We start from the raw sequence: 57,671 nt of genomic DNA on the forward strand, positions 1-57,671 counted from the left end.
GTATATAAACTGAATTATCATTCCAGTGCTTCCCTTCAAATTTACCTGGTAGTAATTCAAAGTAATTAGTCCCAATAAGGAACTTGTTTGAGTAAACAATCTGCATCATAACACCTACTCAACATGAATATTTAAGCTCTACACCGGTTTCTGATAACGTTCTTGTATTCGCGACGTCCGTCCCCCTTAGATAGCTCTTATCTTAGGGAGATGGATGTGTCCGGCAGCTCTAGCTTCCCCGAAATGCCTCTGCCGGACCGAGGGCCGTATGGCCCGAAGCGCGAATATGGTGTTAGCTGATGTTGCCTCTTCATTGATATAACTTCTTAATTGTCATTCATTGGATTGGTATATAATCCCTTTATTTCAATTACTTCTGCTTCTGCTACCTTCCTTGAACCCTCCATAAAATAACCTTTCATTCCAATTTTTATTGTTTTTACATCTCTTTCTTTTCTAGATACAGCGAATAATATCCACATTCGTGCAGTACCCGAATACGGAACTGATATTGAATTATCTAAAATGATATTCCTTTGCTCATCTTCAAATTCTGGATGAATAACACGTAATGAAACTGGTTTATTAGCAAGGTCTTCTTCAAATGCAAAATCAGACCTATAACCTTGATGAGGGATATACTTCCTTCCTCCTTCGTCTATATTAAAAAATCTATATCTGACAGTAAAATCATGTGTATGTTTCCTTTGTGTTTCATATGGAACCCACAAAAATGATCACTCCAATCATTATTTGCACTTAGGCAATTTCAGCTAACGTTGTCGTATTCGCGACGTCCATTCCCCTTAGATAGCTCTTATCTTAGGGGAATGGATGTATCTGCCCGATTATTCTTCTTCGAAAATTCCTCAGGCAGATCAAAGGCCTATGGCCAGCAGCGCGAATATTGTGTTATCTGAAGGAGATCCTGATATACGCACAAGTCGCCCTTTATTCATTAATATAATTTCTTGCACCGTGTATTATTGTTTTAATTATTATCCGGTCATTATGTATTTGATAAATCAGTCTATACCTATGAATAAAAATTTCCCGCATCTCAGGATCGTCCATTTCTGGAACTACACGTCCTCGGTGCGGGAAATCATTTAGTGTTTGTGCTTTGTCCATCACATCATCATAAAATGCCAAGGCATAGTACATTGAATCCTGAGAAATATACTCTACAATGTTTTGAAGGTCTTTATATGCAGTAACTGTCCAAATTATTGTTTGTTCAGCCATTTATCCATCCTCGCTTTAACCTCATCATGGGATAGTACATTGCCTTCATCAATATCCTTCTGTCCTTTTTCTATTTTTGATCTAACGTACAATGTGTATTGGATGTCTTCAATTGAACAGTTCTCCGGAAGTTTATCAATCATTTGCTTCACATCATCTTTTAACATGTTGGCATCACCTCAGCTACATTATATCATAGGGTTTTGTTTTGATGAATTTCAAATTCGCTCCACTCTTTCAGATAACGTCTTATTTACGTAATTCGTATTATGTGATTTTTTGAAGGTATTAGCGTACTTCGCTAAACATGCATCTAAGTCGGGTATTTCTGAACACCCGTCAAAAACTACTATATCTCGCGATCCAAATCCATCAATCGATCCAATGGACTCTGAATCCTTCTAACGTCTTTAATAGCAACATGAGTGTAGATCTCGGTAGTCCGCATGCTTTGATGACCTAATAACTCTTGGATATATCGAATGTCAATTCCCCCTTCTAGTAAATGAGTTGCAAAAGAATGCCGCAAGCTATGCAAACTAACTTTTTTCATAATCTTAGCATTCATAACCGCATTCTCGAAGACTTTCTGAAGGGTTCTTTCCGTAAGGTGACTGCCTTGGTATTGTCCAGGGAACAACCAACCTGTGCCTGGCTTTTCAAGTTGAATATATTGCAGTACAATCTCGTAAGCCCCATCAGATAGAACTGTTAAACGGTCCTTTCGTCCCTTTCCTTGACGGACGTGAACTGTTTTACGCTCACTATCAAGATCAGCCAATCGCAAACGAACGACTTCACTTACGCGTAACCCAGAAGAATAGGTCAAGAAAAGCATTGCACGATGTTTCCTATTTTCCACAGCCGATAGCAGCCTCATAACTTCATTTTGCCCTAGTACGTTTGGAAGCTTTTTCTCTTTTTTAGGTCTGATATATGTAATGTTTTACGCTCTTCCTGCACACCTCCTCTAAGTAAAACTTTACGGCGCTTATCGCTTGATTCACATGAGCATGAGATTTACGGTTGTTTAATAAATCATAGCTATACTTTGGAATCAAGTCGTGTATAGTGACCTCTCTATGGAACTCATAGAATTGATAAAACCTCTTTACCTGCCCACAATAAGCTCGTATGGTTTTGGAACTGTATCCTCTTCGCTTAAGCTCTAACACGAGCTGACTTTCAACGGCTGCTCCCCAAAATGAATCCTCAAAAGAAACATTGGATATCGAATTACCTTGACTCTGTCTCTTAGCAGTCCAATTACGCAACAATTGATTCTCATCTAATAAATCCTTCTCCATTTGCAGCTTCATTTCACCAAATAATAACAAGAACTCTTCTAGACAATTAGAATGAAACCTTACCATTAGCTCCGTCGAACCATGCTTCCCCAACCAAACATCCATCTCAACATCTCCCTCTCATCTTATCAATAATTCTATAATTTGGAAATGAAAAAGAGGCACCACCCATCTTAAATGATAGGAGTAGCCTCTCGATTCTTTCGGAGCTTGAGAATATAATATTTGTCCAACGATTATATCATTAACCAACTAATTTCCATAGGCTCCCCTCCGTGGCAGCCCCCCCCCCTTCCCAAGCCCCGATTCATCCGTTAAAGTGGAGGAGAACAATTTGCCGAACACGAGGAGGACCACCAGCACATATGAATCACACATCTGAATTATCGAAAATACACGACCAAGCCCAACCGTTCAGCCGTCGGCATCTAATCTTCGCGGCAGCTACTCTGCTCTATTGGGCTACTTTATATATCTATGTCCCAATTCTAAGCCCTTACCTTCAAGATCGCGGCCTATCGATGAGCTGGATCGGATTTATTCTTGGAAGTTATGGCCTCACTCAGGTGATTACGCGGTTACCGCTGGGGATGTATTCCGATGTGATGTCGCAACGCAAGCCTTTTTTGGTGATTGGAATGCTAGCAGGACTGATTAGCTGTGTGTTCTTTATGCTGCCCGGCACATGGGGTGGACCGCTGGCAGGACGTTTAATGGCGGGAATATGCGCAGCGGCCTGGGTGCCTTTCACAGTGTTATATGCTTCGTATTATCCAAGCGACAAAACACATCAAGCTATGGGAACTTTAAGCTTCCTCACCGTTTTCGGACAGCTGGCCGGAATGAGTGCAAGCGGTTGGTTAGCCTCGATCGGGGGATGGAACTATGCTTTCACGAGCGGTATCGTGATTGCTGCGGTCGGAACCATTGTTGTCCTGTTCGTTCAAGAACAGAAACCAGTCTCTCAAAGTGATCACACTTTGATGATAAACAATCCACGCCACACAACAACCCTATCGCCAAAAACCAAAATAACGAGTGTCTTCCGCTCCCGCCTGCTGTGGAAAGTATCCTTTCTCTCCTTGCTTGCGCACGGAATTCTGTTCATTACGATGTTCGGCTTTACACCGCTCCAAGCAGTCGAGCTAGGGGCAAGCGAAGCTCAATTGACCGGAATCGTCATATCGTTCATGATTCCTCATGCTCTCGTTTCTTTGTGGTCAGGACGTAAGCTTGCGCCTCGTTTCGGGACTCGTAAAGTCATTATCGTCGGCTTTCTATGCGCTGCTCTATTTACCGCCGCTATACCCTTCAGTCCTAATCTGGGCTGGTTAGCCTTCACTCAGATGCTCAATGGATTTGCTCAAGCGCTCTATTTCCCGCTTCTGCTTAGTCTAGCTATTCGCGATTTTGCCCCGGCTCAGCGGGCTACCGCTATGGGATTATATCAATCCGTTTATGCTTTAGGGATGTTCTTAGGCCCTTATTTAGCTGGTGGTTTGAATACTTTCGGAGGTTTGAAGGCAGGCTTCTTGTTCGGTTCAGCACTCGGATTAGTAGCAGCGATTGTATCCTGGAGCAAACAACTCGACACCTAACTGACCCTCACAAGCCCCCGACTTCTCAATACAAGTTTGTGAATAGCCACAATCCGCTTCCTAATGCCAGAGCACCGACAACTAGACCGTAATCCCGCATTCTCCACTTCAACCTAATCGCTTGAGTCGGGCTCTGATGGAGACCGACTCCCCGGCTTTCAAGAGCCAGCGTTAACTCATCCGCCAATCGGAACAAGGCTAATAGGAAGGGTAATGACACATCCTTTAGTCTCCGAATGGCCAACCATGGCTTCCTGGATATTGACTTCCCGCGTGCTAGAAAAATTCTCGTGAATCGTTCCCACAATGTCAGCAGAACCGGAACGAATCGCATCATCAGCGTAATCATAAGAATAAACCTTTGCGCCCATTGGGGTGTTTTCCCTCTAACTGAAATCATCTGCGTAAGCGATCTTCTAAGCGAAAGCGGAGTCATCACCAGCGGAATTGCTAATCCGAGCAGTAATACTAGCATGGTCCGTACAAAAGAAAATAAAGTCCCCGCAAACGATTGTAAGTAAAGCCATCCACTCCCGTCCCCGGCACCTAACGCGAACAATCCTGATGTGACAATCGAGAACACCGCATAGTTGATAATCAAGCCGCGCCAACGCCGCAGCGATACATTTCCCGCTATTAATAAACCAGCAACAACTGCGCCCCCAAGCGCTATCGCAAACCAATTGGAAAGAAGGAATAAACCGGTAGAGATGAGCACATAGGAGAGCCAGATTGAACGCGGATCAAATCCTGTTAATCGATGCTGCCTCGGCGTCTTTTTCGGAAAAGTTGACGTATCCTCCCCCTTCATGAACCGTTCCATTGGCCACTCTCTATGGTGTGGACTCTCCTCTAACTGATCCCCCGCTGAGACGACAGGCTCCCAAGCCTTCACCATCTCGGCGGCTGCATCAGCAGGCTTCCATATCTGCTCAGACGGAGCCCCATTCTGCCATAAACGATGAGCGGTCCTCAGCCAATCGGGAATCGCTAATCCTGCTTCTTCCAAATACTCGGGATGTGCCAAAAGCTCTTCACGACAACATAATCGTAACGAGCCGTCAACGCTTAATAGCAGCACGTAATCCGCCAAAGGAATCGCCCAATCGGAATCATGGGAGACCAGCAGAATACCCGCTCCGTCCTTCTTCACCTTCTCAAGTTGCAATGCTACTCTCTCATGTCCCGCTCCATCCAAACCTGCGGTAGGCTCATCTAGCAATAACCACATTGCAGGTGTAACAAACACGGCAGCGAGTGCAGCTCTTCGCCGTTCCCCTCCACTCATGAGATATGGATCTCGCTTTAACCAAGATCGATCCCAACCGACGGCAGACAAAGCGGAATCCAGACGCTCTGACCGCTCATTCTCAGCATGCAGAAAGGGTCGCAGGGAGTATTCCAGCTCTTCCTGCACACTTCGCGCGAAGAGCCCTTCCTCTGGTAATTGGCATGCATAGCTATATTGACGTAGTGCCTCCGAATTCAAACGTTGTTTTCCAAGATGACCTTCCTGCCACAAACTATCTGATCCATAGGTAATCCGTAACCCCTCAGGAGATCGCAAGCCCGCTATTTTCTCAAGCAAGGATGTTTTCCCAGCACCATTAGGACCCATAAGCAGAGTAATCGTGCCCGGTAATAAGCATAGCCCCGAGGTTTGCAAATCCCCCTCCCGCTCATCACCCCTGTGCCACTTTATCCCCTCTAAGTGAAGAAGCGATAACCCCGATCGTCTCTCGGAATCTTTATCCAGACTCTCTGAAGAAGCAGTAGATTCAAATTTCCGCAAATCACGTGTGCTATTCGTATCATTTCCCAACGCCATTCGCCATTGCTCAATCGTCACTGGCAACGGATCCTGCAGCTGACCAAGCCGCCTTAGCTCGAGTCCCATCGATGCCATATAAGGCATACGCAACCCGCATCGTTCACATGGAGATGGCTCTCCCTCAGCACCATAGAGGAAGTCCCTAGCGTTCCCATCGTAAATAACGCTTCCTTCTGCCAATGCTGCAACACGGGAATCCGGCTCAAGCTCGTCCAGTCTCTGCGTAACCCACACAACCGCTGTACCATTCTTATGTAACGTTCGCGCCCTTTGCATGACCAAGCTTCGATTCGCTTCATCCAGCATGGAGGTCACTTCATCCAGAACAATGAACGATGTCTCTACCGCCGTTGAAGCTGCAATGGCAGCAAGCTGTTGCTGTCCTCCAGACAATCTATCCCACGGTTCATCGGCATACTCCGATAATCCCGCTCTGCTCAAAGCCTGATCGGCCAATAACGGGATGATATCCGCAACAATACCCTTCCATTCCAAGGCGAAAATAACTTCCTCACGAGGCGTCTCTCCGAACAACTGGGCCCTCGGCTGCTGAAGAACGATAGGAGAACTCCCGTCCCCGGCGAAGCCTCGCTGCAATACGCCTACCATACCCTCTGGCTGGAGTCCCGCAAGTAATCTCGCTAGCGTCGATTTACCGCTCCCGTTCACCCCAACGACATATAACCATTCCCCTGGAGCGATCACCATACTTACATTTTCGAGACGAGGAGAAAGCTCGCCAAACTCACTATTTCCGTATACCGATACCTCCTTAACTCTCATGCTTTCGGCAGGTCTTTTCTCCATCGTCCCAAAATCCCTCTTCTCAATCGAACAATCTCATGCTACAATCACAATTGTTAACCACACATATAAACCAAAGTTAACATTCAGGAGGACATTTGACAATGACTACGAACTCACCATCATCAGCAACAACAACAAGTGCAAGAACGAATAACGAGTGGCTGCGAGGGGTCGTCTTCACTGCCCTATTCGGGGCTATGTTTATCGCCGCAACCCTCATTAAGATCCCGCTCGGCTTTACCCCCGTCCCGATTACACTCGGAACCTTTGCGATCATGCTCGCAGGCGGCATTTTAGGTGCTGTATATGGCTTCTGGAGTATCTTCATCGTCGTTGCCCTAACTGCGACTGGTCTTCCCCTCATTGGAGGGGCAGGCGGATTGGCGAAAATCTTTGGCCCAACTGGCGGTTATATCTGGATGTATCCCATTGCCGCCCTGCTTATCGGACTTGTAAGCGACGCCCTATTTTCCAAAAACCGCAAGCTATCCAAGCTCCAGCAGCTTTTGCTTATGCTTGCAATCTTCGTCTTCGGCTCACTGCTTCTTTATGTAACGGGTGTCCCATGGCTTGCACACGTATCCGATAATGTGAAGTACGATACCTTATCAGGCGCCTTAGCTGCAGGTATGTACCCTTTTCTACTTGGGGATGCAATCAAAGCTGTTGCTGCTACCTTAGTCATTGTCTCGCTTAAACCCGTTCTCCCAACTATTCGCCCCCGCAAATTAAAAAAATAATCAAAGTCTAGTCTATTGAAGGACTCCTTATAAGGGAGTCCTTTTTGCATGTTTCAGGACTAAGGTACAAGCAAATTTGTGCCGATCCGCATAATTTAGAGAATTGTAAACTGTATTTCCTGCCCCCGATCAGCAATCTTATGCGACTAAAAACGGCGATGCTTCAATTGCCTTGAAGGAGTGTGTCTCAACTCAATGGCTAGCGGAAGGCTAGATCTGTTTATCGCCAAACTTCCTCCCCAGACCGTCGTACTTACTCTGAATTGCTCCGATTCCGCATCGGAATTATTATCTATCCCAAGTCATACACCGCTTATTCTACAACGCGGTACGATCAAGCAGACCATTCAGCTTCAGCTTCTAGAGGGGAGAGAATGCTTTGCGGATTTTATAGAAATGAATTATACCTTGGCACGGCAACTTCAATTAATCGCACTTCGCAGATATTTACTAACTTATAATCCCATAGATCGCAGCCTTACGATAATACCATCGCCTCTAAGCGAGACAACAGCTGTACTTGCCTCTAGCACCCTAAGCTCCAGCACCCTATCTGTCGGCTATGAGCTCTTATCTCGGCTTGGCATTCCTGAACGGCAAGGTTCTCTCTTGAATGTACGACAGGGTAAAAACACAGCAAAATTTCGCCTCCATATTCCTGCGAATTTATCGGATGAGCGGCTTCGTCTACCTACTATCTGGCTTCAGAAATGGAAGCTAACCAGCAACCACTCATACTTGCTGCAATATGATCAGCGGAATTCAACCTTAACTCTAGCCGCAAATCAGAATGCGAATCGTTAACCGATATGAACTAGGACCACGCTTGTTTGCGTGGCCCTGTGTTTTATTTGGATTTTTTCTTGGCGGCCGATCGTCCTTGCTTCTTCGGATCATCGGATTTAGGAGCTCGTGTTTGAGAGTTGGGTATGCCTTCAGTCATGGTTACGTCCTCCTTTGTTATGCAAGGGGATTTCCCTATCGACTGTAGCTTGTCAACTAAACCTGCTCCTTATGCAATCCAAATCAACGATTAATCGCACTCTTCAGGATCTTCTGCCGGAGATGCTGCTTCTACTTCTATCTTCTCGGCTACCGTATCCCGAATGACCGACACGATAGATTGCAGTAGATAGTTTACATCTACTTGGCTTTGCTGGAATTGCTGCACGATCGGAATCCCATCGATTTCATCTTGGATCGCATCGATCTCGGCTTCAATTTTCTCGACCATCTTCGGATTATTGAAAGTATTCTGGAACGCGATCAATTCCTTTTGTTTCTTCTTAATAGTCGTAATCAAGCCCTGCACTCTATCGTGCGATTGAATGAGCTTCTCCGATTGCTGATACATCGCCACTTCTTCTGATGTTGTAATCAACTGAGCCAGTTCCTTGGCCCGTGCTAGTATATCCTCGCGAACGATCAATTCCCGGTTATCGTATACCGGACCTGGCGGCGAGCAGCTTTCTCCGTGCTCATGGTCGTGATCGTGATCGTGTGCAGACATTTACGTATTCCTCCGATCGATTCTTGTACTCTATATGATTTATACAATTTAGATAGCTAGAGCAGGCTCATTAACAACTTCTGCCTTCACATACCAAGTCTGTGCTGCCGTTACCCGTACTTGCACGAACTTTCCAATCCATTCCTTGTTCCCTTCAAAATGAATGAGCTTGTTCGAGCGAGTCCGTCCTGACAGCACATTGGCGTTATTCTTGCTTTCGCCTTCTACCAGCACCTCGAAGCTTTGCCCGATAAGTTCTTGATGGTAAGCCAGCGACAGCTCCCCGATTAATGCATTCAAACGGGCGAGCCGTTTCTGCTTTACCTCGAGCGGAACATTGTCAGTCATCTCGAATGCCGGAGTGCCTTCTCTTGGAGAGTAAATATAGGTGTAAGCTGAAGTGATCTTCGCCTCGCGCATGAGAGTTAGCGTCTCCTCGAATTGCTCCTCCGTCTCTCCCGGGAAACCTACGATAATGTCCGTCGTTAGAACAGAATGAGGAATAGCGCGTTTAATACGTTCGACGAGCTCCAAGTACAGCTCTCGTGAATATTTCCGGCTCATTCGTTTCAGAATTTCCGTACTGCCCGATTGCACCGGCAGATGGATATGCTCCATCATATTGCCGCCCTTAGCCAGCACTTCGATTAAATGATCATCGAAATCACGCGGATGGGATGTCGTGAAACGAATGCGCGGAATATCGATCTTCTGGATATCCGCCATCAGATCTCCGAAGCGATAATTCCGGTCTATGAAATCTTTACCATAAGCATTCACGTTCTGACCAAGCAGCGTAATTTCCTTGAAGCCTTGCCGCGCCAGATCTCGAACCTCTGCAATAACGTCCTCAGGCATCCGGCTCCGCTCTTTGCCTCGCGTATACGGTACGATACAGTACGTACAGAATTTATCGCAGCCATACATAATGTTCACCCAAGCACGAAGCCCTTCGGTACGTTTCTTAGGCAGATTCTCGATGATGTCGCCTTCCTTAGACCACACCTCGACAACCATCTCTTTGCCGAAATGCGCATCCTGCAACAGATGAGGCAGACGGTGAATATTATGCGTTCCAAATATAAGATCTACATGCGCATGCTTCTGCATGATTCGGTTAACAACCGATGCTTCCTGCGACATACAGCCGCAGACACCAAGAATAAGCTCGGGACGCTGCTGCTTGAGAACCTTCATATGTCCAAGCTCACCGAACACCTTGTCTTCTGCATTCTCGCGTACCGCACAGGTGTTGAACAGAATAACGTCCGCTTCCTGTCGGTCTTCTGTCGAGACATAACCCATTCCTTCGAATAAGCCGCGCATCACCTCGGTGTCATGCTCGTTCATCTGACAGCCGTAGGTATAGATTAAGTACCTCTTGCCTTGTCCGAGGGTCCGGAGCTCATCCGGCACGGCATTTTCATAATGGACCTGAATTTCTTCTTTGCCACGTTGTTTCTCCTGCCGATAATCCGGCTCGGAAAGAATATGAATATCCCGCCCGTTCAGACGGATCGTTTTGCCGTTGTTATCCTCGGAAATGACTTTGGCACCGGAGAAATCGAAGTATTTACTATAATCCTTGCTCTCTTTGGCCATTTCATTTCCCTCCCGCAAATATCATTCTAACTAAAATATTATATCATGAACTTGCGGGCATCGCCATTACACTCCTTACTCCACAATCTCACCATAATCGCCTGTGGAGACATTAGCGGCGTTGCCTTCATCTGTGTCGATGTGCATGTCTAAGGCATATTGATCGGATACACGGGCTAACACTTGCTCGAATATGACACCCCGCTCACCTCCAACACGAACCTTCAACAGCTGCTTATCCGCAATGCCCCAGCGCTCGGCGTCAGAAGTATGGAAGTGAATGTGCCGCGCTGCAACAATGACACCCTTATCCACTGTCACTTCGCCGGCAGGACCTATGATGCGGATTCCCGGTGTGTCTTCTATTTTGCCGGATTCCCGCAGCGGCGGCTTAAGTCCAAGTGCAAAAGCATCCGTACGAGACACCTCGAGCTGAGTGGCTTTACGAGCTGGTCCTAGAATACGAACCTTAGCGAAAGAACCTTTCGGACCGTATACTTCAACTGTCTCATTAGCAGCGAACTGTCCCGGCTGAGAGAGAGGCTTCATCTCCGTTAAGGCCGCTCCTGAACCAAACAAAATCTCGACGTGCTCAGATGCTAAGTGTATATGCCGAGCCGATACTCCTACGGGTACTTTCTTGATTTCCGACATTCAATACCCACCTTTCTATGTATCCCCATGCCTACAGTATAACGCAAGAGGCGTACGGGACAAACCCGCACGCCTCTTGTGGATGATGCTTATTTGAATTCCGTCAATAGTTTGTCAAAGTCTTCACGGGATAGCTGCAAATCTTGCTTAGCAAGCCCTTCTTCCTTGAAGCCGACAATCATCTGATCGTATGCTTTACGTTCTTTGTTCTGGTAGATTAGACCCGTAACCATACCGTTCGTTTCCATGATCTTAGTCATCGCAGCGATCCGATTCGAAGGATCATAATCCGGGAATTGCTCCAAGTTTACGATGTTTTCCTTGAACCAGTCGTAGGTGTTCACTTTATTGAAGGTTACGCAAGGACTAAATACGTTAATGAGCGAGAAGCCCTTGTGCTTAAGTCCTTCTTCGATTAGCATCGTCAATTGCTTCAGATCGCTGGAAAAGGATTGGGCTACGAAGGTTGCCCCTGCTGACAAAGCGATTTCAAGCGGTGACAACGTCGATTCGATCGAGCCTTCAGGAGTCGACTTCGTCTTGAAGCCTTCCGCGCTGCGTGGAGACGTCTGACCTTTGGTCAACCCATAAATCTGGTTATCCATAACGATGTAAGTGACATCGAGGTTACGACGGATGGCATGAACTGTATGACCCATACCGATTGCGAAGCCATCGCCGTCGCCGCCCGATGCGATAACGGTCAGCTCGCGGTTCGCAAGCTTTACGCCTTGCGCGATAGGAAGCGAACGACCGTGAATACCGTGCAATCCATAGGCGTTAATGTAACCGGAAATCCGACCCGAACAGCCGATTCCCGAGATCACTGCTAATTGCTCCGGCTCCAGACCGACATTAGCGGCTGCACGTTGGATAGCCGCCTGTACGGAGAAATCGCCGCAGCCCGGACACCAGTTCGGCTTTACATTGTTACGGAACTCTTTGAATGTGGCCATCTTAGTTCAGCTCCTTACAGGCTTTGTGAATTTCCGAAGGAAGGAATGGTGTTCCATCGTATTTGAGCAGGTTATGGATTTTGTCGTGATAACCGTTATTCTGCTTGATTAGATTGGCCAGCTGACCTGTTGCGTTGTTCTCAAGCACGACTACTTTCTTTGCCGCATCTAGATGCGGCTTCAGCAATTCGCTTGGGAATGGGTGCATTTGGCGAACCATGATGTGATTCGTTCTAATTCCCTCTGCAGTCAAGCGAGTCCTCGCTTCATCTATCGTTCCACCCGTGGATCCCATTGCGATGATTAGCAGATCCGGGGATTCATTCGGTGCGTTAGCCTTGATCGCGTTCGTCACGCGAAGCTCATTGATTTTACCAAGGCGTTTGTCCATCATTTTCTCACGGTTCAGAGCGTTCTCGGACGGCCTGCCCTCTTGATCATGCTCAACGCCCGTTACGTGGTGAATCCCATTCTTCATGCCTGGGATAACGCGTGGGGATACACCGTCTTCTGTTAACTCATAACGGTTGAACAATCGATTGGCTTCAGTCTCCGGCAATTCCCCGGTTAAGAGCTTGCCCCGATTGATGACGATTTTGTCGTAATCGAGCGGCTCAGAGGTCTGCTTACCTAAAGACAATTGCAAGTCAGTCGCGATAATAACCGGGATCTGATACTCCTCCGAAATGTTAAAGCCTTCAATCATATCGTAGAAACATTCCTCAATCGTACTCGGCGCCACTACGAGCTTCGGAATTTCACCGTGCGTTCCGTAGATGAGTGCATTAATATCGGATTGCTCCTGCTTAGTCGGCAAGCCCGTCGAAGGACCCCCACGCTGCGTATCCACGATGACAAGGGGCGTCTCCGTCATGCCGGAGAGACCGATTGCTTCCATCATAAGCGAAAGTCCCGGTCCGGCAGATGCCGTCATGGTACGAACACCCGCATAGTTAGCACCGATCGCCATGGTCACAGCAGCTATCTCATCTTCCGTCTGAACGACCGTTCCGCCGAACTTAGGAAGCTTCTTGATCAGATATTCCATAATTTCCGATGCAGGCGTAATCGGATAAGCAGCCATCAGGCGGCAGCCTGCCGCAAGGCTTCCAAGCGCCATCGCTTCGTTACCGATCATGAAGAGCTTCTGCATACCGTCTGCATCCTCTAGCTTGAACTCGTCAAGCGGACCGCCAGCTTGCTCAAGAACGAACTCTGCTCCACGGCGAACCGCTTCGATGTTCTTCTCGACAATGGCCGGGCCTTTGCGGCCGAACTCTTCTTCTACTGCTTTGTTGAATACTTCCATCGGCAGGCCAAGAAGTCCCCAGGAAGCACCGGAAGCAACCATATTTTTCATGAGGGAAGTGCCTAGCTCTTCAGCAATTGCCGTGATCGGAACCGCGAACAAGCGCGCTTGTACACCTTCTGGGATCGTCGGGGAAAATTTCGCATCGGCGACGACAACTCCACCTGGACGAAGCTCTCCTGCGTTCAAATCGATACTCTCCTGGTCAAAAGCAACAAGAATGTCCAGGTCATCCGAAATCGCTCGAATCGGGTTCGTGCTGATGCGGATTTTGTTATTCGTGTGCCCGCCTTTGATCCGCGAGGAAAAGTGACGGTACCCATACAGGTAGTATCCCAGACGGTTAAGTGCAGTAGAAAAAATACGATCCGTACTTTCTACGCCTTCCCCTTGCTGGCCGCCAATTTTCCATGACAGTTGACTGATCACAGTGCCCATCTCCTCTTAATCTACTTCGTAAATTTCGACATAATAATCCTATATTATCCCGTTACATTAATAAATTCTATGTTTAAGCTTCGTAAAATGCAAGCTATATTCGCGCATAGAATAGATAGTTCTTTCAGATGAAACCGTTGCCATTTCGAGATGAATGTAAACTAAATAGTTCATTAAGATAGATTTTTTGTAAAAAATCGGATCGCGGTATCACCCATAAATCCTCTAACCAAATTTTCGGGGTAGTGTTTCAACAGCGCGTTAGCCAAATCCGGATACTTTCCCGGATGCTCCAGGCCCTGCACATGTCTTGTTATTCCGTCAAAATCCGAGCCGAACGCGATATTCTGAGCTCCGCCCAGTGCGCATACATGCTCAACGTGTCGAAGCACATCATTTATGGACACAGTATCCTTCGAATGCACGAACCATGGGACAAAAGTGATTCCTATGATCCCTTCCACTTTGATGATCGCTTGAATTTGTTTATCTGTTAAATTGCGAGGATTGTCTTTCATAGACCGGGCGTTTGAATGGGAAGCGAAAAAAGGGCGCCCAGCCTGATCCGCCAAATCCCAAAAGCCTCGGTCCGATAGATGGGACACATCTAATAGGATGCCCAAAGATTCACATTCTTTAACAAGCTTTATACCAGCTTTCGTAAATCCCGCTCCGCGCAGCTCCATCGCCCCGTCACATGCCCAATTCGCATGATTCCATGTCGGGCCTAGAAGACGTAAACCCAAACGATGGAGAAGGTGTAACACCCATGTGCAGCCCTGAAGTCCATCAGTCCCTTCCAAGGATAAGATAGCTCCAATCTTCTTCTGTTCAATAGCAGCCTCAATATCACTCGGTCTGCGAATGAGCATCATGTCGTTTACCGTGAGCACCTCGCTCCAGAACAACTCTGCAGCTTGGAATAATGACTCTGGGTTGCTAGGTACGTTGTCTGGCAAAAAAATCGGAAATACCTGAAGCGCCAAACCGCCAGTACGCAATCTGTCTGGTGTTGCATCGAAAAGTCCTTCCGGGTGCGAAACCCCCCACTTGGAACCAGGAAATTCAAGCATTTTACAGAGAACATCCACATGTAAATCGACTACCCTCATCGTAATCCCCCCGCCCGGAAAAGAGTCTTCCCGCCACACTCTCCAACACACAAAAAAACCTGCTGCAACGATGTAATCGATCTGCAACGTTATTCACGTTACTGCGACTATCATCCTGAAACAGGTCAACAACTTGCGAATTCGCTTTTCTTACCGAGGCTCAACAATGAGCTTAATAGCCGTCCGGTCCTCTCCATCGATCACAATATCCGTAAATGCCGGGATGCAGATCAGGTCTACCCCGCTTGGTGCTACAAATCCGCGGGCAATTGCGACCGCTTTAACTGCCTGATTGAGCGCCCCAGCACCAATTGCTTGCAATTCAGCCGCACCCCGTTCTCGGAGTACACCTGCCAATGCGCCTGCTACGGAATTAGGATTGGACTTTGCGGAAACCTTTAATACTTCCATGACCAGTACCTCCTCTTATGACAACCCGCGTATTTCATCGGTCACATCGGGGATGACAACCCTAAGCTGCCCAATACACAACAGCTACGTTGGTTGCATCGAGATGCCAACCAAGCGCTACACAGGATGTAGCCACGTCGATTGCATGGTATGACAATCAAACGCTGCGCAGGTCGCAGTTACGTTGATTGCATCGGTATTAACGGAAATCAAAGGATGGGCTCACTAAGCCATACTTATTCGGTAACCCGGCTGATAATTCCTTCTTTTCCTGAGGCCTTTGGTCATGAAATTAACAATATATTCTGAATACATTACACAGCGATCCAAGAATCCTCATCAACAGAGATGTTCTGAACCTTTATTGCTCGTCCACTTGTTTCGTCTATGTCCACAAAAACACCGTTAAGCGTCCATTTTCCCTCTGCCACCGTGAACCTCGCAGGCAATCCGGTCAGAAACCGTCGGACTACTATGTCCTTGTCCATCCCCAGAACTCCATCTCGCGGTCCTGTCATCCCCGCATCCGTTAAGTACGCAGTTCCTTCAGGCAGAATCCGGCTATCATTCGTTTGAACATGCGTATGAGTGCCTACAACCATAGATGCATAACCATCCAAATGCCAGCCCATTGCGATTTTCTCGCTCGTTGCTTCCGCATGGAAATCCACGAGTATGCATTTTGTTTGTTTGCGAAGCTCCTCTATTTCATCATCTGCAGTTCGAAAAGGACATTCGGCTGGCGGTAAGAACGTCCGGCCAATAAGATTAACAACACCGAGTTCCTTGCCATTCCCTTTAACAATCATGCTGCCCCGGCCCGGTGTTCCCGGCGGCAGATTTGATGGGCGAATAATACGCGGCTCATCGTCGATAAACTCAAAAATTTCACGATTATCCCAAGTATGGTTGCCCATCGTAATTCCGTGAACGCCCCACTCAAACAGTTCCCGAACGATCACTGACGTAATTCCCCGACCGCCCGCAGCGTTCTCCCCATTTGCAATAATGATGTGGGGGTTGTACTTGTCCTTAAGCCAGGGCAACAACCGTTTAACGGTATCCCGGCCTATATTCCCGACGATATCTCCAATAAAAACAACTTTCATTCCATTCTCACCTTCCATATCTCATACAACAACTTCGCCATCCTAAGGACGAAGTTGGAGAAGACTTATCCTTCTTATCCGTAGAAAAGGGAAAAGTGACTGCGTTTGCCGCAGCCACTTTTCAGCCTTCCCTGCATTTCGTAATTTATTTCGCATATTCGACGGCACGGGTTTCACGAATGACTGTGACCTTGATATGACCTGGATAGTCCAGCTCACCCTCGATCTTCTTCGTGATGTCACGTGCCAGACGGAATGCCTCAGTATCATCGATCTTCTCTGGCTGAACCATGACGCGAACCTCGCGTCCGGCTTGAATCGCGTACGATTTCTCGACGCCCTCGAACGATTCGGAGATGGCCTCCAGCTTCTCGAGCCGGCGGATGTAAGTCTCCAACGTTTCGCGGCGTGCGCCCGGGCGTGCAGCGCTGAGCGCATCGGCAGCACCGACGAGCATTGCGATAACCGAGGTTGCTTCGACATCGCCATGATGAGACGCGATACTGTTAATAACGACAGGATGTTCCTTGTATTTCTTGCCCAGTTCCACGCCGATCTCGACATGCGAGCCTTCCACTTCGTGGTCGAGCGCTTTGCCGATATCGTGTAACAAGCCTGCGCGCTTAGCAAGCGTGATGTCTTCTCCCAGCTCTCCTGCCATTAAGCCAGTCAAGTAGGCGACTTCCATCGAGTGCTTCAGTACGTTCTGGCCGTAGCTCGTCCGGAATTTCAGACGACCTAGAATCTTGATCAAATCCGGGTGCAGACCATGCACGCCAACCTCGAAGGTTGCTTGCTCGCCATACTCGCGAATTCTTTCGTCGACTTCCTTGCGTGACTTCTCTACCATTTCCTCGATGCGAGCCGGATGAATCCGGCCGTCCGCGACAAGCTTCTCAAGAGCAGTCCTAGCAATTTCTCGACGAATAGGATCAAAGCCCGATAGAATAACCGCTTCCGGCGTATCATCGATGATGAGGTCAATTCCCGTCAACGTTTCAAGCGCACGGATGTTACGGCCTTCGCGACCGATAATGCGGCCCTTCATCTCTTCATTAGGCAACGTTACGACGGATACCGTCGTCTCCGCCACGTGATCCGCGGCACAACGTTGTATGGCGAGAGAGATAATGTCGCGCGCTTTCTTGTCGCCCTCTTCTTTCGCTTGCTGCTCGATTTCCTTGATCATTTGTGCAGTTTCGTGACGCACTTCCTGTTCCACATTCGACAAAATCATCTGTTTCGCATCTTCTGTCGAGAGGTTCGAAATACGCTCCAATTCTTGCATTTGCTGCTTGTGCAGCACTTCGATCTGATCTTGAGTTTCCTCAACTCGTTTCTCTTTGTTGGCGACTTGCTCCTCTTTACGTTCCAACGCCTCTAGTTTGCGGTCTAGTGATTCTTCTTTCTGCAATAGACGCCTCTCTTGGCGTTGAATTTCGTTGCGGCGCTCGCGAATATCGCGTTCCGCTTCATTACGGAGCTTGTGCACCTCGTCTTTGGCTTCCAGCACTGTTTCTTTACGAACGGCCTCCGATTCTTTCTTGGCGGATTCAACAATCTGAATGGCAGCCGCTTCAGCGCTGGAAATTTTGGCTTCTGCAATGGATTTACGTGCGGCATAACCGATTACAAAGCTAAGGACGCCAACAACGAGAATGATCAAGATCCAGATCCATGATTGAAGCATGGTCTCTCACCTCCTCGTTGCATCACCAAGACTACTGCTTGGGACACTTATTCAATTGATTTTCCGGTTTCCAAACCGTTTAATGACATGTGAACAAAGCATAAAGGGTCGAAAAAACGCGTTCTGAATCACCTTTTGGAAGGAAAAAGCGTTCAGAGTTGGAAGATAGAATACAAAATCATTTTATCTTTTGCTAAATTAGATTGTCAAGCAAGGTTGGAAGGGAACTTTTGGCCTAATATTATCAATCTTTCATTCTTCCATTGAATATCCGGAATCAAAAGGATCGTTATCATCATAATCAGACTCTAATTCCTCATCAACGGAAGATGCTGCTACCTGCTGCACCGCGGATCTCACCACTCCCGACGGGAAGCCGCGCCGCAAGAGCATCGCCATCAGCTTCTGCTTCCGCTCCCTGTCATTTCCTTTAATATTAGGCCAGCGTTTGCGAGCTAAATGAAGGGCAGACTCTTCCTCAACCTGTCCATCTAACTCCCCGATTGCTTCCTCTACGTCTTCCCGGCCAACTCCCCGTTGCAGGAGCTCTTGTCGGATCAGCATGCGCCCCTTGCGCTGTCCAGTCGCACGCTGCTCTGTGAACCGCTTGGCATAAGCAGAGTCATCCAACATCCGCCTTGCCTGCAGACGCTCTAGACAACCTGCCACGACCTCTGGGGCGTATCCTTTGCGCTTCAATGCTCTCGACAGTTCGGATGTTGTTCTTGCTTTACGCTCCAGCATGCCTAAAGCCGTCTTATATGCATCTTCTTTCTGCTCGTCTGCCTTTAAGGTTTCATATTCTTCTGCTGTCAGCTCGCGACCTTTCAGCAAGCGCCAACCGACAAGTGTATCTTCATGGACAGTGAGCAAGGTTTCGCCCTCGCTCGCGGACGATTGCGCACCTGTAATAAGGGCATCTACTTCGTCCTTCCAATCCAGTTGCGCGAGGGCAGATTCCTCCTCCGTTGGCGTGCCCGGCAATTCTTGCTCGTCATCAACCAAGCTCGATTTATCCACGATGAGCTTCAGAATAATACGGTACATATGAGGTTGCTTAGGATGTGATTCTATTCCCATTACGGTCGCACTGATTACAGGTAAGTTAAGAGCTCCTTCCCCTGAATTCACATCATGAGGAACTGACTTCTGCTTACGGCTCTCGCTCCATCCATTTCCCCTGCCGCCTCGTCTAGAAGTGTACATCCTAATCCCGCCGCCTTTCGTAAAAAAACAAATAGCGGCAATATGCCGCCTTAGATGTTATAAATACTGGAGTGTTTTCCTTGACCGGTCAACACCATATTGATCTATTAGTCCTCTTCACCAAACTCGCTATCGTCGTCATCCTGTGAGGCGAATGCGCCAGATTTGGCTGCTGCTATAGTAGAGCTAAGAAGAGCTTCACGGATTTGAGCCTCGATCTTGTCAGAGACTGCCGGGTTGTCCTTCAAGTACTGCTTCGCATTCTCACGGCCTTGGCCTAGACGCTCGCTATTGTAAGAAAACCATGCGCCACTCTTCTGTACGATATCCTGTTCAGCACCGATATCGATGATACTGCCATACTTAGAAATTCCTTCACCGTACATGATATCGACATCCGCTTGCTTAAACGGCGGAGCAACCTTGTTCTTAACGACTTTAATCTTGGTACGGTTACCAACCACGTCATTACCTTGTTTGATTGCTTCCACACGTCGCACGTCCAAACGCACGCTTGCATAGAATTTCAGAGCACGTCCGCCTGGTGTCGTCTCCGGGTTACCGAACATAACGCCAATCTTCTCACGAAGCTGGTTTATGAAGATTGCAAGGCATTTCGACTTGCTGAGCGCACCGGAAAGCTTACGCATCGCTTGGGACATCAGGCGAGCCTGCAAGCCGACGAAAGAATCTCCCATGTCTCCTTCAATCTCCGCTTTAGGTACCAGCGCCGCTACGGAGTCAATGACGATGATATCGACAGCACCGCTGCGTACAAGCGCTTCTGCGATTTCCAATGCTTGCTCACCTGTATCTGGCTGAGAAAGTAATAACTCATCGATTTTAACGCCAAGATTCCTAGCGTACACGGGGTCAAGCGCATGCTCTGCATCGATAAATGCAGCAGTTCCGCCTGTACGCTGTACTTCCGCGATCGCGTGAAGGGAAACCGTTGTTTTACCGGATGATTCCGGTCCGTATACTTCTATAATCCGCCCGCGCGGATATCCGCCTATGCCGAGCGCAATATCCAATGCTAGAACTCCACTGGAAACAGTTTCAACCTGTAACTGCGCGTTCTCTCCGAGCTTCATAACTGAACCCTTACCGAATTGCTTCTCAATCTGGCGTAAAGCCATGTCTAATGCGGCGCGACGATCCGACACACACCCACATCCTTATCTTTTTGATAGTTTTATCATACCTTGTTTCAGAGAGTTTGCCAAGCATTTTAAGAACATTTGTTCGATTAATTTGCGAAAAAAGAACCGCAGCAAAGTAATCTTCGCTACGGTTCTTCCGCAACTTTCTAAAACAATGTACCACAACCTTGCACCTATGACAAGCATCGACAATACTTCGACTTTATTTTTATAAGTGGTAAATTCCATCCGCAGAATCACTGTTCCGCTCCATACTCAGACTTCAACGATATAGCGGAGCGGATTCTCTGTCAAGAAAACAGACGCTCATTAAGCCTATTTAGATAAGATTAACTAGAACACTCAATCGGCGCAACAACTGTAGGTACAGATTCTGAACCAAGAGGTACTGTTAGAGCCCCTTGTGGCGCTGTAGGAACAGATTCGAGGCTGTCGATTAACAGTTCATAACTTCGGAAATCTGCGGGAGACCACAAAATGTATGCGAAAAATCATACAAAATGAGCGTCTCACACATCGAATCAGTCGATTCTATACGAGATTTCATACAAAAAATGCGATTTGAGCCCGGATTCTGTAAATGTATACGAAAAATCATATACATTCTCTGCATGCGTAAATTCACGTTAAAACTGTCCACAATTAATCGACAGCCTCGATTCTGAACCTATAGTACAGCGAGCACTCAAGCTCAGCCCCGCCCGGTCAATGACAGCCACAGCAAATAGAGCGCCCGCTTCGACGAGCGAAGCCGGATGCCCTCACGGTCTCCGGACAGCTGCAGCGTCTCCACGCGCGTTTCCCGGCCCCGCTCCGCCAGCCCGACATAAACCAAGCCTACCGGCTTGCCTTCAGCCGCAGCCGGACCCGCGTTGCCGGTAATCGATAACGCAAAGTCCGAATCCGCCAACCTTCGCATTCCTTCCGCCATGGCCACAGCTGACTCCGCGCTGATCGCTCCCGTCGCGTCTGGACCCTCCAGCAGCTCTGCAGGAACGCTAGCCAACTGTATCTTCATCGGGTTACTGTAGGTGACAGCACCGCCTAAGAACACAACCGAGCTCCCCGGTACCGTCGTGAGCAGCTGAGAAACCATACCTCCGGTGCAGCTCTCTGCCAACGTCACCGTCCGTTGCTGCTCCGTTAGAAGGCGAACGATCGTCGCCTCAATCGGAACATCTTCTTCCGCGTATAAATGGGCTGCTGTGCGTTTTCGAATTTCCATTATCGCGGGCTCTAGCTTCCGCGAAGCTTCCTCCGAATCCGCTGCCTTCGTAGATACTCTTACGGCGACTTCGCCCTCCTTGGCATACGGAGCGATGGTTGGATCCTGCTGCTCTCGAATAAGATCGATCAGAAGATCTTCTAATCCAGACTCCCCGATCCCTGCGAACTTGAGCATTACGGAGTGAAGAGAAAACGTCTCACCCATCAACTCCTTCAGCCATGCTGAAGCGTCGTTATCGAACATCGGCTTCATTTCGCGCGGCGGACCCGGGAGGAGTAAATAATGGGTACCGTCCACACTTAGGGCATTACCGATAGCTAGACCGGTATCATTACGAAGTGGTATGGCACCCTCAACCATCAGCGCCTGCTTGCGGTTACTTTCAACAAACGCACCGCCTCGAGCAGTGAATAAACTCCATATTTTATTCATCGTAGGCTCATGCAGAATAGTCCCGCGTCCTAGATATTCAGCCAGTGCATCCCGCGTGAGGTCATCCAGTGTCGGACCAAGCCCGCCCGTGAACACAAGAAGATCCGCCCTGCCGCGGGCAATTCCGATGGCCCCGATCAAGCGTTCTTTGTTATCGCCCACCACAGTCTGGTAATAAACATCAATGCCCAGCTCTGCCAAACCTCTCGACAGATACTGGGCGTTCGTGTTTACAATCTGACCGAGGAGCAGCTCCGTGCCTACCGCAATAATTTCTGCCCTCATATTAGTGTCGCCCCTTGCTCAGCGTCGATAAAACCTAAATTAATCGGAGACGGGAATCAAGTTTTTATTTTTCACGAAATAGTCAACGCCCGAGTACACCGTAATGAGTACGGAAGCCCATACCGTATATAGGTCAATTCGCAAATCAATAAAGTTAAACGGAAAATTGTTCAGAAGCAGCACGATAATCATAGTGATTTGTACGGCCGTTTTCCATTTCCCCCATTGGCTCGCCGCTATGATCTGACCTTCCATGAGCGCAACCTGTCTCAGACCTGTAACCGCCCACTCACGGCTAATGATAATAATCGCTACCCAAGCTCCAAGCTTACCCATCTCTACTAAAGATATGAGAACGGCCGCCATCAGAAGCTTGTCCGCCAACGGGTCTAGCAGTTTGCCTAGATTAGTTACGATTTTACGTTTACGTGCAATATAGCCATCCAATCCATCTGTACTAGCCGCAATAATAAACAAGATCAAGGCGAACACTTGATTATAGGAAATAGAATAATTTCCAATCGTCAGAGGTTCGAGTTCAAGCCTGACCAGCAGAAAAAAAGTTACAATAGGTACAAGGAAAATTCTGACAAGCGTAATCCGATTGGCGAGGTTCAAGCGATCCCCTCCCCTGACAAATCATATTCGTAGGCATGGGTAATCCGAACTTTACTCATTTGACCTATCCCCACATGGCAACCGGTGATAAATACTTCCCCATCGATTTCTGGCGCATCATATTGACTCCGCCCAATATAGACATCACTGCGGCCATCGTAGCGTTCCACAAGTACATCAATCGTTTGGCCTACATACTTCGATGCATTATCCTTGGCGACTTCACGTTGAATTTCCATGAGCGTATTTTGGCGGAATTGCTTTACTTCGTCCGTCAGTTGATTGGGCAATCTATGAGCAGGCGTATCCTCCTCCTGAGAGTAAGTAAACACACCTAGACGGTCAAACTTCATCTCGCGGACAAAATCGCACAGTCTCTCGAAGTCTTCATCCGTTTCACCCGGAAAGCCTACGATCATGGATGTACGAAGCGCCACTTCAGGAATACTTGACCGAATTTTGCCTACCAATTCGCGAACATCGCGTTGACGGCCAGGTCGGCGCATTCTTTTCAAGATGGAATCCTCGCTATGCTGCAATGGCATATCGATGTAATTGCAGATTTTCGGATTGCCGGCAATCGCCGCAATCAGCTCATCGGTGAAAAAGCCAGGGTAAGCATAGTGCAGGCGCACCCAAGCAATACCAGGAACCTCACTGACGCGGTCGAGCAGCTCAGGCAGCTTAAAGCCCTCATACAAGTCGGTGCCGTAATTCGTGGAATCTTGTGCAATAAGACTTATTTCCCTTACTCCCTGATCGGCTAGCTGCTTTACTTCTGCAAGAATAGACTCCATGGAGCGACTGCGGAATTTCCCGCGCATAATCGGAATACTGCAGAAGGTGCATGCATTATCACAGCCTTCAGCAATCTTCACATAAGCCGTATGCCGAGGCGTAGAAAGGAGACGTGGCAGCGTTTCCTCATAATTAAATACGGGGTTACCTACATAGACCGGCTTGCGTCCGCGAAGGGCCTCGTCAATGATGTCATTAATCCGATGAAAGTCGCCTGTGCCGACGATCCCATCGATCTCAGGCATTTCGTCCATCAGTTCCTTCTTATACCGCTGGGTTAAGCAACCCGAGACGATTAAAGCCTTGAGCCGAGCCGTTTCTTTATACTCTGCCAAATTCAGAATCGTATTAACAGACTCTTCCTTTGCCGCGTCAATGAATCCACATGTGTTCACTATAATGACTGTCGCATCTTCCGGCTTCTCCACCAACTTAAACCCTCGTTGATGAATAAGCCCTGACATGATCTCGGAGTCGACTAAATTTTTCTCACAGCCGAGCGTGACTACGCTGACCTTCTCAATCATGGATGACTTCCCCCAAACGTTCGTCCGTTCTTATCCCCAACAGTATAAACGAACCCCAAACACGTGTCAAAACCGCGCGAGGCTTAACGATAGTTGATAAATTGAAGCTCAAGCGGCAATCCAGCCCCTCTTAAAAGCGTCATGATCGCCTGGAGATCGTCCTTGCTTTTGCCCGTTATGCGAAGCTGATCGCCTTGGATTTGGCTTTTCACCTTTATCTTCGAATCCCGGATTAGAATGTTCAATTTCTTCGAATGCTCCTGGTCGATCCCTTGCTTCATCTTAATATTCTGACGCACCGTTCCCCCAGAAGCGGGCTCTACCTTGCCATAATCCATATTAAGAATAGGAACTCCGCGTTTAATGAGCTTGGTTTGCAGGATATCGACTACGTTTTTCAACTTATAATCGCTATCGGACGTGACGACAAGCTGCTCACCTTCTAATGCGATATCACTTTTACTTCCCTTGAAATCGAAACGCGTCTCAATTTCCTTGAGTGCTTGCTGAACTGCATTATTTACTTCCTGCATGTCTACTTTGGATACAACGTCAAAAGAATACTCCGATGCCACTATGCTTCGCTTCCTTTCAGTGCCTGCCGAATTTTCCCTTATTATAACATGAGAGCCTCTCCTAAATAAAACAAAAAGCCCTCCGTAGAGAGCTGCATTGCGATCAACTTGAAAAGAATACTCAAAGAACTGATTATTGTGCGGCTGCAGTCTCCATAAGCGGAGTAAGCAAGTATTTGGTAGATCCAGGTTTATTGCCGTCATCAATCATGGCTTCATCAACGTAAATGGTTACAAAGTCTGAACGACCCACATTCACATAAATAGGGGTAGACATATCAAAGGTCAAGGTTTGGGCTTCGTTTACGTTCTTATAATACAATTTCTCACCGGATCGGCTATTCGCACGCACTTCAATCCAGCATTTATCGGTCACTTCAAGCCTTAACTGATGACCTTGGCCTGGAGTTATCTCATAATAATTGATGCTGTTGCGAGTCTCCTTTAACGTAAGACTTGCGGTATTGCTAGGAGTAGGTGTCTCGATAACGGGAGGTGTTACGCTTTCACTTGGCGGCGCGATAACCGAAGGGCTCTCGGATGCAGTTTCCGTTGAAATCGGCGTGCTGGGATCAAGCTCTTTGGAGTCAGAGCCATTATTAGATAAATAGATATAAATGACGACAACGATAAGGATAGGAAAAGCCCACATGAGCAAAGAAACTGCAACTTTGCCTAAACGATCGTTGTGCTGCAAACTGCGTCTTGCCGGCTTCATTCGCGGTTCCGTCCTAACCGTCTCAGCGGTTGCCGGCTGCGGCAGCTCCTTGTGATACAGACGCAAAACCTCTTCGGCGTCCAAACCAACGGTTTCCGCATAGGTTTTCACGAAAGCCCGCACATAGAAAGAGCCCGGTAATACCTTATAATCGCCTGTCTCGATCGCTTCTAAGTATCTTTTGCGTATCTTCGTATATTCTTGAACATCTTCTAGCGTATAACCACACTGCTCACGCGCTTTGCGCAGCAACGCGCCTAAATCGGACATGCCTTTCACCTCCGGATATTCTTGGTGTTGGCGTATGTAGATTAAAAATCGTCGTTCAAACCTGCAGTTGTAAAGTTTTCATAAGAAATTTCTTCATCAGGATTGTTGCGTAATTCTATAATAGAGTCAAAAATATCATAATCAAACTGGGATTCCCGCACAAAAATATCGGGATGCTCTATTACCTTCGTTGAATTCATCGCCATTATTTCTTGTATAAGTGTATGATGCTTTTCATTTGAACGAATAGTGCTTACAATACCGTCAATGATAAAAACGTTATTCGGATTCATCTCTTCTTCGGAAAGCTGGCTTCTAACGGTTTGGCGAAGTAAGGTGGAGGATACAAAAGCCCAGCGTTTGTTCGAGCATACACTTCCCGCAATAATCGATTCTGTCTTCCCGACACGCGGCATTCCCCGCAGGCCAATCGTTTGGTTGCCCTCTCTCTTGAATAATTCTCCGAGAAAGTCAACAAGAAGTCCCAGCTCGTCGCGTGTGAAGCGGAAGGTTTTCTTATCGTCGGAATCCCTCTCAATATAACGGCCATGACGCACTGCCAATATGTCAGTCAATCGAGGTGGTCGTAAAGTATTAATCGTAATATTCTCAACCTTACGCAGCATTTTACCAAGCAGCTCGATTTTTTCTTCATCATCAGTTTGCAGCAGCATTCCACGAGTTCTATCTTCTACGCCATTGATCGTCAGAATGTTCACTTCCAGCATCCCAAGCAAAGAAGCGATATCGCCTAGAAGTCCGGGGCGATTTTTGTGAATTTTGTATTCCATATACCATTGTTTGGGTTCCATCGGTGCACCTCATTCAAATAACGAAAATAATACCTTTATCCGCTTTCTCTTTTATTCTACAACTCTCATCAATATCCTGCAAAATAAATCAAATTAATACTTCTAAAGTCCTATGAATGAATGGGATGAGCTAAAGATGGACAGAAAGCCTCCATTCGGAGGCTTTCCCTTGTTCTCACCTTTATCAGGTGTTGTTACCCGCTAATTTGACCATCAAGCGAGCCATAGTTTTACGTTCCGAATCGTCGCCGACATCCCACAATTCCTTGAGAACCCGCTCTTCATCGTTTTTCGGATCAACCTTCTGATCCAGAAATTCACCTATCTCATAGGCAAGCTTCGAAATTGCTTCATCATCAATACCTAGCTTTTTGGCCGCTTCTACGCGATCGCCCAAAAACTTTTTCCAGGTGTCGAAATTACTGAGTACAGTTGACATCGAGCAGCCTCCTAGTGGGTTGGGATAAAAGCTCAACGCTAATATGTCCCTAAAAGTCCGCTTTTATTCGAATCCCTATTATTCGAATAGCTACATATGCCAACCTCCGTTTATTCCCACTACTTGTCCTGTAATGTAGCTGGCATCGTCAGAAACAAGGAAACGAACGAGTTGAGCAACCTCATCCGCATGTCCAAGACGACCTATAGGAATTTCCCTGCAGAGCTCTTCTCGTTCTGCGGCTTTAAAAGCGGACAGCATATCCGTATCGATCGCACCGGGAGCAACTGCATTTACCGTAATTCCGAAGGATGCCAGTTCCTTAGCCATGGATTTGGTGAAGGCGTTTAAACCTCCCTTGGAAGCTGCATATGCCGCTTCTCCGGCTGCACCTACAAGCCCCCATACGCTGGTGAGGTGAACGAAACGCCCCCACCGTTGCCAACGCATGGAGGAACCGAAGCCTTTCGTTAAATAATAAGCACTTTTAAGATGGATATGCATCAATTCATCCCATATGTGCTCTTCCATATCCTCAAGCAGCCCATAATGGGCTAATCCGGCACAATGGACTACAATATTGGGGATACATGCCGTTTGATCCAAGTACTGCTTTAATTCCTGAATGGCAGCTGCGGAACGAAGATCAGCCTGCACCGTAATCGCATGGCTTCCGAAAGCTCTACATTCGCTTGCAACATTCTCTGCAGCCTCTGAAGCTTCGTGATATTGAATGACGACATCTAACCCATCCGCAGCCAAGGTACGAACGATGGCGGCTCCTATGCCTCTTGAGGAGCCTGTCACCAGCGCAATGCGCTTCAAGCCTTCCCGCTCCGCACGATGGAAATAGCCTGGCGGTCTGGAGTAGCATGCTCTTTAATGCGCTGATTAACTTCATCCAAGGTTAAGCTCTCATAAATCTCTACAAGGGTAAACAAGTCTCCACCCCTTTGTCTGTAGCGGGTAAACTCACTTGCAATCGATTCCGGGCTATTCATCATACGCAGGAAAGCCCCGATTTTTTTGCGGCGTGTCCTCTCGAAAACTTCGGAGGCAATGCCATTCTCGGCGGCTCCATACATGGCTTTACTTACTCTTTTAACCAGTTCCTCCGGATCACTTGTCTCTCCGCCAATCATCGAGAACGAGAATCCAGGTCCTGTATTATATTCGTGACCGAAGCCATCTGAAATCAGATTGTCATCATAAAGCTCCTGATATAGAGTCGAGCTTGCCCCAAGCAGTGCCTCCAGCATCAGCTTACTCGCTAACTCCCGGCGAACCGCGTCTTTGGCATCTGCAGGATCTTCTTTGAAGCCGAACAAGCATTTCGGCAATGACACTGGCAGCGTCAGCTCTCGCCGCTTCTCCTTCACCTGCTTGGGTTCTTCTTCGAACAGCCGTTTGATTTCCCCGCCCGAAGGGAATGTCTTCTTCGCTTGATCCTGCTTAACCTGCTCCATAATCTGCTGCGGGTCAACACCCCCAACGATGAATAAAGTCATGTTCGAAGGATGATAGAAGGTATAGTAACAGTCGTATAGCATTTCCTTCGTAATGGATCGAACGGAATCTGCCGTTCCGGCAATATCGATATGAACAGGATGCTGCTGATACATGGCTTCAATTAACCCGAAGTATACGCGCCAATCGGGATTGTCCCGGTACATGTCAATTTCTTGCACGATGATACCCTTTTCCTTCTCCACGTTCTCATCCGTGAAATACGGGTTCTGCACGAAATGAAGGAGTGTATCCAGATTAGCTTCGATTTCGTGAGTGGCCGTGAATAAATAGACAGTCCTATCGAAGCTTGTATAAGCATTAGCTGAAGCGCCTTGTGAAGCGAATTTGGAGAAAATATCTCCTTCCGGCTCCTCAAACATCTTATGCTCTAGAAAATGCGCGATCCCGTCCGGAACCTTAACGGTATCTTTGCCTGGAGGGGTAAAGTGATTGTCAATGGAACCATAACGAGTCGTAAAAGTCGCATACGTTTTAGTAAACCCTGGCTTCGGGAGGATGAATACCTCCAGACCATTATCCAAAGTCTCATGCCAAAGCGTTTCCTGGAGCTTCGGATAAGATTTAGTTGACATGCTTAGCCCTCCTCCTTCCGGTCGCGCAAGAAATAAATGGTGTCAAGCGCTGCATGCTGAGCGACTGCAGTGACCATCCCCGGCGTCACATCCTGAATTTCAGCGATGAAGCTTTCCCCGGTACGCTCAACACCGGATAACACATTACTAAAGTCAAAAGAAATTCGCTCGAACGCCGAATCCTGCAGCTCTCGAAGCTGATTCACGATCATCGCTTGTGTGCGGTGCAAGTCCTCTGCCGCGAAATCGCCGGCTTTCATAGCTTCGATTTGCTCGCGCATGATCTTAACGGCACGTTCATAATTAACTACCTCAATACCCGATTGAAGCGTGAGAATTCCCTTATGTCCATCGAGGCGTGAGGAGGCGTAATAAGCTAGGCTCGCCTTTTCCCTCACATTCACGAACAGCTTAGAGTGAGGATAACCGCCTAATAATCCGTTGTATACGAGTAATGCTGCGTATTGATCGCTGCCGTAAGTCGAGCCAACCCGCAGTCCCATGTTGAGCTTTCCTTGTCCGACATCCAGCCGTTCTTGAATGGTTTGTACTTCGGGTCTAGCTGGCCTTAGCGTTGGTGCAGAATAGTTACCTGGCTCTCCTTCAGGTAGTTCAAAGGATTTGGCAACGATCCCTTGCACTTCTTCTAAAGTCGTATCCCCGGTAACATAGAGATCGAAGGACGCTTCTTCGAGCCACTTGCGATAAGCCTTATAAAGGGTATCGGCATTGAGATTGATAAGCTCCTCTTTACGACCGAGCGCAGGCAAGCGGTATGGCTCATCCTTACACATCTCTTCGATGCAGCGTTCGGCTGCGTAACGGATTTTATCATTGATGATGGCATCAATCCGTTTGCTGACGGTTGTTTTCTCGGCTTCTACATACTTGCTGCGGAAGCTGCCGTCATCTAATGCAGGTGAGGTCAATACCTCGCCTAAGAATGTCAGCGCTTCTCCAAGCAGTGAATTCGCAGCGGATACGAAGCGATCATTAATGATATCCAGACGAAATTGAACAATCTGATGATCGCCTCGTTTATACAAATCAAAGCCGAAGCCAGCACCGTATAAGTCATCCAGCCGTTCGCGAAAGGAGATCGTTTCCGGATAGGTTTTGGTACCTCGGCGCAGCACAAAAGGGGTAAGCGCAATTGGCGTTACCCCAGACTCTGATAATGGAACTCCTGCAAATAAAGATAAGGCGAACGTTTTGAACCTTTGGGTCGGCAATACGTGCAGGCGCAGCCGCCCCCATACGCCCCTCTGGAATTGCTCCGGCATGATCCTCAAGCCCCTTTGACTAAATTCGCGCTACATGGAGCGCCCAACGCGAACGTAACGATAAATCGCACCACAGGTGTTGCACGATTTATCGCATGAGTTCAGCCCCATTCTAACCGATAGGACTTGCAGGAAGCAAATATTGGAAATGTTATTTTATCTGCAAAAAATATGCTTGCCGATCGTTTTGTATTGCGGTCGAGTCCAAATCCATTTGGATGTGGCCGTGACGGGATTAAAGTAGTACAGGCAACCGTCGCTTGGATCCCATCCGCTCATGGCGTCTTTAACTGCTTTGATTGCTTTTTCATTTGGGGAAAGCCAGATTTGACCGTCGGCAACGGCAGTGAAGGCCCCAGGTTGAAAAATAACGCCTGTCGGAGAATTCGGGAACTCCGCAGATCTCACGCGATTAATGATAACCGCTGCAACCGCGACTTGCCCTTCATAGGGCTCCCCGCGAGCTTCTCCGAAGACGGCGTTTGCCATCATTTTCAGATCCTTCTCGCTGTATCCCATGTTGTTGGAAGCAGGGAGCTTGTTGTTTCCTTCGGGTGCAGCTCCTGCAACCTCACCTCCGCCTGCAGCAGGGGGTAAATCCTCCGCTGTCGGCTTCCAGTCCTTTGTTGCTTTCCATAGCTTCAGCTTCGTCTTGGTACCTACAACACCATCAGATTTCATGCCGAACTTCCATTGGAACCAGGTGACCGAATTTTTTGTTTTCGTTCCGAATTGGCCATCTACTTTGCCGTTATAATAACCAAGTGCTTTCAGCCGACCTTGCAACTCATAAACGTCTTTACCAGAAGAGCCTGGCTTTAGGGTTGCGTTGCTAAAAGTTTCACGGCTTTGTCCTGTTTGCTGCAACGTATATAACCCGAGCAGACCAAATACCACACATACTGTCAAAATCACTAGACGATAACTCACTTGAGGTCACGCCTTTCCATTCCCTATTGTGTCTTCGACCGTTAGTATGAGAAAGGTGATAGCCTCTTATACCCATTTTTGCGAACAAAAAAGCCCGCAACCCCATTTTTTTTGGAATTACGGGTCTTCTGTCAGGAAGGAATTCTCTGATGGTACTGCTCTATCGTCATAAGAACCTCGCGGGGCTTGCTTCCTTCATAGGGACCAACAACACCTTTGGCTTCCATGGAGTCGATTAACCTTGCCGCACGCGTATAACCTATCCTCATACGCCTTTGAAGCAGCGATACGGAAGCTTGCTTAGCTTCCAAAACAATTTGCACCGCTTGATCGAATAATTCATCCAGCTTCTCATCTTCTACATCGTTAGCAGTCTCATCTATCTCAGGTACGAGATCCTCAATATACTCTGCCTCTGCTTGTCCACGGGCATAGCTGACAACCGCTTCCACCTCTCCATCCGATAAGAAAGCGCCTTGTACCCGGATAGGCTTGGATGCTCCCATTGGCAGGAATAACATATCCCCGCGGCCCAATAGCTTCTCGGCGCCCACCATATCCAGAATGGTTCTGGAGTCGACTTGAGAAGATACTCCGAAAGCGATCCGGCTTGGAATATTCGCTTTAATAACACCAGTTATGACATCTACGGAAGGTCTTTGAGTTGCGATAATAAGATGGATACCTGAAGCCCGTGCCATCTGAGCCAAACGACAAATCGCATCCTCAACATCACCGGCGGCTACCATCATCAGATCGGCGAGCTCATCCACAATGACAACGATATACGGCAGGACAGCGTCAGGGTTGTCTCCGCTTAACATCAGGGCATTATAGCCTTCAATATTTCTCGTTGCGGATTTGGAGAACTTCTCGTACCTTTTTTCCATTTCCACAACAATTTTCTTAAGTGCAAGAGAGGCTCTCTTCGGATCCGTTACAACCGGCGCAAGCAAATGTGGAATTCCGTTATAGACATTAAGCTCAACCATTTTTGGATCGATCATCAGAAACTTGACCTCATCAGGCTTAGCTTTATAAAGCAAACTTGTGATGATTCCGTTAATACATACAGATTTACCGGAACCAGTCGCACCCGCAACAAGCAAATGCGGCATCCTCGCCAAGTTTCCGACGATTGGCTGTCCGGAAATATCCCTTCCGAAAGCGATGGTTAACTTGGCCGTAGATTCCTGAAAAGGTTGTGTTTCAAGTACTTCTCTCAGTGTAACTACGCTAACCTCATTGTTCGGAACTTCAATTCCTATTGCTGCTTTACCAGGAATAGGCGCTTCCATTCGAATATCCTTAGCTGCCAAGGCCAAAGCGATGTCATCCGTCAGGCTTACAATGCGGCTTACCTTTACACCGACGTCCGGCTGAAGCTCATATCTTGTAACAGCAGGCCCTCTAGCCACATCCAGCACCTTTGCTCTGACGCCGAAGCTCTCCAATGTCGCCTCTAGTTTGCGTGCCGTACTCATATAATCCGCAGGGTTACCCGACTTACTGCCCCCTGCCGGCTTGTCAAGTAAATGAACCCCAGGCAACCGATAAGGTTTCGGTATCTTTCGAATTGGCTTAGGCGGAGCAGTTGCCGCTTCCGTGGCTGCTTCATCGTTGGTTATCGTAGAAACAAGCGTTTGGTCACCTTCATCGTTTTCCAATTGCGGGTCCGATTCCGAATAAGGCTCAACGAATACAGGGATTACACCATCATCTGTCTCGGCAGCCTCATTCCATGTTTCCTCTTGATAGGCTTGCGAAGAGAAATCCGTAAATCTAGGCGCTAACGGTGTTTCCTCATCTACATCGGTTAGGATTGAAGACTCGGCATGAATGCTGTTCAATGCTTGAGCTGCCGAATCTGCCGGTGCAGGCTTACCTGAATATGTAATAGGTTCTTCGACATCCCAAGGCTCCTCCTGAGCAGCATTCAGATCACGCTCGGGCTTGCCATGAAACAGTTGAAAGAACAATGGCGTTTTCCTTTGCCTAGGAACAAGGGACGGTTCGTCTTCCAGATCATCATCCATGGGAGCCGTAGGAATAGCAGTCGTCTGCGTGGCAGCTCTGCCGCTTCTGCCTGCACCATTAACTGGAACCACTCGCGCGGACAGTAATTTACGTCCCGAGGATAACCGTGCTGCCAATAAAGGCATGATTCTCTTTAGGAATAATCGTACGGAACGAGCCATTTCCACATAAGAACGATTAGTAATCAATAACATAGCAATCGCAAATTCAATAATCAGAACGAATTTAGCTCCATAGTATCCGAACATCCAATAAAGCACCGAGTATTGAAGGGCGCCAACCATTCCGCCTCCGATATCCTTCTCGGTAATCGGGACGTCTTGTGCAGGAGGTACCTGCCAAAGCTGCTCTCGCAGCTGATCTGTCGTCTGACTCACTATGCTTGAGGGAGATACCGCATCGATAAGCCTCAGGCTGTTATCGATCGCCGCCATGGAGCTCCACAAAGCAAATCCAAAACAAACAAGAACAAAACCCGAACGTCGCGATGTCCAGCCCCGAGGCCAGCTGCGTTTAACCATTACATATAAGCCGATCCATATGCCGGCAAGAGCAAGCAAGTAATAATGAATTCCGAATAGAAACCCGAAAAGCTTGGAAAGTGAACGTCCGACGGCAGCTTCTCCAGAGATGGCGATAACAGAAATTGTAATTAACAGGATACCATAAACCTCGTATTTTAAGTTCGTTCCGAACGAGGCTCTTTTCTTTCTACGCTTGGCCAAAATTGCCACCTCCCGGTTCAACATTATAACACAGTTGAAGGGAGGTTGGCAGAACAACCCGTGCTACATTCGAAAGTCGGGATTTTCAGCTACAAAAGCTGGTTCTGTAGTAGGATGAAAACAAATAATTTGTCCTGGTGTATACTCCTCTCGCAAATAATAATCCAAAGGAGCTGACACTAGCCTAACAATGCGGCCAATCCCAGGTGCCAACGGAGCTATCTGTAAGGTTACGTCTCGAATCGTGATAACGATGAAGGGTCCAGGTTCATTCTGGATACCATCGAGTACCAACTCGAGGGGCATAGTCGTATATAACGTCATTCGCCTTCTCCTCCTTCTGAATGGCTTGTTTTAAGCTCCTTTATCCGTCGGTTCAATTCCTTTAACGCCTCGCCAAGTGCGCCTACGGAGTCAATTAAGCCATGCCTGACCGCATCTGCTCCGATGACCGTTGTCCCTATATCTCTTGTGAGCTCTCCTGTTTTAAACATAAGATGCTTAAATGTTTCCTCTGTAATTCGGGAGTGACGCGTGACGAACCGCGTGACTCTCTCCTGCATTTTCTCCAAATACTCAAACGTCTGTGGAACTCCGATAACAAGACCATTCATCCGTATGGGATGGATCGTCATCGTTGCTGTTTCAGCAATAAAGGTGTAATCAGCAGATACGGCAATGGGTACACCGATAGAGTGACCGCCGCCTAGGACAACGGTTACGGTTGGTTTGGTCAGAGATGCAATCATCTCTGCTATCGCAAGTCCAGCTTCTACGTCACCGCCTACTGTATTAAGTATGATAAGCAGCCCTTCTATCTTGCTATTCTGTTCCGCTGCGATAAGCTGAGGAATGACATGCTCGTATTTGGTCGTTTTATTCTGCGGCGGTAACATGAGATGCCCTTCAATCTGACCAATTATCGTCAGACAGAAGATATTGCTCTCTCCAGAGGGCACAGCCGTCTGCCCTAATTGAACGATTGCCTCCGTTACGGCAGATGCTTTGCGTTCTTCCGCTGGAGAGGGAGCAGGCTGCTCCGTCATTTCTCTTGATTTCGTTTTCTCACTCATCGTGATGCCTCCTACTATGCGACATGTGCATGGCTTGACATAGTATGGACTTTCCACCCTGGATTATCCCCCCCATTCCAGCTACAAACAAAAACCGTTTCCCAGCTGCCGCGGCAGTGGAAAACGGTTTTATATGAGTGTGGGTTTATATTTCTACACTTCCATGATGATCGGCAAGATCATCGGTCTTCTTCTTGTTTGCTCGTACAAGAATCGTCCAAGCGCGTCTTTTACATTAGTCTTCAGTGAAGCCCACTCGTTAACTTTTTCGCTCATCAACTTATGCAACGTGCTGCTTACAATACGATTTGCTTCTTCTAGCAAGCCTTCTGATTCCCGTACGTATACGAATCCGCGAGAGATGATGTCAGGTCCCGACATAATGGTTCCGTCTTGTTTGCTAAGCGTAACAACAACGACCAGAATACCGTCCTGGGACAAGAGTTTACGATCACGTAGAACGATATTACCTACGTCGCCCACTCCGAGTCCGTCAATCAATATATTACCCGCAGGAATTTTGCCTGCTTTGCGAGCTGCTCCATTCTGAATCTCCACCGTATCCCCATTGTCAAGAAGGAAGATGTTTTCTTTCGGAATGCCAACAGCTTCGCCAAGCAGTCCGTGATGACGAAGCATCCGGTATTCACCGTGAATCGGAATAAAATATTGCGGACGAATCAGGTTAAGCATTAGCTTCAGCTCTTCTTGGCTGCCATGACCGGATACGTGCACACCCGAGATAGAACCTGGTCCATAAATAACGCTTGCACCCAAACGCATTAATTCATCGACTGTACGTCCAACATAACGCTCGTTACCAGGAATTGGCGTTGCAGCGATAATAACAGTATCCCCTGGCAGAATATCTACCTTACGGTGTGTGGAGCGAGCCATCCGCGTTAATGCAGACATCGGCTCTCCTTGGCTGCCCGTAGACAAGATAACAACACGGTCCGCAGGAAGCTTGTTCACTTCTTCTGGTTCAATCAGCATTCCATCCGGAATATTCAAGTATCCGAGCTCGGAAGCAATGGACACTACATTAACCATGCTTCTTCCGATAACCGTCATCTTACGACGAGTTTCTGTAGCTGCATTGATAACTTGTTGGATCCGATGAACATTCGATGCGAAGGTTGCAACGACAACACGTTGCTTGGCGCTGCGGAATATTTCTTCGAACTCTTTGCCGATATTACTCTCCGATGGAGTAAAGCCGGCACGTTCAGCATTAGTGCTGTCCGACAGCAAAGCCAAAACGCCGCGGCTTCCGATTCCCGCCATTCTCTGCAGGTCTGCATACTGGTCGTTGACAGGTGTATGATCAAACTTAAAATCACCGGTGTGAACAACGATACCTTCCGGGGTTTCCAGGCACACGCCAACGGAATCCGGAATACTGTGGTTCGTACGGAAAAAGGTAGCTTTAATCGTACCAAGCTGCAATTCGGATGATTCATTAATAAGAATTCGCTTGGTATCCCCCAACAATCCTGCTTCCTTCAGCTTGTTCTCAACAAGTCCTAACGTAAGCTTTGTTCCCCAAATCGGAACATTGAGTTGCTTGAGTACATACGGAAGCCCGCCGATGTGATCTTCGTGACCATGCGTTAATAGAATTCCGCGCACCTTGTCCTTATTTTCGATCAAATAGGTAATATCCGGAATTACGACGTCGATACCGAGCATCTCTTCTTCCGGGAATTTCAATCCAGCGTCTACGACCACGATGTCGTTACCATACTGAATGCAATACATGTTTTTGCCGATTTCGCCAACGCCGCCGAGCGCGAAAATCAGTAATTTATCTTGGCTGTTCTTCTTTGACACTTCTTAGTACCTCCTGTATCCATACGATCCCGATCGATATGAAATTTTCAATTTGCTAATATATTAGCCGCACCCAATCACTCTCAACCATTATACATGAAGCAAAACAAGAAACACAAGATCGATGAGTTTATGTTTTCCTTGCATAAGAAAACGGATTCATCTTTGTTAGGAAGGGAAATCCCTTCGTGCAAAAAACCGATATCCAGAGGAAATCGGTTATCGCAGGTAATTGAAATGCGAGCGACCGACAGACCATTCGTACGTTAAGCCTTTACCAGGTTTTGCAGGAATTTCGCTTCCGTATCGTTAACCGTTACGAGAGGCAGACGAACGCTGCCAACAGGCAGGCCGCGTAACGTCAGCGCATATTTAACAGCAACCGGATTTGGAACCGGGTTCGGGCAATTAAACAGGCCTTTGAAGTACGGGAAGCATTGAGCGTTTATCTCAGTTGCTTCTTTAACGCGACCATCCAGGTAAGCGGATATCAGTTCTTTCATCTTCTCCCCGATCAAATGGCTCGCAACACTAATAATTCCGTATCCTCCCACAGAAAGGGACGGAAGCGTGATGGCGTCGTCCCCGCTATATAAGATAAAACCCTCAGGTGCACCACTAACAATCTCTGTCATTTGCTCGAGGGATGCGCACTCTTTGGTAGCTACGATATTTGGAATTTGCGCTAAGCGAAGCGTCGTTTCAACTGATAGGCTAACGACTGTTCTTGAGGGTACGTTATATAAAATAACCGGAAGCGTGGTTGCTTCTGCGATCGTACGGAAATGCTGATAAATGCCTTCTTGGCTAGGTCTGTTGTAGTAGGGCGTTACGAGCAGAATACCATCCGCTCCAGCTTGTTCGGCCAGTTTAGTCAGCTTAACGGAGTGTGCTGTTTCATTGCTTCCTGTTCCGGCAATTATTTTACAACGTCCTGCGGCATGCTTGACGGAAAATTGAAACAAGGCAACCTTCTCTTCGTCGGTTAATGTCGGAGACTCTCCTGTTGTGCCTGAAATGACTAGACTATCGGATTTCTGCTCGTCGATTAAATAATCGATTAGCTTTCCTGTCATTTCCCAATCGATATTCAGTTGTTCATCAAATGGAGTTACCATTGCCGTAATTAAACGCCCGAAATCCATTGCTATTTCCTCCTCTATATTCTTTCCCCTGGTGTTAGATGCAGCCCAAAAGAAGTATGCAAAGCTTGCAGTGCTTTAGCTAAGTCTTCTTCGGATAACAGGACCCAGATCGTAGTATTAGAGTCCGCCGATTGCATAATAGGAATGCCGGAGCTCGTGAGAGCTTCTACAATGACAGCCATAACTCCAGGCTCTCCGTTCATTCCTCCACCGATAACGGAAACTTTAGCGCATCCTCTTCGTACGATAGGGTCAAACCCAAGCTGCTGAAGCAATTGTACTGCTAGATCTGTATCCGATTCGGGAACCGTATAATGAACGCCTGTCGGCATCACATTAATAAAATCAACGCTGATTCCATTCGTAGCCATTGCCCGGAATACGCGCAGCTGCAGATCCGCGGGACCTGCGCGATTGATAACCGCTAATTGCGTTACCCCTCTTACATGGGCGAGCCCTGTTACCGTTCGATCCGTCCAAATCCCTCGCGTGCGAAGAAGCTGCGCATGAGTAACCAAGGTTCCTTCCCCTTCGGAGAAGGTGGAGCGAACACGAACCGGAACGCCGGCCTTCATCGCAATCTCGACAGCTCTTGGGTGGATGACTTTAGCCCCATTCTGAGCCATATTACTTATTTCTTCATAGCTAACGGTTGCCAAGGGTCTTGCATTGCTTACCCAACGAGGATCAGCTGTCAGGATTCCATCTACATCGGTGTATATATCAACGATAGATGCATTTAAAGCGGCACCCAAAGCCGTTGCGGAGGTGTCGCTTCCTCCACGTCCAAGAGTGGTCATTTCTCCATCCTCTGTCATCCCTTGAAATCCGGTTACGACAACGACGCGGCCCTCTGCTAAATGCTGATTCAGTTTATTGGTCTTGACTTCCATGATACGAGCCGCACCGAAACGGTCATCCGTTATTATGCCGGCCTGTCCTCCTGTCAAGACAACGGAAGAAATACCTTCGGCGTTCAGCAGACTGCAGAGAGTCGCGGCTGAGATCAGTTCACCGCAGGAGAGTAATAAATCCTTCTCTCTTACAGGTAATGCATTACCGTTCTGACGAACTAGAGCTAATAACGAGTCTGTTGCGTAAGGCTCACCGCTTCGTCCCATTGCCGAGACAACAACGACAAGACTGTAGCCTGCTTCATGCTCTCGCTTAATATGACGGAGGACGTGGCGCCGACTTTGTTCATCGGACAGCGACGTCCCGCCGAATTTTTGCACGATCAGGTCCATCAGGTTTTCCCCCCGCTCTAGAAACTTGTTAGTGAAGGAAAGAAAAGGAAGGATGTCTGATGCGACGATTATGAATTATTGTTTAGGAATGGCAATATATTCTGCGATTTGAACCGCGTTCCAAGCTGCGCCTTTGAGCAGATTATCAGATACGATCCACATGTTAAGAGCGCGAGGGTTCGAGAGGTCCTTACGGATACGTCCGACGAAAACCTCATTCTTCCCAGCTGCTTCGGTTGCAAGAGGATATTGCTGTCCGGAACTATCGTCAACTAGAACAAGACCTGGAGAATCAGACAGTAAGGCTTTAATTTCGTCTATATCGAAATCCTTCTTCAATTCAACGTAAACAGATTCGGAATGACCGTAAACAACAGGAACGCGAACACAAGTTGCAGTAACCTCGAGAGATTCGTCGTCCATGATTTTCTTCGTTTCGCGGATCATTTTCATTTCTTCAAGTGTAAAACCGTTATCTTGAAATTTATCGATTTGCGGAATAACGTTAAAAGCAATCTGATGCTTCACTGGTAACGAAGATACCGGAAGAATAGCTGGCTTGGGATCGTTGCCGGCAATGACTTCGCTGGACTGGCGAAGCATTTCATTGATCGCCGACGCGCCAGCACCGGATACCGCTTGATAAGTTGAAACAATAATTCGTGAAATCCCATAACGATCATATAAAGGCTTCAATGCCGCAACCATCTGAATGGTCGAGCAGTTAGGATTAGCAATAATGCCCTTATGCTCATTAATTTTATCTATGTTCACCTCAGGTACGACAAGAGGTGTCTCCGGATCCATACGGTAAGCATTCGTATTATCAATGCAGACTGTGCCTTGAGCAACGGCGTGAGGAATAAGTGCTTTGCTGACATCTCCTCCTGCGCTGAACAAAGCGATATCTACGCCGCGAAAGCTCTCAGGCGTTGCTTCCTCAACCGTGACCGGCTGGCCCTTAAATTCAAGAGTCGTTCCAGCGGAACGTGCAGAAGAAAGCAGCTTTAGGCTTGCGATCGGGAAGTTGCGTTCTTCGAGCAATCTGCGGATTTGTTCCCCAACGGCACCTGTCGCTCCCACGACGGCAACATTAAACAACGTTTGATTCGACATTTAGTGTATTTCTCCCCTCGGATGTTGCAAGTATATCTCAAGCGTATAAGAAACGCTCTATGAGTAAAGGTTGTAATTGTTTTCCTTGTAATGCAGCTTCGCAGGTATCCATAATAAGATCCATTCTGGCAACAAGAGAATTCGGCTTGCTCGTTGGATTATCCTGTCCGAAAGGTACGAAATAGATATTCTTCATTATGAGCAGCTTCGCGATATTAGCTGCGTTTAATCCCAGACCGTCGTTCGTAGAAATCGCAAGCACGAGAGGCCGTTGATTTCGCATCTGCGACTTAGCAGCCATTAAGACAGGGCCATCAGTCATCGCATTGGCAAGCTTGCTCGTGGTATTGCCCGTACAGGGCGCAATCGTTAAGACGTCTAACCTCTTGGACGGACCAAGCGGTTCGGCATCTACAATAGATGCAATAATTTCATTGCCGGTTATCTCGCGGATCGTTTCCTGCCAATGGTTCGAGGTTCCGAAACGGGTATCCGTGGTCATAATTGTAGAAGAAACAATCGGCACAACATTCGCGCCAGCATCTATGAAACGCTGAATCTGCGGCATGATCTCCGGTAACGTGCAATGAGAACCAGACAGTGCGTAGCCAACTGTAATTCCCTGCCAATTCATAGTTTATTCCCCCGTAGTCGGTTGTCTTCCAGAATAATCTGGGTCAGACTGTTCGCGATGATTCGACCGGCTGTCTTCGGAGCTACGATCCCTGGTAATCCAGGGGCGAGCAGCGCCTTGATTCCTCTCTTCTCAGCGAAGCGGAAATCAGTGCCGCCAGGTTTAGAGGCCAAGTCGATAATACATGCGCGCAGGGGAAGTTGTGCGATCACTTGTGCTGTGACTATCATAGTCGGAATTGTGTTAAAAATCAAGTCGATATTCCCCGCATGACGCGCTAATTCAGGCATATAGAAGGGTTCAAAGCCCATCTCGAATGCACGTGCGAAAGCCTCATCCTTGCGTACGCCAACCTTCACATGTGCTCCAATCGCAAGTAAGGTTCGAGCCATTGTAAGACCTGTTCTGCCAAGTCCAAGGACCATACAATTTGAATCGTGGACCGTAATATCCGTATTCTGAATAGCCATCATCAATGCGCCTTCGGCTGTCGGGATCGAATTATAGATGGCTACATCATCACGCTCAAATAATTCAACAAGTTCTACGTGAAATTTCTCGCACAGCATGCGTAAGAATGGCTTCGCCATACCCGTAATCAGCTTGCATTTCTTGGGTATAGCTGCAAGATGTGCCTCCGTCAGCTTGAGCTCTTGATCCGTAAATAAGGTAGAAATCAACCCCTCGTCATCCGTACCAACGGCAGGCAGCACCAAAGCATCCGCATTTCTTACCGCATCTGGTGACCACTCCGCTTTCGCAACTCCGCTAAAAGGAGTATCCAGTCTATCGAAGCCAATAAGCGTAACCGTCGCGTCCAACTCCGTCAAACGGCGAATCACTTCAAGCTGCCGAGCGTCTCCGCCAACAAGAACAACTTGCACTCCCGTAAGTATTGCAGCCCACTCCTTTCGGCTTTCATCCATAGCATATCTTATGCATGCGCCCAGTCCGGGGTGCCGATAGGATAACACACGACTATAAACGTCTATCATAAAAACAAAAAACAGCCTAATCGGCACCTAAACCCGATCAAGCTGTTTCGACTTCTGTTATTTACCTGTATGGCCGAAGCCGCCTTCACCGCGCGAGGTATCCGACAGCTCATTTACCTCTTGAAGAGATACCTGCGGCAATTTCTGGAATACTATCTGAGCTACACGCTCTCCACGCTCAATCGTGAATGGCTCTCGCCCTAAATTAATAAGCAGCACCTTCACTTCTCCCCGGTAATCCGCATCAATCGTACCCGGAGTATTCAAGCACGTTATTCCATGTTTAAAAGCAAGTCCGCTGCGGGGTCTGATTTGAGCTTCCAGCTCCCTCGGCATCGCCATTGCGAAGCCCGTTGGGATCAGCGCCCGCTCACCAGGCGCAAGTACTACAGGCTCAGCTACCGCGGCATGCAGATCAAATCCTGCTGCCCATTCTGACATTTGGCGGGGCAACGCTACATCTTCATTCCCCGGCAGCCGTTTCAACTGAATTGGATACAATGAATTCCCTCCCGATTCCCGACGACACTTTCTCATTCGCGCCAACCATGGCAACGGCGCATGGCTGTGCCATCATCGTTACCATAATCTCACTGACATCGGATAGCTTTACCTGATCAATTCGCTCCAACATCTCATCTAATGTATAGTGGCGGCCGAGCATAAGCTCGTTTTTCCCCAAACGGTTCATCCGGCTGCTGGTACTTTCCAGGCTTAAGATCAGATTACCTTTCAACTGCTCCTTACCTCTCAATAGTTCAGCCTCACTCATGCCTGTTGCTGCAATGTCATTAAGCAATTCCATTGTTAAGTCATACACATCTTGTGTTTGTTTAGGCGCAGTTCCCGCATACACCGTGAATAACCCATTATCTGAATAAGAGGTGTGATACGAATATACCGAATAAGCTAACCCGCGCTTCTCCCGGATTTCTTGAAAAAGCCGGGAGCTCATTCCACCACCAATGGTATTGTTCAGTAGGATCATCGCATATAAGTTTGGCGCCTTAATGGAGCTTCCTGGGAATGTGAGACAAAGATGGTTCTGCTCTGTTTTTTTGCGATGGAATAAGGCCCGGGAATGGAACACAGGCGCTCCAAGAACAGGATCTTGTCCTTTTACGTCAAATTTCCCGAAATGCAGCTCCAGCAGCTCCAGCACTTCCTCGCCTACGTTCCCTGCCACGCTGATGACTGTATTTTCAATACTATATCGCTCACCCATATACTTACGCAGGTCTTGGGACTTCATCGCATTTAACCGCTCAGCCGTTCCTAGAATGGAATAGGCTAGCGGGTGATCTTGATATGCTGCCCGAGAAGCTAGATCATGAACAGTATCATCGGGTGTATCTTCATACATGGATATTTCTTCTAGAATGACGTTCTTTTCCTTGGCAAGCTCGGTATCTGCAAGCTGAGACTCAAAGAACATATCTGACAAAATATCAACGGCGATCGGCAAATGCTGATCCAATACTTTCGCGTAATAACAAGTATATTCTTTGGACGTGAAGGCATTAACGTTGCCCCCGATTCCATCGAAACGATCGGCTATATCCTTTGCGCTGTGGCGATTTGTTCCTTTGAATAACATGTGTTCAACAAAATGAGAGACGCCGTTATTTTGCAAATTCTCATAACGGGAACCGGTTTTGACCCAGATACCAAAGGATACCGACCGACATGTCGGGATCGATTCAATCATCACGCGCAATCCGTTCTTAAGTTGATATTTGTTCATCCGATTTCCCCCTTTATGTTAATGATCAATTCGGTCTGCTAGACGTCGCGAGATAAGGGACGCACTTGCTAAGATTGATATCACTATATCAAATTACGACATCCGTCACAACCGATCTTACGCCCGATCGGAAGACAGCGTTTCAGATACAGTCCCTAGCGAATAGCCCTTTCCTTTGATGACATTGATCATCCCCCTTAGAGCGCCCTGAGAGGTTGCAGTAGGATGCATTAAGATCAGACTGCCCGGACTCACTTGCTTTGAGACTTTGGCAACGACCGTCGAAGGCTCTGGTTTCTTCCAATCCAGTGTATCTAGAGTCCATAAAACCGTTCTTAAACCAAGTTCTGAAGCTAGCTTTACCGTTCGATCATTATAATCTCCCGATGGCGGCGCAAACCAAACATTAATCACACCTAATTTCTTTAATAGGGCTTCTGTCTTCGCAATTTCTTCTCGTTGCCGGGCATCGCTTAACTGACTCATATTAGGGTGGGAATAAGCATGATTGGAAACCTCATGGCCTTGAGCCATAATGCTCTTTGCCAAGTCAGCATGCTTAGATAACCATGACCCGTCAAAGAAGAAGGTTGCTTTCACACCGCTATCCTTAAGAATATCGAGCATAGGGAGTAAGTATTCGTCTCCCCATGCCACATTTATCATTAAAGCGACCATAGGCTTGGCGGAATTTCCCCGATAGATTGGCGCAATTGGTAAATCTGACAAATTGATCTTTGGCCGGATCTCCCGATAAACCCATGGAAAGTCACCCTCGCTGCCTGGCATAGCACCGATTAATTTCGCTTTTTGATAAGTGGCTTGAATATCCACAACGCGTCCATCGTAGCCCGGAATGGCTTTCCAAATCCGATCGATGACCGCGTTGATTGGAGCTTGGCTTTTTTTAGCAGCCTCGGATTTGATCCAGGTGAGGAGCTGATCATCCGAATTATTCGTTTGGACAGATGATACGTATGCAGCTTGCGGTTTGACAGCTTGTACGAATGGCTTCAGGGGTCCGTAAGTCCCCGCAAATAGAACAACTAATAGGCATAGCAGCATCGCCGCCAATAATTTGGGCGACATCCTTCTGATCATGTCACTTACCCCCTGTCTTGTCCCGTTTTTCCCTGCATCATCTTATGCCTAGGTTACAGGGTTTATGAGTGAGCATCCCATGGATGCCGTCATTTTATGCAAAACAAAAAGAGACCTTCCAGTTGGAGTCTCTTTTGTACAGCTTATTTAAGTTGCAAAGTCATTATACGGAAACTTCGTCGGTGCTTAACAATACTTTACGGGATAAGTTAATCCGCCCCATATTGTCAATCTCCGTAACCTTCACTTCGATTTGATCACCGATGTTTACGACATCCTCCACTTTGGCCACACGCTCGTTAGCAAGCTGGCTAATATGAATGAGCCCGTCTTTATTCGGAAGAATCTCTACGAAGCAACCGAATTTCTCGATACGTTTAACCGTTCCGGTATAAATCTCGCCTACAACAACTTCCTTGACGATGCCTTCGATAATTCCGCGAGCACGTTGATTAGCTGCCTCATCTGTCGAAGCAATATAGACGGTTCCATCTTGCTCGATATCGATTTTTACGCCTGTTTCTTCAATAATTTTGTTAATGATTTTACCACCGGAGCCGATAACGTCCCGGATTTTGTCTGGATGGATCTTCAAGGAAATGATCTTGGGTGCATATTTGCTAAGGCTCTTACGTGGCTCCTGCATGGTTTCCAGCATCTTTCCAAGGATGAATAGACGTCCCTCTTTGGCTTGCTGAAGGGCATCGGTTAAGATCTGACGATCGATTCCGTCAATCTTAATATCCATCTGAATTGCGGTAATACCTGCCGCTGTTCCTGCTACCTTAAAGTCCATATCGCCAAGATGATCTTCCATTCCTTGGATATCAGACAGAATCGACGTGTAATCTCCATCTTTTATCAAGCCCATGGCAATACCAGCTACTGGTGCTTTAATCGGCACGCCTGCATCCATCATCGCGAGTGTACTTGCACAAATGCTTGCTTGTGAAGTGGAGCCGTTTGATTCAAGCACCTCAGATACAAGACGGATCGTGTAAGGAAATTCAACCTCGGAAGGAAGAACCTTCAACAAAGCACGTTCCCCTAATGCTCCATGTCCGATTTCACGACGACCCGGCGGGCGCAGCGGACGAGCTTCACCAACCGAGAATGGAGGGAAGTTATAGTGATGCATGAAACGCTTCGATTCCTGCGTACCAAGTCCATCAAGAATTTGTACTTCTCCTAGTGGTCCTAGGGTACATATACTAAGTGCCTGTGTCTGTCCGCGAGTAAACAAGCCGGAGCCATGTGTTCTTGGCAGGATCGAGACATCACTGGAAATCGGGCGAATCTCAGCCAGCCCACGACCATCCGGGCGGACTTTATCATGCGTAATCAAACGACGGACTTCATTTTTGACGATATCGTATAATACTTCTTTTACATCCTTAAGCTTGCTAGGAGTTTCAGCATACGACAGGCTGAAATGTTCAACGGTTTCGCCATTGACGAGATCAATCGCATCCTGACGAGCATGCTTCTCGTTAATGCGTACAGCCTCAACCAGACGAGCCTGTGCATAAGCTTTAACCTCAGCTTCTATGCCTTCATCCACTGCATGCAGCTTCACAGCCATTTTCGGTTGACCTGCCGAAGCAACCAACTGATCGATTGTATCGACAATTTTCTTGATTTCATCATGTCCGAACATAATCGCTTCAAGCATGTCCGATTCTGACACTTCATTCGCTTCCGCTTCAACCATCATAATCGCATCGCGAGTACCGGAGACGACGACAAAAAGGTCGCTTTTCTCTTCCTGTGCTTGAGTTGGATTCACAATGAACTGACCGTCGACACGCCCGACAATAACACCGCCGATCGGTCCGTTAAACGGTACGTTGGAGATCGCTAGAGCAGCTGAAGTACCGATCATAGCCGCGATTTCCGGCGTGCAATCCTGATCGACGCTCAATACAAGATTAACAATCTGTACATCGTTCCGGAAGCCTTCCGAGAACAATGGGCGAATGGGGCGATCCGTCAAACGGCTCGAAAGAATCGCTTTCTCGCTTGGACGACCTTCCCGCTTAATAAATCCGCCGGGAATTTTACCTACCGCATACAAACGCTCTTCATAGTTAACGGTAAGCGGGAAAAAATCTAGATCCTTTGGCTCCGTAGAAGCCGTCACAGTGGATAGAACAACTGTTTCTCCATAACGTACTACGACTGCACCATTCGCTTGCTTAGCTAAGCGTCCCGTTTCCAATGCAAACGGACGACCGCCAAGCATCATCTCGACGCGATGTTCCAATCCTATTCCCTCCTCTAATTGACCCTATGTACTTTCGACACACTTCCCATTATTTCCTGCCTAACCACAACTTAGGCATCATAAGCAAGGATTCATCTCCCTTATATGGGAAAAAAGCAACCTGATGCCAAACAGAGCGATGAGCCCTGTTCGACGCAGCCAGGTTGCTTTCGTGCGATTTGAAAATTAACGGCGAAGTCCCAATTTTGCAATTAGGGCGCTATACCGGCTAACTTCTTTGTTCTTCAGGTATGCTAGCAGCTTACGGCGTTGTCCAACCATCTTGAGTAGACCGCGACGGGAGTGATGATCTTTCTTGTGCTCCCGAAAGTGATTAGTCAGATTGTTGATGTTTTCCGTAAGGATAGCGATCTGAACTTCCGGAGATCCGGTGTCCGAAGCATGAGTCTTATGTTCTTCAATCAACTCTTGTTTACGCTCTTGTGTCAATGCCATCCTTGTTCACCTCCTTCAATAGAATCGCCATTAGCCTCGCAGGCGTCGGTGAGGGCGCTCAGCCAAGCCAAGGTTCTTGTATGCTGTCCATACGGCTAATGCCGCTTTTCAGCAACGTGTTCAAGTATAGCATATTGTCTATGATACATACAATGCCAACGTTAGGAAAGTTAAATGCACCTTTTACTCCCGTTGTTGTTACTCGGACAGGAGCTTTCTTGCGTCTGCAGCATCCTGCTTGATCTGTTCTATCAACTGTTCTATTGAATCGAACTTCTTCTCAGGCCGTAAGTACGCAAAGAATGTCAAAGCCAATTGGCGACCGTAAAGATCACCCGTATAATCGAATATATGCGCTTCCAGCTTTATTTCGCCGCCGGGAGCATCGAATGTCGGTCTATTGCCTACATTAATTACGCCTTTATAACGAGCTTCGCTAGCGCCGGATTCAGATAGGACGTCAACATGGACCGCGTAAACGCCAGACCGCGGAATCACATAGGGCTGCTCCGGGAGCACGTTTGCGGTGGGGAATCCGAGGAGTCGGCCTCTGGCTTGCCCGTGTACAACCGTCCCTTTTACCTCATACGGCCTGCCAAGAAGGTTGCTGGCTTCAATGCATTCGCCTTCCGATAATTGATCACGTATACGAGTGCTGCTCACTTTCTCCCCATCAAGAAATACCGGAGATACAACATGGACTCCAATCTCCCCGTTGCCATGCAGGCGCAACGCTTCTGCATTACCCTCACCGCGGTGACCGAAAGAGAAATCAAAACCAACGGTGGTCGCTTTTACTCCAATTGGAGTTATGAAAGACTTAACGAATTGTTCAGCCGTCACTTCCGAGAAGGCTCGGTTAAACTGAATAATATAGGCAGCTTCAACTCCTGCATCGGAGAGAAGGCTCAGCTTATCTTCAAGCGGTGTAAGAACAGTATGATATTGCGAGCCTTGACCGAGCACAACACGAGGGTGCGGATCAAAGGTCATGACCGCAGGAACGAGTCCTTGTTGCTTAGCTATAGCGACCGCTTGACGTATGACTTCGAGATGACCCAGATGGACACCGTCAAAAAAACCAATCGCAAGAGAGATCCCAACTTCTTTACGTGCTCCTTCTGGAAGAGCACCTGCTATATTCGTAACTGATAGATCATACCGTTGCACTTAATGCCCTCCTGCTTAATCGGAGTGACTGTCTTGAGACATTTGCCCTTCCGGAGTTTGGAATACTTTCACCGGACGGACCGTTACACCATTCTCATCGACAGAGAACAATCCGAGAAAAACCCCATCCGATCGATACAGCTTCCATAAACCCTCTCTGTCTGCGGGCGGTTGCAGCTTGTTGGCTTCAACAACTTTACCTTGAAGCACATGCAGTGCCTCGGGATGCGCAGCAACAGTCGAAGGGATTCCTGTTAGTAAGGTGTTCGAAACAAAGAGTTTTTTCCCAAGACCACCTTGCTTAAGTAATTCTGGAATTTGTTCCAGCGTAACGCAATGTTCTTCTCTAAGGCCTGCACTTTCTGTACGGATAAGCTCCGACATTACTGCTGGCACTTCCAACTTACGACCGATATCAACGCATAAGGTACGAATATAAGTGCCTTTGGAGCACTTGACAGAAAAAGTAAGCTCGGGTTCAATACCCACACCGGTAATCTTCAAAATTTCGATCTCATAAATGCTTACGCGTCTAGCTGAACGTTCTACCGTAATCCCCTGCCGCGCTAGCTCGTAAAGCCGTTTTCCATTGATCTTAACAGCAGATACCATTGGAGGTACCTGATCTATGTCGCCAATAAAGGAAAGAGCAGCATCCCTGATCATAGACTCCGTTAGAAATGAAGCATCTTTCTGCTCAGTGATAGTTCCGCTTAAATCCTCTGTGTCCGTCGCGATCCCAAACCGGAGCGTAGCTTCATAGGTTTTGGGCATTTCCTGCAAATACTCTACTAAACGAGTCGAGCGACCAATACAAAGCGGCAGCACCCCTGTTACTGCGGGATCCAACGTTCCTGTATGTCCGATTCGACGTACTCGAAGCATACCGCGGACCTTCGCAACAACGTCATGCGAGGTCCAGCCCGCAGGCTTCCAAACCGCGATCACTCCGTCCAGCCCTTGTTCTGTTTGCCGCTTATCCATTATTCATCCAACGCTTTCTGCACAACCGCGACGACTTTGCTGATCACTTCTGGGAGTGGATCTGTCAATCGGCAGCCTGCTGCACGGACATGCCCCCCGCCGCCGAAATGCTGAGCAACAGCGGCCACGTTCGCACGACCTGTAGAACGTAGACTAACCTTAACGGATTCTTGGCCATTTTGCTTGAATAGAAGGCCTACCTCTACCCCTTCAATGTTGCGGGGATAGTTCACGAGTCCTTCCAAATCCTCGTTTGTTGCACCTGTTTCCTCTAAATCCTCAGAATTTACCCAGAGCCATCCGATCTTCTGATCCGGACTGAAGGTTAAGCGAGACAAGCCACGCTGTGTAACGTGTAATTGCCCCATCGTCATTCGCTCAAGAAGATTCTCAGCAAGCTCTGGTCCATTCACGCCCGCTTCGAGCAGCCTTGAAGCCATCGACATAACTAAAGGGCTTGTATTGGAGTAACGAAATCCGCCCGTATCCGTTAAGAGTCCCGTATATACCGCAGTAGCTACATCTTTGTCGATAGCCAGCTCTAATTCGTCTAGTAATTCGAATAATATCTCAGCTGTTGCTGCCGCGTGGAATTTTAGTAAATTCACTTGACCAAAGCCATCATTCGTAGGATGGTGATCAATGTTTAGCAGTTCAGCGTCTGGTGCAAACCATTCCTTCGCTCTGCCCACCCGAGCATAATCTGCACAATCCACAGAAATAACGTTACGGTATAACCGTTCCGGTTGTTCACCATTGATTGTATGGATTTCTGAACATTTCCATAAAAAATGAAGCCGAGAAGGGACAGGCCCTTCGTTGAGCATGGTAAATTTCTTACCAAGCTTCTGAAGTAACCAGCCCGTAGCTACCGTGGAGCTAATGGCGTCACCATCAGGCTGCACATGTGAGACGATAAGGAAATCGTCCCTTTCACGAATGAAAGAGACGGCTGCCTTCAGATCATTGGCCCACATCATTAAGACTCCAGTGAATCTTTATTGATTTGCTGCAGCAGCCCTTCGATATGGCTGCCGTAAGCGATAGAGCTATCGAACCGGAACTCCATGACAGGAGTATGGCGCAATTTTACCCGCCGCCCCAGCTCCGAACGCAGAAATCCATTCGCGCGCCCGATTGCCTTGAGCGTCTCTTCTTTCTGTTCCTCGCTGCCGAGAATGCTCAGATAAACCTTAGCGAGTGACAGATCGTTGGTTACATCCACTCCAGTTACTGTGATGAAACCGATACGGGGGTCTTTCAGCTCCGTTTGGATAATGGAGCTGATTTCCTTCTTGATTTGTTCGCCGACCCGTCCTACCCGGAATTTGGCCATGCGGATCCCCACCTTTGTACAAACTAATGTTTAACGTTCAACAGATTCCATAACGAATGCTTCGATAATATCGCCTTGTCTGAGATCGTTGAACTTATCCAACGTGATCCCGCATTCATAGCCTTCCGAAACTTCCTTCGCATCATCCTTAAAGCGCTTGAGGGAATCGATCTTGCCTGTGTAGACAACGATTCCGCCGCGAGTAAGGCGAGTTTCGGAATTTCGGGCAATTTTGCCGTCAGTAACCATACAACCGGCAATCGTACCCACTTTAGTCACTTTGAACGTTTCACGCACCTCAGCATGACCCGTTACGCGCTCCTTGAAGATTGGATCCAGCATCCCCTTCATAGCATGCTCGATTTCTTCAATGACCTTGTAGATGATCGAATGCAGACGTACATCGACTTTTTCTTGCTCGGCCGTGGATTGCGCGCGAGGCTCCGGACGAACATTAAAGCCTACGACAATTGCGGAAGAAGCAGAAGCCAAAATGATATCGGACTCCGTAACGGCACCAACGCCGCTGTGAATCGTTTTAACGCGTACGCCTTCAACCTCGATTTTCTCAAGTGAGCCCTTAAGAGCTTCGAGTGAGCCTTGAACGTCTGCTTTGAGAATCACGTTAAGGTCTTTGATGTCGCCCTCTTTGATTTTGCTGAACAAGTCTTCCAGCGTAACCGTTTGGTTGGCTTTCACCTGCGATAGGCGAGTCTTGATCGAGCGCTTATCAGCGATTTCACGAGCTTTACGCTCGTCTTCGAACACCATGAACGGATCTCCGGCTTGAGGAACTTCCGTCAAACCCGTGATTTCAACTGGAGTTGAAGGACCCGCTTCTTTAATACGGCGACCGCGATCGTTCGTCATAGCGCGAATGCGCCCGAAGCAGTCACCTGCTACGAATGCGTCGCCGACTTTGAGCGTTCCGTTCTGCACGAGAATCCGGGCAATCGGGCCTTTACCTTTATCAAGCTCAGCTTCCATAACCGTACCGCGTGCACGCTTATCGGGATTCGCTTTGTAGTCGTTCACTTCTGCAACGAGCAGAATCATCTCTAGCAATTCATCCAGATTTGTCTGCTGCTTCGCGGAAACATGTACGAAAATCGTATCGCCGCCCCATGCTTCCTGAACAAGACCGTACTGGTTAAGCTCTTGCATAACTTTTTCCGGATTTGCGCCCGGCTTATCGATTTTGTTAACGGCAACGATAATCGGTACTTCGGCTGCTTTTGCGTGGTTGATCGCCTCAATCGTTTGAGGCATAACTCCATCATCTGCCGCAACTACGAGAATCGTAATATCTGTAACTTGCGCACCGCGTGCGCGCATCGTTGTAAAGGCTTCATGACCTGGTGTATCTAGGAATGAAATTTTCTTGCCGTTGATTTCAACTTGATACGCTCCGATGTGCTGAGTGATCCCGCCTGCTTCTCCGCTTGCAACTTTCGTTGAACGAATGGCATCTAGCAATGTTGTTTTACCGTGGTCAACATGACCCATGATCGTGACAACTGGCGGACGAGAAATCATTTCTTCCGGATCATCGTTTTCTTCAATGGTTTCGAACTGGGTATCTTCAACTACGATTTTCACTTCGGATTCAACGCCGTAGTCGTTAACGACAAGCAATACGGTATCCAAGTCCAAATCTTGGTTGATCGTAGCCATTACACCCATCATCAGTAGTTTTTTGATGACTTCGGAAGCATCTTTGTGTAACAGCTTGGCTAGCTCGCCTACAGTCATATTACCGCGGACGATAACCTTCTTAGGTGTGTTATCGATTTTTTCGCGAGGAGGCAGGTTGTTCTTGCGTGCATTTTTGCCGCCTTTACCTTTGCCTCTGAAGCCGCCTCTGCTATCGTCGAAGCGGCTATTATTTTCCTTGCGCTTGCCAGCTGCGCCAGCTCCAGCGCCAGTACGATTGAACTCGCCTTCGCCTGGACGGCCTTTCGCATCGCCGCGACCTGCAGGACCGCCTGGACGGCCGCCGCGTGCTCCAGCTGATGCCGGTGCCGGACTGCGTCCTGCGCCCGTACCTTGACCTGGACGGCTTGGCGCTGCACTGCTGAATCCGCCGCCTTGGCCCTGCGGACGGCTTTGGCCGCCGCCGCTGTATCCGCCGCCTTGGCCCTGCGGACGGCTTTGGCCGCCGCTGCTGTATCCGCCGCCTTGGCCCTGCGGACGGCTTTGGCCGCCGCTGCTATATCCGCCGCCTTGTCCCTGCGGACGGCTTTGGCCGCCGCTGCTATATCCGCCGCCTTGCCCCTGCGGACGGCTTTGGCCTCCGCTGCTGTATCCGCCGCCTTGTCCCTGCGGACGGCTTTGGCCTCCGCTGCTGTATCCGCCGCCTTGTCCTTGCGGACGGCTTTGGCCGCCGCTGCTATATCCGCCGCCTTGTCCCTGCGGACGGCTTTGACCGCCGCTGCTATATCCGCCGCCTTGTCCCTGCGGACGGCTTTGACCGCCGCTGCTATATCCGCCGCTGCCTTGTCCCTGCGGACGTCCGCCTTGACCGCTTCCTTGCGGACGGTTTTGACCACCGCTGCTATAACCGCCTTGTCCTTGCGGACGATTGCCGCCTTCACGCTGGTTATAACCGCCTTGTCCTTGCGGACGGTTGCCGCCTTCACGCTGGTTGTAGCTGCCTTGTCCTTGCGGCCGTGGAGCTTGACCTTGTGCTGGAGTCGCAGCTGGCGTCTGTGTTGAAGCTGGAGTTGGTACTGCTGGTGCTGGAGCAGCATCCGACTGTGATGAAGTTGAAGGAGCAGCAGCTGGCGTCGATGGTGCTGCAGGTGCTGCAGAAGTCGTCGAAGGAGCTGCTGCTGCCGGGCGAGCCGGTTGTGCTTGCTGCACAGTAGAGCTCTGTGCCGGAGAACTCGAAGAAGCCGTTACTCCCGGCTGCGGGCGGCGATCGGCTGCTGGTTTTGATGAAGTCTGAGCCATCTTGGCCGCAGCATTCGCTTTAACATCACGGAAAAATTTTTCTACTGCCCCAGTCATTCCGTTTTCCATTACGCTCATATGATTATTGACTGGCATGTTCATTCTTTTGAGAATCGTAATTACCTCTTTACTGCTCATGTTGAGCTGTTTGGCATATTCATAAACTCTAAGCTTATCTTTGTTATCCGTATTATCTTGTTTACTCAATATTCTCCACCTCCGAATGATGACCCCAACCGACAGCTAACATGTCAGCAAAACCCCGATCCGTTACCGCGAACAGTACTCGCTCGGGTTTGCCTACGGCAGAGCCCAACTCGAATCGGGTAAAACCTATTAATAACGGGACTCCGTAGCTCTTGCATTTGTCCGTTATTTTCTTAACTGTATTATCTGAAGCATCTCCAGCGAGCAGAACAAGCTTTGCTTCACTCGATCGGATGGCTTTTAACACGACTTCCTCGCCGCTGACAAGCTTTCCGGCTCTCATCGCGAGACCAAGCCGGGATAACACTTTATTCGCCATTGTCATCGCCTTGTTCTAGCTCCTTGCTTGCCTGGAACACATCTTCAACCTGGATGAATTCGGCTTCCAAACGATCGTATATATCCGCACCGACTGGTGTTTTCAAAGCCCGCTCGAACGCCTTCGACTTTTTGGCCAGCTTAAAGCAAGCAACTTTGCCGCATAAATAGGCGCCTCGGCCAGGCTTTTTGCCGGTCAGGTCGATTTGAATTTCTCCCAGCGGAGAACGAACGATTCGAATCAGTTCCTTCTTGGGCATCATTTCTTGACAGGCAACGCATTTACGCTGCGGTATCTTTCTCAGTCTCAAGGTGATCCCTCCCAGCGTTTCATACGAAATGCACCTCGTAAGCATAAGCTCAGTCGATGGATACGCTGTCCTGATGCATTGTGTTTCCGGGCGATTTCGGACGTCCATACTCCTGCTCGGCTTGCGTTTCGCTTTTAATGTCGATTTTCCAGCCTGTAAGCTTAGCAGCCAATCGGGCATTTTGACCTTTAATTCCGATTGCAAGCGAAAGTTGATAATCCGGCACGATAACCCGCGCCATCTTCTCCGCTTCGAATACGATCACTTCCAGAACCTTGGAAGGGCTTAAAGCGTTAGCAACATATTCATCGATCGCTTCCGACCAGCTGACGATGTCGATTTTCTCGCCCTTCAGCTCGGTAACAATCGTTTGCACGCGAATTCCCTTTTGTCCAACACAAGAACCGACCGGATCGACTTCCTCATTACGCGAGTAGACGGCTATCTTGGAACGGAATCCTGCTTCGCGAGCAACAGAACGGATTTCAACGGTACCATCGAATATTTCCGGCACCTCAAGCTCAAACAAACGTTTCAAAAGCCCAGGATGAGTACGGGAAAGAATAATTTGCGGGCCTTTGCTCGTGTTCTCTACTTTTGTAATGAAAGATTTAACACGATCACCTTGTTTGAACTTGTCGGTTGGCATCAATTCTGTAAGTGGCAAGGCTGCTTCCACCTTACCAAGATCTACGTATAAATTACGCATATCCATCCGTTGTACGATACCAGTAACGATGTCTTGCTCCTTATCCACGAAAGCATTATAAATGAGACCGCGTTCTGCTTCGCGAATCCGCTGGGTGACGACTTGTTTGGCTGTCTGAGCGGCAATACGTCCGAAATCCCTCGGCGTAACTTCAATCTCTGCAATGTCTTCCATCTGGAAATGCGGATTAATAGCTCGTGCTGCTTCCAGGGAAATTTCCAGACGAGGATCAAGCACCTCTTCTACAATCGTCTTACGCGCGTAAACTTTAATCTGCCCTGTTGTACGATTGATGTCTACCCGTACGTTCTGCGCAGTATTGAAGTTACGCTTGTAGCTGGAGATAAGTGCCGCTTCGATAGCTTCGATCAGGACGTCCTTGCTGATGCCCTTCTCGCGCTCGATTTCGGACAGCGCTTCAATGAACTCCATGCTCATGTCTTGATGATCCCTCCTCAAATAAATAAATGGCGCAAAACGTGTGCTGATAGTAGTCTCTAGCTAAATTAGAAAACAATGGCCAACCTTGCAGAGGCCACTTTATTGTAAGGGATGGCATGTTTACGGCGTCCGATTACAACTACGACCGTCGTTCCGTCGAAGCCGTCTAGCCTTCCTTCAAACTCTTTGGCCCCATCGATCAGTTCATAGGTTGTAATAAAAACGTGTTTGCCTATCGCTTTCGCAACATCTTCCGCTTTCTTCAGCGGTCTTTCGGCGCCTGGTGAACTAACCTCGAGGAAATACGCATCCGAAATGGGATCCAGCTCATCTAGCTTTGTGCTGATGAATTCGGAAACACGGCCGCAATCTTCGATATCGATGCCGCCTTCCTTATCCACATAAATGCGCAAAAACCAGTTGCTGCCTTCCTTCACGTATTCCACATCCACCAATTCTAACCCGTTCTCTTCCAAGTATGAAGTCGCGAAGTTTTCCACGATGGACTTTATTGTCGCTGCATTCAAAATGGTTTGCCTCCCGTGCTCCAAATGGATTCCCGCAGTCTTTGTTAACGTACAAGACCCGCAGACAAAACGGAAAGAGTGGGTTTCCCCACTCTTCTGCAGACAGTGATATCCACATGATTACCAAAAATAATATAACATAACCTTAAAGATGCTGGCAACCACTACTTTCCTGAGGAAAGCTTATCCATAAGCTTAGAATAGCATGAGTTGATTGGACTCCGGAAGCCCCCGGAAGGCTCCCAAACCGCTCAAAACTTCCACGACGGACTTGCTTGCTTTGGACTTTTGCTGGAAATCTTCAACCGATAAGAAGTCTCCTTCTTCCCTGGCCGCGGCAATGTTGCGGGCTGCATTCTCTCCTACTCCGGCGATCGCTCCGAAAGGTGGAATCAAGCTGTCTCCGTCGACAATAAACCTTGTTGCATCCGACCGATAGAGGTCGATAGACTTAAATTTCAAGCCCCGGGCCGTCATCTCAAGCCCCATCTCGAGAATGGAAATCATGCTCTTCTCTTTGGTCGTTGCTTGGAAGCCCTTCTCCTCGATCTCTAGCAACATCTTGAGTATGGCGTCATAGCCTTGACAGAAAAGCTCGACATCGAAATCAGCGGCTCGAACCGAATAATAGGTCGCATAATA

The 57,671-nt window shown here is 48.0% G+C and carries 55 protein-coding genes (1 of these 55 running past the window's edge); 3 read left to right on the top strand and 52 right to left on the bottom strand.

The window, feature by feature from the left end:
- Positions 1 to 326 precede the first annotated feature (326 nt).
- The 5 genes from ACESLK_RS11090 to ACESLK_RS11110 form a co-directional block, all read right to left on the bottom strand.
- Positions 327 to 731 (bottom strand): hypothetical protein, encoded by a 405-nt coding sequence (locus tag ACESLK_RS11090; RefSeq protein ID WP_373229502.1) that lies wholly within the window; start codon positions 729 to 731, stop codon positions 327 to 329.
- 220 nt (positions 732 to 951) lie between these two features.
- The gene (locus tag ACESLK_RS11095; protein ID WP_373229503.1) at positions 952 to 1,245 is read right to left on the bottom strand and encodes a type II toxin-antitoxin system RelE/ParE family toxin; all 294 of its coding nucleotides are present in this window, start codon (positions 1,243 to 1,245) and stop codon (positions 952 to 954) included.
- Complete coding sequence (locus ACESLK_RS11100) at positions 1,227 to 1,412, bottom strand: hypothetical protein (RefSeq protein ID WP_373229504.1); 186 nt, start codon at positions 1,410 to 1,412, stop codon at positions 1,227 to 1,229. The genes ACESLK_RS11095 and ACESLK_RS11100 overlap by 19 nt, the downstream gene beginning before the upstream one ends.
- Before the next feature lie 182 nt (positions 1,413 to 1,594).
- Positions 1,595 to 2,125 (bottom strand): tyrosine-type recombinase/integrase, encoded by a 531-nt coding sequence (locus ACESLK_RS11105; RefSeq protein WP_373229505.1) that lies wholly within the window; start codon positions 2,123 to 2,125, stop codon positions 1,595 to 1,597.
- Between the two features lie 43 nt (positions 2,126 to 2,168).
- On the bottom strand, positions 2,169 to 2,657 hold the full coding sequence (locus ACESLK_RS11110) for a phage integrase N-terminal SAM-like domain-containing protein (protein WP_373229506.1): 489 nt from the start codon (positions 2,655 to 2,657) through the stop codon (positions 2,169 to 2,171).
- A 260-nt stretch (positions 2,658 to 2,917) separates the two neighbouring features.
- Between ACESLK_RS11110 and ACESLK_RS11115 the strand changes: the two genes are divergently transcribed.
- A complete protein-coding gene (locus ACESLK_RS11115) occupies positions 2,918 to 4,150 on the top strand; it encodes an MFS transporter (protein ID WP_373229507.1) in 1,233 nt (410 codons plus the stop codon).
- A 25-nt stretch (positions 4,151 to 4,175) separates the two neighbouring features.
- Here the strand turns inward: ACESLK_RS11115 and ACESLK_RS11120 are convergent, their stop codons facing one another.
- Positions 4,176 to 6,788, bottom strand: coding sequence for an ATP-binding cassette domain-containing protein (locus ACESLK_RS11120; RefSeq protein WP_373229508.1), 2,613 nt, complete (start codon positions 6,786 to 6,788; stop codon positions 4,176 to 4,178).
- A gap of 101 nt (positions 6,789 to 6,889) precedes the next feature.
- On the opposite strand from ACESLK_RS11120, the gene ACESLK_RS11125 reads away from it, so the two are divergent.
- On the top strand, positions 6,890 to 7,528 hold the full coding sequence (locus ACESLK_RS11125) for a biotin transporter BioY (protein WP_373229509.1): 639 nt from the start codon (positions 6,890 to 6,892) through the stop codon (positions 7,526 to 7,528).
- A 195-nt stretch (positions 7,529 to 7,723) separates the two neighbouring features.
- A complete protein-coding gene (locus tag ACESLK_RS11130; protein ID WP_373229511.1) occupies positions 7,724 to 8,332 on the top strand; it encodes a hypothetical protein in 609 nt (202 codons plus the stop codon).
- A gap of 229 nt (positions 8,333 to 8,561) precedes the next feature.
- Here the strand turns inward: ACESLK_RS11130 and ACESLK_RS11135 are convergent, their stop codons facing one another.
- The 46 genes from ACESLK_RS11135 to ACESLK_RS11360 form a co-directional block, all read right to left on the bottom strand.
- Positions 8,562 to 9,038 (bottom strand): YlbF/YmcA family competence regulator, encoded by a 477-nt coding sequence (locus ACESLK_RS11135; protein ID WP_373229512.1) that lies wholly within the window; start codon positions 9,036 to 9,038, stop codon positions 8,562 to 8,564.
- A 48-nt stretch (positions 9,039 to 9,086) separates the two neighbouring features.
- Complete coding sequence (gene miaB, locus ACESLK_RS11140) at positions 9,087 to 10,640, bottom strand: tRNA (N6-isopentenyl adenosine(37)-C2)-methylthiotransferase MiaB (RefSeq protein WP_373229513.1); 1,554 nt, start codon at positions 10,638 to 10,640, stop codon at positions 9,087 to 9,089.
- 75 nt (positions 10,641 to 10,715) lie between these two features.
- Positions 10,716 to 11,294, bottom strand: a complete 579-nt coding sequence (pduL, locus tag ACESLK_RS11145; protein WP_373229514.1) for a phosphate propanoyltransferase — start codon at positions 11,292 to 11,294, stop codon at positions 10,716 to 10,718.
- An 89-nt stretch (positions 11,295 to 11,383) separates the two neighbouring features.
- The gene (locus ACESLK_RS11150; protein ID WP_373229515.1) at positions 11,384 to 12,250 is read right to left on the bottom strand and encodes a 2-oxoacid:ferredoxin oxidoreductase subunit beta; all 867 of its coding nucleotides are present in this window, start codon (positions 12,248 to 12,250) and stop codon (positions 11,384 to 11,386) included.
- 1 nt (position 12,251) lies between these two features.
- Positions 12,252 to 13,988: a 2-oxoacid:acceptor oxidoreductase subunit alpha gene (locus ACESLK_RS11155; protein WP_373229516.1), complete on the bottom strand. Its 1,737-nt coding sequence runs from the start codon at positions 13,986 to 13,988 to the stop codon at positions 12,252 to 12,254.
- Between the two features lie 182 nt (positions 13,989 to 14,170).
- On the bottom strand, positions 14,171 to 15,109 hold the full coding sequence (locus tag ACESLK_RS11160) for a dipeptidase (protein WP_373229517.1): 939 nt from the start codon (positions 15,107 to 15,109) through the stop codon (positions 14,171 to 14,173).
- Between the two features lie 150 nt (positions 15,110 to 15,259).
- Positions 15,260 to 15,520 (bottom strand): stage V sporulation protein SpoVS, encoded by a 261-nt coding sequence (gene spoVS / locus ACESLK_RS11165; protein ID WP_027084382.1) that lies wholly within the window; start codon positions 15,518 to 15,520, stop codon positions 15,260 to 15,262.
- A gap of 314 nt (positions 15,521 to 15,834) precedes the next feature.
- A complete protein-coding gene (locus tag ACESLK_RS11170) occupies positions 15,835 to 16,629 on the bottom strand; it encodes a TIGR00282 family metallophosphoesterase (protein ID WP_373229518.1) in 795 nt (264 codons plus the stop codon).
- A 145-nt stretch (positions 16,630 to 16,774) separates the two neighbouring features.
- On the bottom strand, positions 16,775 to 18,319 hold the full coding sequence (gene rny / locus ACESLK_RS11175) for a ribonuclease Y (RefSeq protein WP_373229519.1): 1,545 nt from the start codon (positions 18,317 to 18,319) through the stop codon (positions 16,775 to 16,777).
- A 252-nt stretch (positions 18,320 to 18,571) separates the two neighbouring features.
- Entirely contained in the window at positions 18,572 to 19,525 is a 954-nt protein-coding gene (locus tag ACESLK_RS11180; protein WP_373229520.1) for a regulatory protein RecX, read from the bottom strand.
- 107 nt (positions 19,526 to 19,632) lie between these two features.
- Positions 19,633 to 20,691, bottom strand: coding sequence for a recombinase RecA (gene recA / locus ACESLK_RS11185; protein WP_373229521.1), 1,059 nt, complete (start codon positions 20,689 to 20,691; stop codon positions 19,633 to 19,635).
- A gap of 688 nt (positions 20,692 to 21,379) precedes the next feature.
- A complete protein-coding gene (locus ACESLK_RS11190) occupies positions 21,380 to 22,633 on the bottom strand; it encodes a competence/damage-inducible protein A (RefSeq protein ID WP_373229522.1) in 1,254 nt (417 codons plus the stop codon).
- A 39-nt stretch (positions 22,634 to 22,672) separates the two neighbouring features.
- Entirely contained in the window at positions 22,673 to 23,251 is a 579-nt protein-coding gene (gene pgsA, locus ACESLK_RS11195; RefSeq protein WP_373229523.1) for a CDP-diacylglycerol--glycerol-3-phosphate 3-phosphatidyltransferase, read from the bottom strand.
- Positions 23,248 to 24,576: a 30S ribosomal protein S12 methylthiotransferase RimO gene (gene rimO, locus ACESLK_RS11200; protein ID WP_373229524.1), complete on the bottom strand. Its 1,329-nt coding sequence runs from the start codon at positions 24,574 to 24,576 to the stop codon at positions 23,248 to 23,250. The genes pgsA and rimO overlap by 4 nt, the downstream gene beginning before the upstream one ends.
- Positions 24,577 to 24,659: 83 nt before the next feature.
- Positions 24,660 to 25,151: a YajQ family cyclic di-GMP-binding protein gene (locus tag ACESLK_RS11205; protein ID WP_373229525.1), complete on the bottom strand. Its 492-nt coding sequence runs from the start codon at positions 25,149 to 25,151 to the stop codon at positions 24,660 to 24,662.
- Between the two features lie 133 nt (positions 25,152 to 25,284).
- Positions 25,285 to 26,139, bottom strand: a complete 855-nt coding sequence (locus ACESLK_RS11210) for a helix-turn-helix domain-containing protein (protein ID WP_373229526.1) — start codon at positions 26,137 to 26,139, stop codon at positions 25,285 to 25,287.
- Positions 26,140 to 26,180: 41 nt separating this feature from the next.
- On the bottom strand, positions 26,181 to 26,951 hold the full coding sequence (locus ACESLK_RS11215; protein ID WP_373229527.1) for a DUF3388 domain-containing protein: 771 nt from the start codon (positions 26,949 to 26,951) through the stop codon (positions 26,181 to 26,183).
- Positions 26,952 to 27,135: 184 nt separating this feature from the next.
- Entirely contained in the window at positions 27,136 to 27,390 is a 255-nt protein-coding gene (locus ACESLK_RS11220) for a DUF3243 domain-containing protein (RefSeq protein WP_373229528.1), read from the bottom strand.
- Between the two features lie 90 nt (positions 27,391 to 27,480).
- Positions 27,481 to 28,215, bottom strand: coding sequence for an elongation factor P 5-aminopentanone reductase (gene ymfI, locus ACESLK_RS11225; protein ID WP_373229529.1), 735 nt, complete (start codon positions 28,213 to 28,215; stop codon positions 27,481 to 27,483).
- Positions 28,212 to 29,492, bottom strand: a complete 1,281-nt coding sequence (yfmH, locus tag ACESLK_RS11230) for an EF-P 5-aminopentanol modification-associated protein YfmH (protein WP_373229530.1) — start codon at positions 29,490 to 29,492, stop codon at positions 28,212 to 28,214. Before yfmH ends, ymfI begins: the two co-directional genes overlap by 4 nt.
- A 2-nt stretch (positions 29,493 to 29,494) precedes the next feature.
- A complete protein-coding gene (gene yfmF, locus ACESLK_RS11235) occupies positions 29,495 to 30,775 on the bottom strand; it encodes an EF-P 5-aminopentanol modification-associated protein YfmF (protein ID WP_373229531.1) in 1,281 nt (426 codons plus the stop codon).
- Between the two features lie 156 nt (positions 30,776 to 30,931).
- Entirely contained in the window at positions 30,932 to 31,705 is a 774-nt protein-coding gene (gene sleB, locus ACESLK_RS11240) for a spore cortex-lytic enzyme (RefSeq protein ID WP_373229532.1), read from the bottom strand.
- Positions 31,706 to 31,836: 131 nt separating this feature from the next.
- Positions 31,837 to 34,467, bottom strand: a complete 2,631-nt coding sequence (locus ACESLK_RS11245) for a DNA translocase FtsK (RefSeq protein WP_373229533.1) — start codon at positions 34,465 to 34,467, stop codon at positions 31,837 to 31,839.
- 63 nt (positions 34,468 to 34,530) lie between these two features.
- A complete protein-coding gene (locus ACESLK_RS11250; protein ID WP_373229534.1) occupies positions 34,531 to 34,791 on the bottom strand; it encodes a YlzJ-like family protein in 261 nt (86 codons plus the stop codon).
- Entirely contained in the window at positions 34,788 to 35,540 is a 753-nt protein-coding gene (locus tag ACESLK_RS11255; RefSeq protein ID WP_373229535.1) for a ClpP family protease, read from the bottom strand. Before ACESLK_RS11255 ends, ACESLK_RS11250 begins: the two co-directional genes overlap by 4 nt.
- 153 nt (positions 35,541 to 35,693) lie before the next feature.
- Positions 35,694 to 37,373, bottom strand: coding sequence for a ribonuclease J (locus ACESLK_RS11260; RefSeq protein WP_373229536.1), 1,680 nt, complete (start codon positions 37,371 to 37,373; stop codon positions 35,694 to 35,696).
- 266 nt (positions 37,374 to 37,639) lie between these two features.
- Positions 37,640 to 38,518 (bottom strand): 4-hydroxy-tetrahydrodipicolinate synthase, encoded by an 879-nt coding sequence (dapA, locus tag ACESLK_RS11265; RefSeq protein WP_373229537.1) that lies wholly within the window; start codon positions 38,516 to 38,518, stop codon positions 37,640 to 37,642.
- A gap of 14 nt (positions 38,519 to 38,532) precedes the next feature.
- Positions 38,533 to 39,765 carry an aspartate kinase gene (gene dapG, locus ACESLK_RS11270; protein ID WP_373229538.1) on the bottom strand — a complete coding sequence of 411 codons (1,233 nt, stop codon included), beginning with the start codon at positions 39,763 to 39,765 and terminating at the stop codon, positions 38,533 to 38,535.
- Between the two features lie 75 nt (positions 39,766 to 39,840).
- The gene (locus ACESLK_RS11275) at positions 39,841 to 40,881 is read right to left on the bottom strand and encodes an aspartate-semialdehyde dehydrogenase (RefSeq protein ID WP_373229539.1); all 1,041 of its coding nucleotides are present in this window, start codon (positions 40,879 to 40,881) and stop codon (positions 39,841 to 39,843) included.
- A gap of 37 nt (positions 40,882 to 40,918) precedes the next feature.
- Positions 40,919 to 41,515, bottom strand: coding sequence for a dipicolinate synthase subunit B (locus ACESLK_RS11280; RefSeq protein ID WP_373229540.1), 597 nt, complete (start codon positions 41,513 to 41,515; stop codon positions 40,919 to 40,921).
- On the bottom strand, positions 41,512 to 42,411 hold the full coding sequence (gene dpsA / locus ACESLK_RS11285) for a dipicolinate synthase subunit DpsA (RefSeq protein ID WP_373229628.1): 900 nt from the start codon (positions 42,409 to 42,411) through the stop codon (positions 41,512 to 41,514). The genes ACESLK_RS11280 and dpsA overlap by 4 nt, the downstream gene beginning before the upstream one ends.
- Before the next feature lie 156 nt (positions 42,412 to 42,567).
- Positions 42,568 to 43,011: a dUTP diphosphatase gene (gene dut, locus ACESLK_RS11290; protein ID WP_373229541.1), complete on the bottom strand. Its 444-nt coding sequence runs from the start codon at positions 43,009 to 43,011 to the stop codon at positions 42,568 to 42,570.
- On the bottom strand, positions 42,974 to 44,254 hold the full coding sequence (locus ACESLK_RS11295) for a M16 family metallopeptidase (RefSeq protein WP_373229542.1): 1,281 nt from the start codon (positions 44,252 to 44,254) through the stop codon (positions 42,974 to 42,976). The genes dut and ACESLK_RS11295 overlap by 38 nt, the downstream gene beginning before the upstream one ends.
- Before the next feature lie 117 nt (positions 44,255 to 44,371).
- Positions 44,372 to 45,355, bottom strand: coding sequence for a polysaccharide deacetylase family protein (locus ACESLK_RS11300; protein ID WP_373229543.1), 984 nt, complete (start codon positions 45,353 to 45,355; stop codon positions 44,372 to 44,374).
- A 163-nt stretch (positions 45,356 to 45,518) separates the two neighbouring features.
- Entirely contained in the window at positions 45,519 to 47,618 is a 2,100-nt protein-coding gene (gene pnp, locus ACESLK_RS11305) for a polyribonucleotide nucleotidyltransferase (protein WP_373229544.1), read from the bottom strand.
- A 186-nt stretch (positions 47,619 to 47,804) separates the two neighbouring features.
- On the bottom strand, positions 47,805 to 48,074 hold the full coding sequence (rpsO, locus tag ACESLK_RS11310; RefSeq protein ID WP_373229545.1) for a 30S ribosomal protein S15: 270 nt from the start codon (positions 48,072 to 48,074) through the stop codon (positions 47,805 to 47,807).
- 198 nt (positions 48,075 to 48,272) lie between these two features.
- A complete protein-coding gene (locus tag ACESLK_RS11315) occupies positions 48,273 to 49,244 on the bottom strand; it encodes a bifunctional riboflavin kinase/FAD synthetase (RefSeq protein WP_373229546.1) in 972 nt (323 codons plus the stop codon).
- 15 nt (positions 49,245 to 49,259) lie between these two features.
- The gene (gene truB / locus ACESLK_RS11320) at positions 49,260 to 50,228 is read right to left on the bottom strand and encodes a tRNA pseudouridine(55) synthase TruB (RefSeq protein WP_373229547.1); all 969 of its coding nucleotides are present in this window, start codon (positions 50,226 to 50,228) and stop codon (positions 49,260 to 49,262) included.
- Positions 50,228 to 51,205, bottom strand: coding sequence for a DHH family phosphoesterase (locus tag ACESLK_RS11325; protein WP_373229548.1), 978 nt, complete (start codon positions 51,203 to 51,205; stop codon positions 50,228 to 50,230). The genes truB and ACESLK_RS11325 overlap by 1 nt, the downstream gene beginning before the upstream one ends.
- Positions 51,206 to 51,207: 2 nt before the next feature.
- Complete coding sequence (rbfA, locus tag ACESLK_RS11330) at positions 51,208 to 51,564, bottom strand: 30S ribosome-binding factor RbfA (protein WP_373229549.1); 357 nt, start codon at positions 51,562 to 51,564, stop codon at positions 51,208 to 51,210.
- A gap of 30 nt (positions 51,565 to 51,594) precedes the next feature.
- The gene (gene infB / locus ACESLK_RS11335) at positions 51,595 to 54,723 is read right to left on the bottom strand and encodes a translation initiation factor IF-2 (RefSeq protein ID WP_373229550.1); all 3,129 of its coding nucleotides are present in this window, start codon (positions 54,721 to 54,723) and stop codon (positions 51,595 to 51,597) included.
- Positions 54,716 to 55,042: a L7Ae/L30e/S12e/Gadd45 family ribosomal protein gene (locus tag ACESLK_RS11340; protein WP_373229629.1), complete on the bottom strand. Its 327-nt coding sequence runs from the start codon at positions 55,040 to 55,042 to the stop codon at positions 54,716 to 54,718. The genes infB and ACESLK_RS11340 overlap by 8 nt, the downstream gene beginning before the upstream one ends.
- Positions 55,032 to 55,352, bottom strand: coding sequence for an RNase P modulator RnpM (rnpM, locus tag ACESLK_RS11345; protein WP_373229551.1), 321 nt, complete (start codon positions 55,350 to 55,352; stop codon positions 55,032 to 55,034). Before rnpM ends, ACESLK_RS11340 begins: the two co-directional genes overlap by 11 nt.
- 49 nt (positions 55,353 to 55,401) lie before the next feature.
- Complete coding sequence (gene nusA / locus ACESLK_RS11350) at positions 55,402 to 56,499, bottom strand: transcription termination factor NusA (protein WP_373229552.1); 1,098 nt, start codon at positions 56,497 to 56,499, stop codon at positions 55,402 to 55,404.
- A gap of 68 nt (positions 56,500 to 56,567) precedes the next feature.
- Positions 56,568 to 57,029: a ribosome maturation factor RimP gene (gene rimP / locus ACESLK_RS11355; RefSeq protein ID WP_373229553.1), complete on the bottom strand. Its 462-nt coding sequence runs from the start codon at positions 57,027 to 57,029 to the stop codon at positions 56,568 to 56,570.
- Between the two features lie 195 nt (positions 57,030 to 57,224).
- Positions 57,225 to 57,671, bottom strand: the 3' end of a protein-coding gene (locus ACESLK_RS11360) for a PolC-type DNA polymerase III (protein ID WP_373229630.1). Its footprint extends 3,864 nt past the window's final position; the window shows 447 of its 4,311 coding nt (coding positions 3,865-4,311); its start codon lies off the right edge, out of view; it ends in the stop codon at positions 57,225 to 57,227.

This window comes from Cohnella sp. (genome assembly GCF_041640265.1).
In the GTDB taxonomy this organism is placed as follows: Bacteria; Bacillota; Bacilli; order Paenibacillales; family Paenibacillaceae; genus Cohnella.

Bases quoted from the DNA above. Each gene is read 5' to 3' on its own strand.
- ACESLK_RS11095 (WP_373229503.1), bottom strand. From the start codon at position 1,245: ATGGCTGAACAAACAATAATTTGGACAGTTACTGCATATAAAGACCTT.
- ACESLK_RS11100 (WP_373229504.1), bottom strand. From the start codon at position 1,412: ATGTTAAAAGATGATGTGAAGCAAATGATTGATAAACTTCCGGAGAAC.
- ACESLK_RS11105 (WP_373229505.1), bottom strand. From the start codon at position 2,125: ATGAGGCTGCTATCGGCTGTGGAAAATAGGAAACATCGTGCAATGCTT.
- ACESLK_RS11110 (WP_373229506.1), bottom strand. From the start codon at position 2,657: ATGGATGTTTGGTTGGGGAAGCATGGTTCGACGGAGCTAATGGTAAGG.
- ACESLK_RS11115 (WP_373229507.1), top strand. From the start codon at position 2,918: ATGAATCACACATCTGAATTATCGAAAATACACGACCAAGCCCAACCG.
- ACESLK_RS11120 (WP_373229508.1), bottom strand. From the start codon at position 6,788: ATGGAGAAAAGACCTGCCGAAAGCATGAGAGTTAAGGAGGTATCGGTA.
- ACESLK_RS11125 (WP_373229509.1), top strand. From the start codon at position 6,890: ATGACTACGAACTCACCATCATCAGCAACAACAACAAGTGCAAGAACG.
- ACESLK_RS11130 (WP_373229511.1), top strand. From the start codon at position 7,724: ATGGCTAGCGGAAGGCTAGATCTGTTTATCGCCAAACTTCCTCCCCAG.
- ACESLK_RS11135 (WP_373229512.1), bottom strand. From the start codon at position 9,038: ATGTCTGCACACGATCACGATCACGACCATGAGCACGGAGAAAGCTGC.
- miaB (WP_373229513.1), bottom strand. From the start codon at position 10,640: ATGGCCAAAGAGAGCAAGGATTATAGTAAATACTTCGATTTCTCCGGT.
- pduL (WP_373229514.1), bottom strand. From the start codon at position 11,294: ATGTCGGAAATCAAGAAAGTACCCGTAGGAGTATCGGCTCGGCATATA.
- ACESLK_RS11150 (WP_373229515.1), bottom strand. From the start codon at position 12,250: ATGGCCACATTCAAAGAGTTCCGTAACAATGTAAAGCCGAACTGGTGT.
- ACESLK_RS11160 (WP_373229517.1), bottom strand. From the start codon at position 15,109: ATGAGGGTAGTCGATTTACATGTGGATGTTCTCTGTAAAATGCTTGAA.
- spoVS (WP_027084382.1), bottom strand. From the start codon at position 15,520: ATGGAAGTATTAAAGGTTTCCGCAAAGTCCAATCCTAATTCCGTAGCA.
- ACESLK_RS11170 (WP_373229518.1), bottom strand. From the start codon at position 16,629: ATGAAAGTTGTTTTTATTGGAGATATCGTCGGGAATATAGGCCGGGAT.
- rny (WP_373229519.1), bottom strand. From the start codon at position 18,319: ATGCTTCAATCATGGATCTGGATCTTGATCATTCTCGTTGTTGGCGTC.
- ACESLK_RS11180 (WP_373229520.1), bottom strand. From the start codon at position 19,525: ATGTACACTTCTAGACGAGGCGGCAGGGGAAATGGATGGAGCGAGAGC.
- ACESLK_RS11190 (WP_373229522.1), bottom strand. From the start codon at position 22,633: ATGAGGGCAGAAATTATTGCGGTAGGCACGGAGCTGCTCCTCGGTCAG.
- rimO (WP_373229524.1), bottom strand. From the start codon at position 24,576: ATGATTGAGAAGGTCAGCGTAGTCACGCTCGGCTGTGAGAAAAATTTA.
- ACESLK_RS11210 (WP_373229526.1), bottom strand. From the start codon at position 26,139: ATGTCCGATTTAGGCGCGTTGCTGCGCAAAGCGCGTGAGCAGTGTGGT.
- ACESLK_RS11215 (WP_373229527.1), bottom strand. From the start codon at position 26,951: ATGGAACCCAAACAATGGTATATGGAATACAAAATTCACAAAAATCGC.
- ACESLK_RS11220 (WP_373229528.1), bottom strand. From the start codon at position 27,390: ATGTCAACTGTACTCAGTAATTTCGACACCTGGAAAAAGTTTTTGGGC.
- yfmH (WP_373229530.1), bottom strand. From the start codon at position 29,492: ATGTCAACTAAATCTTATCCGAAGCTCCAGGAAACGCTTTGGCATGAG.
- yfmF (WP_373229531.1), bottom strand. From the start codon at position 30,775: ATGCCGGAGCAATTCCAGAGGGGCGTATGGGGGCGGCTGCGCCTGCAC.
- ACESLK_RS11250 (WP_373229534.1), bottom strand. From the start codon at position 34,791: ATGACGTTATATACGACTATGCCCCTCGAGTTGGTACTCGATGGTATC.
- ACESLK_RS11255 (WP_373229535.1), bottom strand. From the start codon at position 35,540: ATGAGTGAGAAAACGAAATCAAGAGAAATGACGGAGCAGCCTGCTCCC.
- dapA (WP_373229537.1), bottom strand. From the start codon at position 38,518: ATGGATTTCGGGCGTTTAATTACGGCAATGGTAACTCCATTTGATGAA.
- dapG (WP_373229538.1), bottom strand. From the start codon at position 39,765: ATGGACCTGATCGTGCAAAAATTCGGCGGGACGTCGCTGTCCGATGAA.
- ACESLK_RS11275 (WP_373229539.1), bottom strand. From the start codon at position 40,881: ATGTCGAATCAAACGTTGTTTAATGTTGCCGTCGTGGGAGCGACAGGT.
- ACESLK_RS11280 (WP_373229540.1), bottom strand. From the start codon at position 41,515: ATGAATTGGCAGGGAATTACAGTTGGCTACGCACTGTCTGGTTCTCAT.
- ACESLK_RS11295 (WP_373229542.1), bottom strand. From the start codon at position 44,254: ATGAACAAATATCAACTTAAGAACGGATTGCGCGTGATGATTGAATCG.
- ACESLK_RS11300 (WP_373229543.1), bottom strand. From the start codon at position 45,355: ATGATCAGAAGGATGTCGCCCAAATTATTGGCGGCGATGCTGCTATGC.
- rpsO (WP_373229545.1), bottom strand. From the start codon at position 48,074: ATGGCATTGACACAAGAGCGTAAACAAGAGTTGATTGAAGAACATAAG.
- truB (WP_373229547.1), bottom strand. From the start codon at position 50,228: ATGGATAAGCGGCAAACAGAACAAGGGCTGGACGGAGTGATCGCGGTT.
- ACESLK_RS11325 (WP_373229548.1), bottom strand. From the start codon at position 51,205: ATGTGGGCCAATGATCTGAAGGCAGCCGTCTCTTTCATTCGTGAAAGG.
- rbfA (WP_373229549.1), bottom strand. From the start codon at position 51,564: ATGGCCAAATTCCGGGTAGGACGGGTCGGCGAACAAATCAAGAAGGAA.
- ACESLK_RS11340 (WP_373229629.1), bottom strand. From the start codon at position 55,042: ATGGCGAATAAAGTGTTATCCCGGCTTGGTCTCGCGATGAGAGCCGGA.
- nusA (WP_373229552.1), bottom strand. From the start codon at position 56,499: ATGAGCATGGAGTTCATTGAAGCGCTGTCCGAAATCGAGCGCGAGAAG.